We start from the raw sequence: 57671 nt of genomic DNA on the forward strand, positions 1-57671 counted from the left end.
AGATGGCCAACAGCAACGCCGTCAGAAGGGCGGCATAACAACAACCAGGTATAGCTTATCAAGCCCGCAAAACTGTCCGAACGGACGGGTCCACCTCTTTCTCAATCGTTCCGCCATTCACAAGGTCATCAAGTCGATGATCGACCTGCCGGGCGATAACAGTTTTTCGATCTTCATGATCGATATCGACCGCTTCCGCGATATCAATGACACGCTGGGTCATATGAATGGTGATGCCTTCCTCAGGGCCATTGCCGACCGGCTGAAATCCCTGTCGCAGAGCAACTATATCCTCAGCCGTTCCGGCGGGGATGAGTTCGTGATTGTCATGCCCGACAGCAACGAAGCCAGCGCCGTATCATTTGCCCGCAGCCTGATAAAAGGCATGCAAGAACCGGTCGAGATTGCGGGCAACCTGCTTGTCGTGTCGCTGGGCATAGGGATCAGCATTTTTCCCGAAAACGGTCCCGACGGACAGTCCCTGCTCAGTCATGCCGAAAGCGCCATGCGCCGGTGCAAGAAGGAAGCGCGCGGCAGTTTCTGCGTATCCAGCACGGCGGATAACCGTGCGGCACAGGACCGGCTGCTGCTGGGGTCAGCCCTGCGGGACTCACTGGCGCGGGGCTTGCTGAACCTGCATTACCAGCCGCAGGTGGATATCAGGACCGGCAGGCTGTACGGGGCGGAAGCCCTGTCGCGGTGGAACCATCCCACGCTCGGCAACATCTATCCTTCCCGCTTCATCGCGGTGGCGGAGGATACCGGACAGATCGAGACGATCGGCACGTGGTCTCTGGAAGAAGCCGTCGGCCAGCTTGTCAAATGGGACGGGGCGGGGCTTCATGTCCCGGCGGTGTCGGTCAACCTGTCGGCGGCGCATTTCCGTAACCGTGACCTGCCCGCCCTGATCGAACGCATCCTCAGGGAGCATGACATCCAGCCGCAGCGTCTGACCGTTGAAATTACGGAAAGCGTCATGATGGGGGAAAACGAGGATACGATGACGGGACTGGCCGCGATCCATAATCTGGGTGTCGGCCTGTCCATGGATGATTTTGGCACCGGTTACTCCTCCCTTTCGCGTCTGACGCGGCTGCCGCTGACCGAAATCAAGATTGACCGCAGTTTCATCATGAATCTGGAACATGACGCCAACGCGCAGGCTGTCACGACGGCGGTGATCGGTATCGGAAACCGGCTGAAGATGACGGTTGTGACCGAAGGCGTGGAGACGGAATCCCAGCTTGAACTGCTGGAGGGACTGAACTGCGATGTGGCGCAGGGTTACCTGTTCGCCCGGCCCATGACGCCAGATGACATGCTGGCCTGGGCCCGCCAGAAGATGAAGATAACGCAGTAGCCGTCGCATATCTGCCGGGTATTGCGGCAGCAGGTCAGGAGTGGTTCCGAATACCGTGCGACGTGGCCCGGTCCGGTCATGACCGGTTTGCATGGCGCGGGGGGCATGTCATACATCGGGAAAGACGTGCGGGGTGCGCCCATACCGGGCCTGCACGACATTTCCTGCCCCTGCATCCATCATCCGGTGCGCTGGGGCATATGGCCACAGGATAATCCCATGACCCAATCCGTTTTTGATCTTTGTCTGAAAAATGGCAGCGTTGTCCTGCCGGATGCCACGGTTATTACCGATGTGTATGTGCGTGACGGGCGTATTGCCCGGATCGGCGGACAGGGCGACGCAGGGCGGGTCATTGACTGCACCGGCCTGACCATCCTGCCCGGCGTGATCGACACACAGGTCCATTTTCGTGAACCCGGCCTGACCGGGGCGGAGGATCTGGCAACCGGCAGTATGGCCGCCGTGATGGGTGGTGTGACGGCAGTGTTCGAGATGCCCAACACCAAACCCGCAACCGACTGCCCCGAAGCCGTGGTGGACAAGCTGGACCGCGCCCGGGGCCGTATGTGGTGCGATCACGCTTTTTATGTGGGCGCCACAACGGATAACGCCGATCGGTGCGGCGAGCTGGAAATGCTGCCGGGCACGGCGGGTATCAAGATCTTCATGGGGTCATCCACAGGCAACCTGCTGGTATCCGATGACGCGGTGCTGGAGCGGGTCTTGCGTTCGGGGCGCCGCCGCGTCGCCATCCATGCCGAGGATGAGGGACGCCTGCATGAACGTCTGTCGGAACGTAAGGCGGGTGATCCGTCATCCCATCCCGTGTGGCGGGATGATGAAACGGCGCTGCGTGCGACGCAGCGCATCGTGCATCTGGCGCGACGCACCGGTCGCCGTATCCATGTCCTGCATGTCACCACGCCTGCTGAACTGGAGTTCCTGTCCGGCCACAAGGACATCGCCAGTTGCGAGGTCACGCCCCAGCATCTGACACTGGCGGGCGAGGAAGCCTATGCCGAACTGGGCACGCTGGCGCAGATGAATCCGCCCATCCGGGGGCGTGAATGGCGTGACGGGCTATGGTACTGGATGGGGCAGCGTGTGCCCGACATTATCGGCTCCGACCATGCGCCGCACACGCTGGAAGCCAAGCAGCGCGCTTACCCCGATTCACCGTCCGGCATGCCGGGGGTGCAGACCCTGCTGCCGCTCATGCTGGATCATGTCGCCCATGGGCGGCTGTCGCTGCGCCGGGTGGTGGACATGACCTCCGCCGGGCCGCAGCGCCTGTTCGGGCTGGTGAACAAGGGGCGTATCGCGGTGGGGTATGATGCCGATTTCTCGGTCGTTGACCTTGCCGCGCGCTGGACGGTCCAGCAGGAGTGGCTGGCCTCCAGATGTGGATGGTCGCCTTTTGTGGGGCGTGAACTGACGGGGCGTCCCGTTGGCACCGTTATCCGCGGGAACGTTGTCATGTGGGAAAACCAGCTTGCCCCCACCGCGCAGGGTGAGCCGCTGCGTTTTGAAGCAACGGATCGTCCCCGCGAAGCCTGATGCTGTTCCGGTGCTGTGTATCGTTCCTGCAAGACGGCAGGATGCAGCACCGGTATCCGCTGCGTATGGTTCTGACGCTGGGGACGTGGGCGAGAGTGGCTGCATGTCCCCTTTGGAGCACCTCGTGGGCTGCATCTCATCGAACCCGGATGTTTCGGGTTCAAAAACGCAGCCACCTCATCAGTGCATAACCGCCTGATCTGCTGGAATCTGACTGGCATGATGCGTTTACCAGACTGAGTCTGGTTCAGCCGGTCCCGGTTGGATACGGGGAAGCATCGGCTGACGGTGCGATGTATGCCGATACGGCGGAAATAACAGGCATCGCTGTCAGGTGTGCTGCTGGTGTCCTGTCATCATGCGCCGTGATCTGTGTGCATTCTGCTGCATGCAGGGCGAAGGACATGACGACAGGTCCGCACGGTCCCTGTTACAGGACAGCATGACGCATGCGTAAATGCGTTACCATTTTATTATTACTGATTTTCTGGAAGTAGAATGGTGCCCAAGGGCGGGATCGAACCACCGACACTGCGATTTTCAGTCGCATGCTCTACCAACTGAGCTACTTGGGCACCGGGCCGTTTGTCCGGCTTGTCACGACACTCAGGAGCACCGTGACGGTGGACAAGCGTTTAACCTACCTCATCATCGGGATCAACCCGTCTTGTGTATTTTTCATCCTCTTCAGATGGAATCTCTGTCGAGGGAACGCGGTACTGCCCTGAAAACCAGCGGCCAAGGTCCACATCCGCACACCGGCGCGAGCAGAACGGCCGGAAACGCGCCTGCGCGGGCTGGCCACAGATGGGGCAGGGGGGAAGGGTGGGCTGTTCGGTCATGGTTCAAATCTCCAGCCATTGGCGGGCAGGGTCTGATCCGCAACAGGCTGGAGTGTGCGGCCGGTCAGGCGCGTGAAGTCCTCCATCCAGCCCGGATGGTCTTGCAGCAGCGTCATGATACCATACCCGCATGCCAGTCGGACAGGCTGTCCAGTGGGCGGCATGCCCCGATGGGCCTGCATCTGCCCGCGCAGGGCATGGATCAGCCGTCCCTCACGGGACTGAAGCAGCTCATGCAGGGGCGGATGGACGCGCGGGCGTACGATTTCGGCCAGACCAAGTGCTGTAAACCCGAGAAAGCGCGGACGCAGCGGATCGTCCTTCAGCAGGGTCTCGATCACCTCACCCAGCGCACGCCGCTTGCGTACGGCCAGCCCCGCTACGTCAACAATGATCGCCCCAGACAGGTTGCGTAGCCGTAGCTGGCGCAGAAGGTCGGGCAAGGCGTCACGGTTGGCGGCGAACTGGGCCGTCTGCTTGGGGCGGCGGTCCATGCTGGTCGCCCCCCCATCCATGTCGATCGCCACCAGTGCGGGTGTGGGGGTAATGCTGGCCGACATGCCACCGGGCAGCGATATCACAGGGTCTTCCAGCCCGTCCGCCTGCGCGCGCAGGTCGCTGTCGAAAGCGGAATTGACGCGTGTCAGGCGCGGATGCAGCGGTGCGGGCAGCAGGGTGGCAACGGCGGCATCGTCGATAACGATAGGGGCGTCTGGATACTGGCGCGCAAGCCGGTCCAGCGGGGTTGGTCCGCGCCGCAACAGTTGTGGCGCCGCCCCGCCGGGCAGGTCGGGTGGCAGGTTGCGCGCGCCCAGCCGTACCCCTTTGCCGCCCTGCGCGCTGCGCGTGACGGAAACAAGGATGGTCTGTCCCTGTGTCAGGGGGCCAAGCCCTTCCGAATCAGGCAGGAAGCCTGCCTGTTCCTGTCCGGGCAGGGTGACGAAGGTGCCCCCAAGGGCCGGTACATGGGCGCTGACGGCGGCGCGGTAGATGTCGCCCACACCATCGGGCATGTCAGGCCGCCACAGTGCGAAATCCTGCATGACGCCATTGCTGGTTACGGCAAGGCGGATCTCGCCGGGGCTACTGCTGGCGCAAATGCGCATATTCAACGGAGCCAGTTTCCCTTCTGCCCGCGCAGCATCTGCGCGGTTTCAAACAGCGGAAGGCCAACAATACCCGTGTAACTGCCAGACAGGAACCGCACGAACGCCGCCGCGTGTCCCTGTATCGCATAGCCGCCCGCCTTGCCATTCCAGTCGCCCGCTTCAAGCAGGGCGTCGATCTGCATGGGTGTGAGGCGGGAAAACGTGATGGTGCTGGCAACCAGACGATTGCTTGCCCGTCCGTCCTTCCATGTGGCGCTGGGCCGTATGGACACGGCCGTATAAACGGTATGACGCCGCCCGGACAGCAGGGTCAGGCATTTGCGTGCCGTCTGCACATCCTCCGCCTTGGGAAGGATGCGTCGCCCCAGGGCTACAACCGTGTCAGCCGCGATAACCAGTGCCGGTTCATCGTGCATGGCCGCCACATGTTCGGCCTTCCGGGCTGCCAGACGCTGGGCGTAGGGCCGGGGCAGTTCCTCCCGGCGGGGCGTTTCATCAATATCCGCAGGGCAGACCTGATCCGGGACGATCCCGATCTGGCGCAGAAGTTCAACCCGTCTGGGAGAAGCAGACGCAAGGACGAACCGCGCGCCCGCATCCGCCCCGGATGGGGCGGTGGTTCCGGTCATGACCGACAATGCGGGCTTACTTGAAGCGGAAGGTGATGCGACCCTTTGTCAGGTCATAGGGCGTCATTTCCACGTTCACGCGGTCACCGGCCAGAACGCGGATGCGGTTCTTGCGCATCTTGCCGCTGGTATGGGCCAGGATGGTGTGCTCATTATCCAGCGTGACGCGGAACATGGCGTTGGGCAGCAGTTCGGTTACCGTGCCGCTGAATTCAATCATGTCTTCTTTAGACATCGTGTCCTTCAATCATTAGAATTGCCGTCCGTCTGCGGGGCCGCAGCGCAATACGGTTGGTTTATGTGGGGATACAAACGCCCCGGGTCAAGTTTCGTTGTGCGCGCCGTCCAGCGCGGCGAGCCTGACGGACACGCTCAGCGCATGTGCGTCAAGCCCTTCGGCCCGTGCAAGGCTGACGGCGGCAGGACCGATTTCGCGCAGCGACTCGGCCTGCGCCTCGATGAACGTCGTGCGCTTGATGAAATCGAACACCGACAGACCCGATGAAAAACGCGCCGTGCGGCTGGTCGGCAGCACATGGTTGGGACCACCCACGTAATCACCGATCGCCTCGGGGCAGTAACGCCCGACAAAGATGGCGCCCGCGTGCCGCACGCGTTCAAATACCGGTGCGGGATTGTCGATCATGAGTTCCAGATGTTCCGGCGCGATCGTGTTTACAAGATCGGCGGCTTCATCCAGATCGCGTACGATGACAATCGCGCCGTGCGCGTCCCAACTGGTGCGGGCAATTTCGGCACGTGGTAGGGTTTCAAGTTCTGTCTCTACCGCGCGCGCCACTTTTTCCGCCATGGCGGTATCGGGCGTGATCAGGATGGACTGGGCCATGGGGTCATGTTCGGCCTGCGCCAGCAGATCAAGTGCTATGGCGCGCGGGTCGTTATTGCCATCGGCTATGACAACCACTTCCGACGGACCGGCGATGCTGTCGATTCCCACCGTGCCGAATACCTGCCGCTTCGCTTCGGCCACATAGGCATTGCCCGGTCCCACCACGCGGTCCACGGGGGCGATGGTCGCCGTGCCATAGGCCATGGCGGCCACGGCCTGCGCGCCGCCCACGCGATAGATCTCGCTCACGCCGGAACGGCGGGCAGCGGCCAGCACCAGCGGGTTAAGCGCCCCATCGGGCGTGGGAACGCACATGGCAATGCGCTTGACCCCCGCCACACGGGCCGGAATTGCGTTCATCAGCACGGAGGAAGGATAGGCTGCCTTGCCACCGGGCACGTAAAGCCCCACCGAATCCAGCGCCGTCCACCGCATGCCCAGTGTCACACCGGCCTGATCGACGTAACGCAGCCCCTCGGGCATCTGGGCCTTGTGGAACGACTCGATACGGCTGGCCGCGACTTCCAGCGAGTCCAGCAGTTCGGGTGCCACTTCAGCGCAGGCGGCCTCGATTTCATCGGGGGTGATCCGCAGGCGGTCAGGGGTGACGTCGGTGCGGTCGAAACGGTTTGTGAATTCACACAACGCTTCATCGCCACGGGCGCGGACGGCTGCCAGAATTTCGGTTACCGGCCCGTCGACGCGGGCGGTGTCGCTGTCACGCTCGGCCAGCAGTTTACGGAATTCGGTGTCGAAATCGGTCCGGGTCGTATCAAGGCGTTTCATGACTGCTGGTCCCTGGTCTGCGCCGGTGCCAGCGCCGTGCGGAAACGGTTGATAAGTGCGGTAATGCGTTCGGGCTGGGTTTTCAGCGCCGTACGGTTCACGATCAGGCGGCTGGTGATGTGCGCGATGGTGTGGGTTTCCTCCAGCCCGTTGGCCCGCAGGGTGGAGCCTGTATCGACCAGATCGACAATCAGGTGCGACAGGTCCAGAACCGGGGCCAGTTCCATCGCGCCGTGCAGATGCACGATGCTGGCGTTTATGCCGCGTGCGGCGAAATGCCGCCGCGTGATGGAGGGGTATTTGGTCGCCACCCGTACCTGCGACAGGCGGTTGGGATTGTCTTCCTGCCCGCTGCGGTCACGCGGCTGGGCGATGGAAATACGGCAGCCACCGATCCCCAGATCAAGCGGGGCATAGATTTCAGGGTAGTCGAATTCCATCAGCACGTCGGCGCCGCATATGCCGATCTGTGCACCGCCGAAGGCGACGAAAGTTGCGACATCGAACGAGCGCACCCGCACCACGTCCACGCCGGGATCGTTGGTTTCAAAGCGCAGGAGACGGCTTTTTTCGTCATTGAAATCCGGGCCGGGCACAATGCCCGCCGTATGCAGAAGCGGCGCCGCGGCTTTGAGGATACGGCCCTTGGGCAGGGCCAGTACCAGCGGGCTATCCGTTTCCGGAACGGGGTTCTGGGCCGGTGACAGGACGGTCAATGCATTCTCCGACATGAAGGCGGGCACCCGCTGTCAGTGCAGGGTGCTTTTCGTGACATGCGCGCATACCACATTCAGCCGTCATGCAGGAAGGGCGCTTTTCTCCGGTCTGGTGTGCTAGCCCGACACGCGCTCGATATGCGCGCCGCACTGTGCGAGTTTGCGTTCCACGGCCTCGTAACCGCGGTCCAGATGATAGACACGGCTCAGGATCGTTTCGCCGTGGGCTGCAAGCCCCGCCAGAATCAGTGAAAACGACGCCCGCAGGTCGGTCGCCATGACCGGCGCGCCGGATAGTGCATGCACGCCGCGAATGATGGCGGAAGATCCATGGACATTGATGCGCGCGCCCATGCGGTTGAGTTCGGGTACATGCATGAAGCGGTTTTCGAAAATGGTCTCCGTCACCATTGACGCCCCTTCGGCGACCGACAGCAGCGCCATGAACTGGGCCTGCATGTCGGTGGGGAAGCCGGGATAGGGTTCGGTCATGATATCGACGCCACGCAGCGCGCCGGTGCGCTGGACACGGATCGCACCGTCTTCCTGCGTCATTTCAACGCCCGCTTCCTCCAGCGCGCGCACGACCGCGCCCAGATGTTCGATCTGGCCGCCCACCAGCCGCAGTTCCCCGCCGGTAATCGCGGCAGCACAGGCATAGGTGCCGCATTCGATCCGGTCGGGCATGACCCGGTAGCGCGCGCCATGCAGCGCCTCCACCCCGTCAATGACCAGCTTGCCGCCACCGGCATCGGTGATGCGCGCCCCCATGGCGTTGAGGCAGCCCACCAGATCACCGATTTCGGGTTCACGCGCCGCGTTGACGATCTCGGTCCGGCCTTTGGCCAGACAGGCGGCCATAAGCAGGTTTTCTGTCGCTCCGACCGAGGCGAAAGGCAGGATGACCCGCTCCCCCTTCAGCCCGTGGGGCGCTTCGGCATGGATATAGCCGTTTTCAAGCGTGATCTTCGCCCCCAGCGTTTCCAGCGCCTTGAGGTGCAGGTCAACCGGGCGCGTGCCGATGGCGCAGCCGCCGGGCAGCGATACGCGCGCCACCCCGCAGCGTGCCAGAAGTGGCCCCAGCACCAGAATCGATGCCCGCATCTTGGATACGATGTCATAGGGCGCTTCGGTGTTGGTGATGGTCCCGCCAACGGACAGCGTGCCGCCGTCGCCGCTTACGTCTTCCACCGTCAGGCCGTGCTGTTCCAGCAGGCGACGCATGGTACGGATGTCGGCAATGCGGGGGACATTGTCCAGCACGAGCCGTTCGGACGTGAGCAGGCCGGCGACAAGCAGCTTCAGGGCCGAATTCTTGGCCCCGCCGATAATGATGTCGCCACGCAGCGGATGCCCGCCGTGAATGATGAAACGGTCCATGCGGTGTGGTTCCTGCCCTTACATGCGTGGCGGGGCGACGCCAACCTGCCCCATGTACTTGCCCTTGCGGTCGGCGTAGCTGACCTCGCAGGGGGAAGCGCCCTGGAAGAACAGGAACTGGCAGATCCCCTCATTGGCATAGATGCGCGCGGGAAGTGGCGTTGTGTTGCTGATTTCAATCGTGACCTGGCCTTCCCATTCGGGTTCCAGCGGGGTCACGTTTACGATGATGCCGCACCGCGCATAGGTGGATTTGCCAAGGCAGACCACCAGCGTGTCGCGCGGTATGCGGAAATATTCGACCGTGTGCGCCAGCACGAAGCTGTGGGGCGGAATGGTGCAGCAGTCCCCATGGCGGGTGACAAAGCTGGTGTCGCTGAAATTCTTGGGATCGACGACCGCGTTGTCCACGTCCGTAAATATCTTGAATTCATTGGCGACACGCGCGTCATACCCGTAGGAGGACAGACCGAACGAGATGACCCCGCTACGGTTCTGCTTCTCCACGAAGGGTTCGATCATGCCATGGTCCGTGGCCATGCGGCGAATCCACGTATCAGGCATTATTGGCATGGTGTCCCTTCCTTCGGCATCTGGTGCGTGCGGACGGAACTGCCGCCAGCCGCTGCGCGACCACTAGCGAAGTGACCGCCCAACCGCAACTGGCAATCACCTTTCATTGCAGGATATGTCGCGCCCGTCGCTTTTGTCCGTATCCGGGGCCGGGGTGCTGCGCGCACGGCTCTGCTGCTTGCGGCGGCGCAGGTTGGCGCGCAGGGCTTCGGCCTCGCGTTCAAGGCGTTCGCGGCGCGCGGCGGCGGCCCTGTCGGTCAGGGTGGGGGAATCGGTCCGTTCGGTCATGGTCGCGTTTCGTCGGCACAAGGTGTTGCCCGCCCCGGTAGCCGGGGCGGGATGGGGGTCAGGCCGTGGTTTCGGCTTCAGGCTGCGTGGCTGCGGTCTGCTGCTTCACGTCCTGCGGGCAGCCACAGCGGATCAGCAGTTCACGCAGCGCGCGCACGACGGGAAAGATTTCGACATTGCGGTCGTGGCCGACTTCGTCCCATGCCGCCTGTTCCATTTCCACAATTTCCTTGTCCTCAAGGAAGATGCGGTTGGTGAACCAGCCAAGGGCGGGCCAGATCACATCGATCAGCAGCGGCGTCTGCGGGCGCAGGACCGAAAGCAGGCCGAAGGAAAGGGTCTCGCGCTGGTCCTTGTCCTGCGGGACGTAGGCAACCCACAGGTCCATGATCAGGTCACCGTCCTTATCGACGATGCGCAGGGTCTGGTACGGATATTCCGTACGGATGGTCACGACTTCCTCAATGGGCTGTTCCTTGCCCTGAAGGTCCTTGTGCTTGCCAAAGATCAGCCGTTCGGCCAGGGGCTGCTGCCCCGCGCTGCGCATGAAGCTGTAGCGGGCTTCGATAAAGTCCTCGCCACGGTCCTGACCGAGGAAGCGGGCCTTGATCTGCCCCATCTGGCGGCGGTGCAGGAACTGATGGTTCATGTCCATCAGGTTTTCGTGCATGAAGGTGTAGTGGCAGTTCACGCGCGGGCTGAAATGCTTGGTCTTGTAGGCGGGGTTGTCCGTCTGGGCCAGTTTGGGGAAGGGGACGGTATCAGCCTTTTCCGGGTCACCGGGGAAAATGAAGATCAGGCCGCCCGCCTCGCGCACGGGGAAAGTACGCACGCCGTTGGGCAGCTTGCCCTTGCCCAGATAAGGTACGTCGATGCAGCGGCCCGAACGGCCGAATGCCCAGCCATGGTAGCAGCAGCGCACGGTCTGCCCCTTCACCAGCCCCTTGCTCAGCGGCACCTGCCGGTGGGGGCAGCGGTCATACAGCGCGAAGACGCCACCTTCCTCGGGCCGGACCAGGGCGATCGGCGTACCGGCATAGGATACGCCTACCGTCTTGCCCTTGGGTACATCGGATGACCACGCGACCGGATACCAGAAATCCGGATTGGCATTGACCCGGCGCAGGTCGGGCTGCGGGGTCGCGGATGCGGTGTCAGCCATGGCGGGGGAAATCTGGTTCATGTGGTGCAGTCCCGAAAGTGTTCACGTTGGAATGGTGGCGGCGGGTCACGCCCGTATGCCACGGATATAGCTGCGCAATGGGTGAAGAATTTCGGCGATGTTGTCGACTGTAAACCATGCCTTGCATAAGGCCCATGCTTAATGCTGGACGCTCCGCGCTGCTTTCCGGGCCACCATGAGCCAGATCAAGGAAACCCTTTTCCAGCCATGGCATAATTGTCATGCGTCACAGGCTGGCCTGTGCGGGGTGCGGGCCCTGCCCATCTTCCTCCCCGGTGGTCAGGCCATGGTAGAAACTGTCCGCCAGATGCGTGTGCAGCAATTCATCATAGACCGTCAGCGTCGCGTACTGCATCGCCTGTGTCGAATAATGCGTGACCACATTTTCGCGCGCATGCCATGCCAGATTTGCCCGCTCCTCCGTTGAGAGGGTCATGACGCGGTGGATGCATCCGGCCAGCGCCTCCACGTCACCGGGGGGGAAGATGAAGCCGGTTACCCCATCCTCCACCGTTTCCAGTGCCGCGCCGTGTCCCGCAACGATGACGGGGCAGCCCATGGCCTGTGCTTCCACCACCACGCGGCCGAACGGCTCGGGCCGCAGGGAAGGGACGATAACCATGTCCGCCAGCATCATGGCGGCGGGCATGTCGGAACAGTGACCGGCAAAGCGCAGATGCCCGTCAATGCCGCGCTGCCGGGCGAGGTTTACAAGCTCCGTTCCCTGCTTCTCGTTCGCTTCACCCACGAAAACGCATACCCATTCCCCGATGGATGGTTCCGTGCGTTGCAGCCGCGCCAGCGCTTCGAGCAGCAGGGTATGGCCTTTCCATGCCGTAACCCGCGCAGGCAGCATGATCACGGTGGCTCCATCGGGGATGTTCCATTGTTCGATCAGGGGCTGCACGCGGTTGCCCCGCACGCCGTGGGGGTCGAAGCGCACCATGTCCGCGCCGCGTGGGATCAGGCGCAGGCGGTCGCTGCCAACCCCGTATTCATCATGCAGGCGGTTCGCGATGTAACGGCTTATGGCAATGACACGCGTGCCGGAGGCCAGTACGCTGTTATACCGCTTCTTGCCCGGCAGATTGGCGGCATGCACGCCATGCCATGTGGTAACGAAAGGGACATCAAGCCGCCGACATGCCAGATAGGACGCCCATGCAGGCGCGCGCGAACGGGCATGGACCAGTCTTACGCCGTAATGCTGTATGACATGGCGCAGCCTGCGGGCGTTGCGCATGATGGCAAGCGGGTTTTTGGCGCCAAGTTCCATTTCAATGGGGATGGCGCCGATATATTTCAGGCGCGGTACAAGACGCCCACCGGCACTGGCGACGAGGGCCGTGCCCCCGGCCTGCACGATGGCCTGCGCCATTTCCAGCGTGCCCTGTTCAATGCCGCCGGATTCGAGTGCTGGCAGGGCCTGCAGGATAACGGGGCGGTCGGTAACGGTTTGCATCACACTCCACCCTATCATGAACGTAACGGAACTGCACGGTCTGCTGGCGAATGGGGGTTTTGTCCTTGACCTTCATGCCCTGCGGTCCGACGAATGGGGGTAATGAGACTTTCTGCCTGCCTGCCTGTTCCCCGTTTCGCCATGCAGGGATTGCGCCCTGTCGGGCGCGCTGTTTTCCATGCCCGGCTTCCCCTGCGGCCCGACCGTCGCCCTGGGGTAGTGTGGGTGGCGGCCATGGCCGTGGCGGGGATATGTATGCTGCTGGCTGTCGTGATCTGCGGGCGCGCATGGGCGCAGGCGGCTCCAGCCGCCCCCGCACCGTCCGAACCCGTGGCTGCATCAACGGGTGGGGAGTGGAGCTTCCGGCGCTGTACCGCCACCCTGTCCGATGACCCCGATGGCGCACGCGATTATGCGGAGGACTGGCAGAGCCATGGTGGCGGGCTGGAGGCTGAACAGTGTGATGCCATGGCGCAGATGGAACTGGGCGACGTGGCGACCGCCGCGACAATGCTGGACCATCTGGCCCATGTAACCGACTGGTCATCCCCCCGGCAGGCCGGAACGCAGGCTTCGGCGGATACAGCTCTCGCCCTGTCGCGCCGCGCGGGTCTGGCTGAACAGGCGGCGCGGGCATGGCAGGCGGATGACAGTCCCCGTCAGGCACTGGACAGCGCCGCCTATGGCCTGACGCTCAGGCCCGATGATGCGGCGCTGAAACTGGTTTATGCGCGCGTTGCGGTGGAACTGGGCCAGCCCGCGCGGGCGGTCGAGACGCTTACGCCGCTGCCGGGCAGTCAGATGGAACGTGATGAGGCATTGGTGGCGCGCGCCGCCGCATGGCGCCAGATGGGGCGCATCGATAAGGGTATGGCCGATATCAATGCAGCGCTGAAGGATATGCCCGATAATGGCGCGGCCCTGCTTGAACGCGGTATCCTGTATCAGCGGCAGGGACTGATGGAAGCCGCCCGCGCCGACTGGCAGGACGTGGTTGCGGTGGCCCCGGATTCGGATGAGGCCGATCTGGCGCGTCAGGACCTGTCCCTGCTGGAAACAGACCCCGAGGCCCCCTGATCCCATGGCCCGCATTCTGGTGATCCGGCTGGGTGCGCTGGGCGATTTTGTCCAGTCCTTCGCACCTTTCGCCGCCATTCGCGCCCATCATGCGCATGACCGGGTTGATCTGCTGACCCAGCCCGCCTTTGCCGGACTGGGGCAGCACGCGCCATGGTTCGACCATGTGCTGACGGACAGCCGTCCGCCTTGGCATGACCTGCGCGCGGTCATGGCCCTGCGGCGGATGCTGCGTTCCTATGATTTCATCTACGATCTGCAGACATCGGGACGCAGCACGCGCTATTTCCGCCTGTCGGGCATGAAGGCGTGGTCGGGAATCGGGCGGGGCGCAGTGGCGGTGCATGACAGCCCGCAACGTCGCTTCATGCATACCCGTACCCGTCAGCGTGACCAGTTGCGTCATGCGGGACTCGACAGCCTGCCGGTGCCCGACCTGTCATGGCTGGCGCGGGGTGGTCCTGTTCTGCCGGGGCCGTACGCCGTGCTGGTGCCGGGGGCCGCCGCCCATCGTCCCGCCAAGCGCTGGCCGGTGGAGCGGTATGCGGCCCTTGCCACACATTTGCACGCGAAAGGGCTGCTGCCCGTTGTTGTCGGCAGTAAGGCGGAAACGCCGCTTGCCACCATTATCCGCCGCGCATGCCCCACGGTGCTGGACCTGACGGGCCGGACCAGCCTGCTGGAACTGGGTGGAGTGCTTGCGCGCGCGGCCTGTGCCGTGGGCAATGATACCGGGCCGATGCACATGGCCGCAGCGCTGGGCGTGCCCGCCACCGTGCTGTTTTCGGCAGACAGCAACCCGGCGCTGACCGCCCCGGTGGGGCAGTATCCGGGGCAGGTAAAGGTGATTTATGTGCGCGATCTGGCCACTGTGCGCGTGGACAGGGTTGCGGCGACGCTCGCCTGACGCCATTACAGCGGAATATCTTCATACCGGAGCAATGAAACCATGCCTGCCATAACCCTGCCTGACGGATCCGTTCGCCGCTTTGACGGGGCAGTGACGGGCACTACCGTGGCGCAGTCCATTGGTGCGGGCCTTGCGCGCGCCGCCCTTGCCATGGAAGTGGACGGTAAGCTCATGGATATCGGCCGCGCGGTCGATCATGACGCCCATGTCCGTTTCATCACCCGCAAGGACCCCGAAGCGCTGGAAATGATCCGCCACGACGCCGCCCATGTGCTGGCCGAGGCGGTGCAGTCGCTGTTTCCCGGCACGCAGGTCACGATCGGCCCGTCCATCGAAAACGGCTTCTATTACGATTTCTACCGCAACGAACCCTTCACGCCGGAAGATTTCGCCGCGATTGAAAAGCGCATGGGCGAAATCGTGGCCGCGAACGAACCCTTCGTGCGCGAAGCATGGCCGCGTGATCAGGCCATCGAATTTTTTGAGGCCAAAGGCGAGCGCTTCAAGGCCGAGCTGATCCGCGACCTGCCCGAAGACGAGGAAATTTCCATCTACCGTCAGGGCGAATGGCTGGACCTGTGCCGTGGGCCGCATCTGCGTGGCACGGCTGACGTGGGGAATGCTTTCAAGCTGATGAAGGTGGCGGGCGCCTACTGGCGCGGCGATCATCGCAATCCCATGCTGACGCGCATTTACGGCACGGCATGGCGTGACCGTAAGGAACTCGAAGCTCACCTGCATCAGCTTGAGGAAGCCGAACGGCGCGATCATCGCCGCATTGGCCGGGAAATGGACCTGTTCCACATTCAGGAAGAAGCCGTGGGCCAGATCTTCTGGCATCCCAAGGGCTGGCGGCTGTATTCGGTGCTGCAGGACTATATGCGCCGCGCCCAGAACGGCAACGGCTATCAGGAAGTGCGCACCCCGCAACTGGTTGACCGTGGGCTGTGGGAAGCATCCGGCCACTGGGACAAATACCGCGAGCACATGTTCATCGCCACGGTCGAGGACGAGGACAAGACCCTCGCACTGAAGCCGATGAACTGCCCATGCCATGTGCAGATCTTCCGCCATGGGCTGCGTTCGTATCGCGAACTGCCGCTGCGTATGGCGGAGTTTGGCGCCTGCCACCGTTACGAACCGTCGGGCGCGCTGCATGGCATCATGCGTGTACGTGGCTTTACGCAGGATGACGCGCACATCTTCTGCACGGAAGACCAGATTGCGGATGAGACCGCCCGTTTCGTGCGGATGCTGTCCGATGTGTATCAGGATCTGGGCTTCGAGCATTTCCGCGTGAAGTTTGCCGACCGTCCCGAACAGCGCGCCGGTGATGACGCGACATGGGACCGCGCCGAAAACGCGCTGAAGGTTGCCTGTGACATGGCGGGCGTTGCCTATGAACATAATCCGGGCGAGGGTGCCTTCTATGGCCCGAAACTGGAATTCGTGCTGCGCGACGCCATCGGCCGTGACTGGCAGTGTGGCACATTGCAGGTGGATTACGTTCTGCCCGAACGGCTCGATGCCTCCTATGTCGGTGAGGACAGCGCCCGCCACCGGCCCGTCATGCTGCATCGGGCCATCCTTGGTTCCTTCGAACGGTTCCTTGGCATCCTGATCGAACAGCATGCCGGTCGCTTCCCGCTGTGGCTGGCTCCGGTGCAGGTGGTCGTGGCCTCGATCGTGACCGATGCGGCGGAATACGCGCAGCATGTAACCGATACCCTGCGCGCGGCGGGGCTGGTTGTTGAAGCCGACCTGCGGAACGAGAAGATCAACGCCAAGGTCCGCGAGCACAGCCTTGCCCGCGTGCCGGTCATCCTGGTGGTCGGGCGCAAGGAAGCGGAAGAAAACACCGTCGCCATGCGCCGCCTTGGCGGCAAGGCGCAGGACGTGCTGCCGCTGGATGAAGCGGTGTCCGCCCTTGCATATGAGGCCCTGCCACCCGATATCCGGCGTGCGCGCGGCTGAAAGCGCATTCCCGTGCCGTGACTGCATGGCTGTTTTCACGGCTGCCGGGCAAGACAGTACTTGATCTGGGGCGCATCTTTGCGTCACATATCTTCCATAATGCAAGGTCATTCCCTGCCCGCGCGTTTTCGGTGGCTCCGGCCCCCGGCGCGTAGGCATGCGGGATGGCCCTGCCTGCCGTTTGAATGAAACAGTTACAGGAGCTGACCATAGCCAGACCCCCCATGCCCACTCCGCCGAACCGAGAGGGCCCCCGTGTCAATGAAGAGATCCGCGTACCGCAGGTGCGTCTGATCGACGAAGAGGGCGAGATGCTTGGCATCATGTCCACGCGTGATGCACTGGCACGCGCTTATTCTGTCGGGCTCGACCTGCTCGAAATCAGCCCGAACGCCGAACCGCCCGTGGCCAAGGTCCTTGACTACGGCAAGTTCAAGTACGAGCAGCAGAAGAAGCGTAACGAAGCGCGCAAGAAGCAAAAAGTCATTGAAATCAAGGAAGTCAAGGTTCGTCCGAACATTGATGAAAATGATTATCAGGTCAAAATGCGCGCGATGAAGACCTTTATCGGCGAAGGGGACAAGGTGAAGGTGACCCTTCGTTTCCGTGGCCGTGAAATGGCGCATCAGGATCTGGGTGTGAAGGTTCTCGAACGCATTCGGGCCGAGATGGACGAACTGGCCAAGGTTGAGCATATGCCCAAGCTTGAAAACCGCCAGATGATCATGGTGCTGGCCCCGCGCTGAAGCGCCCGGTTTTCGGTCCATGAAATGAATAAAGGCCCGTGAGAGATACTCTCCGGGCCTTTTTCATATCCATCCCCGGCATGGGGATCTGGGTATTGCCCTATGGCGTCAGCAGCACGGTCGCGCGGGCGGTGGCTGTAACATCCTGCATCCCCGTGGGGGCGGATGGGGCCATCATGTCGGCGCTGGCGGCACGCGCCATCATCATGGGCATCGGGCGTGGCATGTCCTGATCGTCCAGCGAGACGGAGGCGAGGGATGAAATCTTCAGCTTCAGGGTATCGGCGGCGGCATGGGCGCGCTGCTGCATATCCTGTAGTGCGAGGGTTTCCGCCTGTCGGGTCAGTTCAGCCCGTTTTTTGCGCGATACCGACCAGTCAAGCCGCGTCAGCGCAAGGTTTTCCGCCTGCAACTGCCCGACCAGTGGCAGCAGCGTCTTGCCATCAGCCGCCGTCAGCCGGATGGTCTGGCGGGCGACCCATTGCGCCCTGCGGTTCTGACGGGTGTCGGCATCTTCATGCTGGACGAAATACGACTCGGCATTGACCGTCAGGTCCGGGGTCTGCGCGGCGGCGGATATGGCCTTGCCGATCAGTGAATTGACCTGTGCCTGCGCCGCCGCAGCAGTGTCCGCCCGGGATTCGGCAAAGAAGGTGGCGGTCAGTTGATCGGGCTGGGCCTGCACCGTACCCGATGCGGTCAGTTCAAGCCGGGTTTCGTCGGATGGGGCGGAGTCGGTGTTCGCACCGGTGCCCTGCGCCAGCGTTACGGCCGGATACAGGCTGGCGGCGGCCAGCAGGGCAGGAAGGGCATGGCGACGGGTAAGGGAACGAAAGCGTGTGAAAATCATGAATGCGTGGTCTCCTTCAGTTCGACCAACGCACGACGGAGTCGTACGATCCCTGAGCGGATGCGCCCGATGCGGCACATGTCTTCTCCCTGCATGCGCAGGCTGTCCACATCCTGCGGCAGGGCAGGGCCGTAGGCATCGATGATGTTCAGCAGCCTGTTGCAGTAGGCCTTGGTGTCGCTGGTGATGATGACGGGTTTGTCCGCCCCGTCCCGTGCGGTAATCACGCGCGCCATGTTGCCCGGCTCTGCCGGGGCGGGTGATGCACCGCACAGGCAGAAGCTCATCACGACGATGGCGGGCGTCATGGCGGGGTGCATGTTCATGGCGTTACTTTACGCTACTGTTCATGTCATGCTGATGGGGGAAAGGTGACGTTTGCGTCATGCCTGATATGTGCGCATCGGATGGAAAATCTTCTTCGCGCGATGTCAGCGCACAGGCGGCGATGGGCAGGGCGAGCGAAACCGTAAGCCCGGGATTATGGGCCGAAAGATGCATCCGCCCCCCATGCAGTTGCACGATGGCGCGGACCATGGACAGACCCAGTCCCGCGCCGGGGGTATTGCGGGCCTTTTCCGCCCGGAAGAAGCGTTCCGTCGCCCGGGCCATGTCGGCTTCGGTCATGCCGATTCCCTCGTCACTGACCGACAGGTCCAGCATCCCTTCACCCGTTGGCCCGGTTATCCGCCCCGGCGAGATTTCGCGGATCTGGGCGCGCAGGAAGACGGTGCCGCCGGGCGGGGAAAACTTGATGGCATTGTCCAGCATGTTCGCCACGGCCTGCTGCACCAGCGACCGGTCACCGTAGAAGGACAGGTGTGCCGGCAGGTCGAGCGCCAGGGCGATCTCATGCTCCTCCGCCACCGCTTCATACAGGTCCGCCACATCCAGCAGGACGGGAACCAGATCGAATGTCATGAAAGCCGAGCGGCGGGCCCCGGCCTCAATCTGGGCAATACGTAACAGGGCCTCGAACACGGCGGTCACGTTATCCAGGTTGCCGACCGCGCGTTCGATCGCGCCACGCAGTTCATCGGGCGTGGTGGCGTGAAGGGCCGCGTCCTCAAGCTGCGTGCGCGCCCGCGCGATGGGGGTGCGCAGGTCATGGGCAATGGAATTGGAAACCTGCCGCACGCCATCCATCAGGCGCACGATGCGGTCCAGCATTTCGTTGATGGCTTCGGCGACCTGATCCATCTCGTCGCCATTGCCAACCAGCGGCATGCGCCGGCTCAGGTCGCCATGCGCGATGGCGGAGGTCGTGCGCGCCACGGTCTTGACCATGCGGCGGAAAATTCCGTGCACCAGCACCGCGCCACTGACCGCAAGCAGGGAGACCATGACCCAGGCCCATAGCAGGGAATCGGTCAGCAGGTGCCGCAGCACCCCGCGTGAGCGCACATCGCGCCCGACCAGCAGGCGGTAGCCACTGTCCAGTTGTCCTGCCGTATGGGTCTGCGCCGTGCCGGGCAGGCGGTAGGCATGCAGTTCCGCCATGCCGCGCAGTCCCGCGCGCGTATCGGGCAGGGTGTACCAGCGGTCGGTATACTGCACGCGTCCCGGCCATGCGGAGACATTGCCCGTCAGGTAATTGCCCTGCGGGTCGATGACCATATAGATCGCGTCGTCATCAAGGTTCTGTTCAAGCCGGTCCTCGATGGTCAGCGCCAGCGTCGGCAGCCCGCCCATGACCCAGCGTTCGGCCAGTGCGCGGGCATCGGCGTTGATGGCGGTTTCGACCTGACGTTCCAGAAACCCGATCGTGCCCCACCACATGAAGGACATGAACAGGACGGAAGACAGGGCGAACAGCATGCCATAGGCCAGCGAGAACCGCAGGCTGGCCGACCGCCACGCCCGCCACGGCGACCGGCGTGGCCGGACCTGTGTGAAGCCTTCCGCCATTACGGCCGGGACCGCAGGCGGCTGTGCCGCCTATTCCGCACGCAGCATGTACCCGGCATTGCGGATGGTATGGATCAGCGGGGTATCGAACGGCTTGTCCACCTTCTGTCGCAGGCGCGAGACATGCACGTCGATCACATTGGTCTGCGGGTCGAAATGGTAGTCCCACACGCCTTCCAGCAGCATGGTCCGGGTCACGACCTGCCCCGCGTGGCGGGTCAGGTATTCCAGCAGGCGGAATTCCCGTGGCTGGAGATCGATCTTGCGCCCCGCGCGGCGCACCGTGCGCGACAGCAGGTCGATTTCAAGGTCCGCCAGTTCCAGCTTGGTCTGCGGCGCGGTTTCGGTCCGGCCACGGCGGCCCAGCGCTTCCACCCGCGCCAGCAGTTCGCTGAAGGCGAAGGGCTTGGTCACATAGTCGTCCCCCCCCGCCTTGAGGCCCTGCACGCGGTCATCCACATCCGCCAGCGCCGAAAGCAGCAGGACGGGGGTGGCATTGTTCTGCGCGCGGATGGTCTCGAGCAGGCGCACCCCGTCAATGCCACCGGGCAGCATGCGGTCGAGTATGATCAGGTCGAACTTCTCGCTCACGGCCATGAACAGGCCATCCTTGCCGTTATCGGTCAGTTCGACCAGATGTCCGGCTTCCTTCAGGCCCTTGGCCACGAAATTGCGGACGGTGGGATCGTCCTCGACTACAAGTATATGCACGTTGCCTCACGTCGTTTGGGGCGGGGATCGTTCAGTCTTCCGGGTCCTCGTCGGGGCGGTGGCCGACACAGGCGTTCAGTCCCAGTATCTCATGATGGCGACGGATATGCAGTACCACCGTGGATTCAGGCTGCTTTGCCGCGATGGAGCGGATCAGCATGCGTGATGTGTCAATCGGTTCGTCATTCACCGCGATGATGACATCCCCAATATGCAGGTGCGCCTTCATCGCCGGGCCGTCACGGTCGATGCCGACAATCTGCACACCACCATGCCCCGGCCCGTCAGCCAGCGTAACCCCCAGCCACCCCCGGTCAATGCGGCCCTTGCGGCGCAGTTCCTCTACAATAGGGGCCACGATTTCCGATGGCAGCCCGAACCCGATCCCGACCGATCCCCCGGTGGGGGAGACGATGGCCGTATTCACCGCCACCACCTGCCCGCCCAGATTGAATGACGGTCCCCCTGAATTGCCGGGATTGATGGGCGCATCGATCTGGAAGAAATCGTCAAACGGGCCGGTGCCGATGTCGCGCCCGCGCGCGGATACGATACCCGCCGTAACCGATGAACCCAGCCCGAACGGGTTGCCTGCGGCCATGATCCAGTCGCCGATATTGACCAGCCTGCTGTCGCCCCATGGCACGAATGGCAGGGGACGGGGGGCACGGATCTGGATGACCGCGATATCCGTCAGGTCGTCGCTGCCAACGAGTTGGGCGGGATATTCAGCGCCATCGGCCAGCGATACGGTAATCTGGTCCGCGCCGCCGACTACATGCGCATTGGTCACGATCACGCCGGTGGGGTCGATCAGGAAGCCCGAACCCGCCCCCAGCATTTCTTCCCCATGGGCGCGCATCCGCTCGCGGAAGCGGTGTTCGAATGGCGTGCCCTTCACGCTGGGGGGCAGGGGCTGGTGACCGGGGGCCTGTCGGCTGTCCTGTGCCGACTGGGAAACGGCGATGTTCACCACCGCCGGACCAACCTGGCGTACCAGCGGCGCGAAGGTCAGCGGCCCGGACGAGACGACCGGCGCCACCGGCGCGGCAAACAGTGACGGGGTCGGCTGTGGGGCGGGTGATGCCACACCCTGCGCGCAGGCCGCCACAGTCTGCATGGTCAGGCCGGGAATGCCCAGCAGCAGTACCGGTAGCAGGCGGGAAGCCGGGCGGTGCATGGCGGTCGGTATCCATGTGGGGCGGCAGGAACAAGCATTCATGATGGGCCATGTTATCTTAAAAAAGCGGCAATGCCATGTCTGCATACCCTCATGTCGGGAAATGCATGCCGATTTATGGGTTCCGCCCGTGCCGTGGCGGGGGTGGAGACGCTGTTGCCGGGTTTTCCGGCCAGTCGTGCCGGGGATAGCGACCGCGCATGTCACGGCGCATATCCGCCCATGACCCCGCCCAGAAACCGGCCAGATCGGCGGTAATGGCCTGTGGTCGGCCCGCCGGTGACAGCAGGGCGATGCGCAGGTCCAGCCGTCCGTCCGCTATGCGTGGTGTCTGGGTCACGCCGTAGAAGGTCTGTGCCCGTGCGCTGGCGACCGGCACGGGTTGCAGGTAGTCCACCGCCGCCCGTCCGCCGGGCAGTTCCAGATGGGCGGGCAGCATCCGGTCCAGCCATTTCAGTGTCGCATGGTCCATCGTGGCGCGCAGCATGGCCAACAGGTCCATTTCCCCCAGTACCGACAGGCGGCTGACCCCCGCAAGCCATGGGGCCAGCCATGTTCCGGTCGTTCCGGCCAGGGCTGCGTCCGACAGGTCAGGCAGATCGGGACGGTCCAGCCGGGTCCGGGCCAGTTCCACACGCGCCTGAAGCTGGCGGCAGGCATCGGTCCAGTTCAGTGTGGCGGCAAGGTTCTGCGCCGCCTGTGCGCATAGCAGGCTGGATACTTCCTCCGCGCTGGCTGTGACGGTACGGTCGCGCAGCACGAGATTGCCCAGCCGGAGCCTGCGGCGCGCCAGCACGCTGCCGGTGGTGGTGTCCAGCGTGGTCTCGACCTGTTCCTTCGCACGCGCCAGCACGCTATCGGGCAGCGCGTCGCGGTCCAGCGGGGCGGCCAGACAGATTTCCGCCGCCTTGCGCACATGCATGCCCGCGACCGCCAGCAGGCCGTGCCGGGCCAGTTCATCGGTTTTGGACAGGCGCGCGCTCCCCCCGCCTGCAAGGCGGAAGGAGCCGACATCCCCGCGCGACTGCGCCACGCGGTCGGGAAAGGCGGCTGCGATCAGGGCCGCGCAGTCACCCTGTGCCACAATATCGCGGCCCAGCCCCAGCCGCCTGCGATACTGTCGGGCGGCGTGGCGGATACGTGACAGGGCGGCGCGGTCGGCATCGGGGTGATCGCCTCCTGCCAGCAGGTCAAGGCGCAGGCGGATATCGGCGGGAGCCGGGGGAGGCGCGCCGCGCGCGGGCCCCGCCGGGCGGCGCGGGCGCAACGGGTCGCGTTCTTCCAGCAGGGCGGCAATATCGGCGGCCAGCGCGCATTCGCCGGGACCGCGGGCAGCCAGCATCATGGCGGCAAGGCGCGGATGGGCGCCTAGGCTGGCCATGCGTGTGCCCTCCGGGGTGATGCGGGCGTCATCATCCAGCGCCCCCAGCGCCTGAAGCAGGCTGCGCCCGGCCTCGAACGCGCCATTGGGGGGCGTATCGGGGAAGGGCAGGTCAGCGGGGTCCGTTCCCATCGCCTCCTGCCACGCGGCGGTATCGAGCCGCAGGCCGGTCAGTTCGGCTTCCATCATTTCCGGCTGGTCATGCGGCGGCATGGCGCGGGTTGTCATTTCCGTCCACAGACGGATGGCGATGCCCGGCGCGACACGTCCCGCACGTCCGGCGCGCTGGGCCGCCGCCGCGCGGGAAATGCGTACCGTATCAAGCCGCGTCAGTCCCGTGCCGGGGTCCAGCCGCGGCACACGGCGAAAACCGCCATCCACCACGATGCGTACACCGGGCACGGTCAGCGATGTCTCGGCAATGGAGGTGGACAGGATCACCCGCCTGCGCCCCTGCGGGTGCGGGGTCAGGGCCAGATCCTGCTCGGCGGGGGGGAGTTCACCATACAGCGGAAGGACATCCGCATCCACGCCCGCAAGCGCGCTACGCGCACGCAGGATTTCACCCACGCCCGGCAGGAAGGCAAGGATATCGCCCGCTTCCTCGGCCAGGGCGGTGCGGATGGCGGCAGCCATGGCATCGGGCAGATCCCGGCGATGGACCAGATCGCGCCGCGCGTGGCGGATATCGACCGGAAACATCCGGCCTTCGCTTTCCACCAGTTCGGCACCCATGCGCTGCGACAGGGCGGCACCGTCCATCGTGGCGGACATGGCCACCAGCCGCAGGTCGGGCCGCAGGCTGCGCTGAAGGTCCAGACAGAAGGCAAGGGCGGCATCCGCATCGACGGAGCGTTCATGGATTTCATCAAAGATGACGCAGGCCACCCCATCCAGCGTGGGGTCCGACAGCAGGCGGCGGACCAGCAGCCCTTCGGTAATGACTTCAATACGCGTGCGCTCCGACGTCGCGCCATCCAGTCGCGTGCGGTAGCCCACCAAGCCACCCGGCTGTTCGCCCACCAGTTCGGCCATGCGCTGGGCGGCGGCGCGCGTGGCCAGTCGGCGGGGTTCCAGCATGACGATCCGCCCGTCCTGCCGCCATGGGGCGTCCAGCAGGGCCAGCGGGACCAGCGTGGTCTTGCCCGCACCGGGCGGCGCCACCAGAACGGCGTTGGATGTGCGCGCAAGGGCCGCCTTCAGCGCGGGAATGGCGCTGGATACCGGCAGGTTTTCCCCTGCGGCGGACAGAAGGGGCGCAAGTCGGTTTTGCAAGGTGGGATCGAAAGCCATATCCTGATCTTATGGCGTCCGGCATGGTAACGGGGCAATCCTTGGCATGATGCCGGGACGCGTTTTTCTTTCCTTTCTTTCCGGTGGAGTCTGCTGTGCCCCTTCTGTGGCTTGTGTCGATCCTGTGCACGCTGCTTGCCGTAGCGCCCGTGGCCCATGCCGCGCAGAGCGCGCCGGTAACAACCACGCGCTCCACCGCAACCCTTGTCACCGATGATGACAGCTACATGCCCGGCCGTGCGCTGCATGTGGGGCTGATGCTGCACCTTGCACCCGGCTGGCATACCTACTGGATCAATCCCGGCGATGCAGGGGATGCGCCTACCGTGTCCGTCACTGCGCGGGGCGGCGCGAGCGGGCAGGCCAGCACCATCGAATGGCCTACCCCCCGCGTGCTGCATGACGGGCCGCTGACCTCCTACGCCTATACCGGGGATGTGCTGCTGCCGGTCACGCTGTCCCCTGCGCCGGTGGAAGGCAATGATGGTGCGCTTACCCTTGATGCCGAGGCCGACTGGCTGGTCTGTGCCGCCGTCTGTGTGCCCGAACATGGCACCTTCAGCCTGACCCTGCCGCGCGGTGAGCCTCATCCCTCGGCGCAGGCGGCCGATTTCGCGCGGGCTGCCGCCAGCAGACCGGTGCCCTCGCCTTTCGCGGTGACGCTCTCCTCCACAGGAACCCTGCAGGTCGCGGGCAGCGGGCTTTCCGCCGATGCGGTAAGGGCGGCGTGGTTCATGCCCGAAACGGCGGGGGCGATCGATCAGGATGCGCCGCAGGCCGTGGCGGTGCGCGATGGAATTGTGCAACTGGCCCTGCATCCGGGGCCGGAATTCCATAACGGCACGGGTCTGTCCGGCATTGTGGTGCTGCGCGATGGCATGGGCCGCGAGAGCAGCCTGCGGGTACAGCCCGCACCCGGAGATGTCCGCCCCATTGCGCAGCAGGGTAACGACGTGACACGCATCGCGGTCCTGCTGGCCATGGCCTTCGCGGGGGGGCTGATCCTGAATCTAATGCCCTGCGTATTTCCGGTGCTGGCGATGAAGGTGCTGGCGCTGGAACGCATGGCGCGCGGGGAACGCAGGGCGGCCCTTGCCGGGGCCGGGGCGTATGCGGCGGGCGTTGTGGGGTCTTTTGTGGTGCTGGGCGGCTGTATCGCGGCCCTGCGGGTTGCGGGGCAGCAGGCAGGATGGGGGTTCCAGTTCCAGTCCACCGGCTTTGTCATCACGATCTGCCTGCTGCTGTTTGCGGTCGCCCTTAACCTGCTGGGTGTCTTTAACATCGGCATGCGGCTGGGCTCGCTGGGTAATGCCCTGCCTGCCCATATGGGTGATTTCCTGACCGGGGTGCTGGCGGTTGTGCTGGCCTCGCCCTGTACCGCGCCGTTCATGGGGGCGGCGGTAGCGGGCGCGCTGGCTGCGTCACCGGCAACGGGGCTGCTTATTTTTGCATCCCTCGGGCTGGGACTGGCGGCACCCTACCTGTTACTTGCCGCCATGCCGGGTCTGCTGGGCTGGCTGCCGCGTCCGGGCGCATGGATGGAAACCGTGCGGCACCTGCTGGCGCTGCCGGTGCTGGCGACCTGTGTATGGCTGGGATGGGTCGCATGGCTGGAAGGTGGCAGCGACGGACTTGTCCTGCTTGGGGTGGGGCTGGTGCTGGTTGCGGCTGGCTGCTGGTGCCTGCGCATGGCTGGTCATGCGGATATGCGTGAAGACGGGGTGCATCGCGCCGGATTTTACCGGGCTGTGGCGGTTCTTGCCCTGCTGGTGGCGTTCGTGGGTGGGGGTGTGCTGCCTCTGGCCGCCATGCATGAGCACGGTGCGAACAGGGTAGCCGATGGCAGTTCGGCCTTTTCTCCTGCACGGCTGGCACAGTTGCGCGCGCAGGGCCGTCCCGTCTTTGTGGACATGACGGCCGCGTGGTGCATTTCATGTCTGGTCAATGAACGCGTCGCCCTGTCCAGCCATGCCGTGCAGGCGGCGTTTGCGCAGCGCGGAATTGTTTACATGAAAGGCGACTGGACCCGGCGGGACGCCGATATCACGGCTTTCCTGCACGATCATGGTCGTGATGGCGTGCCGTTCTATGTCTATTATCCTGCGCATGGGGCGGAGGTGATCCTGCCGGAAATCCTGTCGCCTGGCATTGTCCTGCGCATGACCGGATCGGATGGCGGATAAGGAAACGGGGACGGATGATCCGCCCCCGCCCGTCTGTATGATGTCAGTTGGCTGTGCCGGATGTGGTACTGCCCGGCAGGGTCAGCGTGCCCGGCGGGGGCGAACGGAGCTGGCTGCCTTTGGTCGTCTGTGTGGTTGAACCCGTATCGTCGGACGGATAGCCCGCGGGGAAGATGGCATCCGGCCCGTCATCTCCCCTAGGGACGGGTTTTGCTGTCGTCTGGGTTGTTGTGGTGGTAGCGGAAGACGGAGTGCTGTCCGTCGGTCCGCCGCCCAGTGTTACGGAATTACTGTAGGGTGCGACCGCGCCAGAAACCGGTGCGGCGGGGGTGGCTGTTTCCGCACCATCCAGCGGCTGGGCCGCGACGCTGCCGGGCACCGGTGGCGTGACCAGCCAGTTGCCCAGATTGTTGCGGATCTGGTTTTCCAGTTCCACGCTCATGTCCTGCAACATCATGTCGGTCAGGGCATTCAGGTTTTCCGGCGTGTCGGTATTGCCGCTTTTCGTTTTCGGGTCATAGGTCCGCGTGACCTGCGCCACGGCATAGCCCGTGCTGCGCCCATCGGCGGAGGTTACATCCAGATGCACGTTCAGTTGCCCGTCCAGCAGGCCGCCGGGCTGGTGCAGGATGGAGGCCCGGTCGATCGTCAGCACGCCCTGTCCCCCGCTGCCCGAGGCAATCAGCCTGTCATGCGCCATCTGCCGCAGCGACTGGTCCGGCGGAAAGGGCGCGCGCGCCGACAGGTCGCCCGGCACTATGCCCGGCTGTCCCCGGTCCACGATGGAGATGGAGGCGACATTCAGATGCAGCGGCGGCTGACTGCTGAACTGTGGCGGGGCAAAGGTGGTGGTGGGGCGGCTGTCCGCATGGTCGCAGGCGGACAGGGCCATAAGGGGCAGGCTGGCCGCCAGCGCGATACGCAGGCTGCGGCGTAACGGAAGGAGCGAAAGCGGCGAACGGTTCGGTCGCATGAAATATATCCCGATGACGGCTGGCGCGTGCGGCGCGGTCGGTAGATCAGGGGTATGACCGTGCCACGATCCGCGCCGGGCGCAAAGGGGCAGGTGGCTTTTCAGGCCACCTTGCCGCTGATCTCGTCGCGCTGGAAATGGAAACTGTGATTGCAGAAAGAACAGTTCATGCTGATCGTTCCTTCCTTCGCCATATGGTCCAGATCATCCAGCGAGAATGTTTCCAGAAGACCCGACAGCCGCGCGCGGGAGCAGCGGCAGCCAAACGCAAGGGCTCGGGGCTGCCCCACGATCAGCCCTTCCGCATGGAACAGGCGATACAGCAGGTCGGCGGATGAAAGCCGGTCATCCAGCACTTCACGCGCGCTCAGCGTCGTGGCCAGCGTTGTGGCGGTTTCCCACGCATCATCGCCCTGTTCGGCGCTGAGGGTGGTTTCGATGCCACCGGCCGTGGCGATCTTTTCCATCACCAGCGCACCCGCGCGCCAGCCCTGTTCGGTCTTTCCACAGAACAGCCGGACCCAGCAGGCATGCTGTTCGCTGGTAGCGAAGTAATGCGTCGCCATGTCGGACAGGCTTTCGCCCGTCATTTCGACGATACCCTGATGGATGTCGGTGTCCGGTCCCTGATCGACACTGAAGGCGATATAGCCCTTGCCCAGCAATTCACCCGCCGTGGGGTTCGGGTTGGTCCTGAGCAGTGCAGCCACCTGTTCATCATCGGAACGGGCGTGAAAACGCAGCGCGCCCGAATCCGTGCAGTCAGCCACCAGCAGGCTGACCGGGCCATCGCCCTTGGCCTGAAGGGAGAAGGAACCCTGGAATTTCAGCGAGGAGGCAAGCGCCGCCACCAGCGCAAGGGCTTCCCCCGCCAGTTGCAGCACGGCATCGGGATTGTCGTGGCGCGTCAGCAGGGTATCGGTCAGCACGCCGGGCCGGACAAGGCGGCCGCGAACGGGGCGCTGGTCCAGATAGAATGGCACGACGCCCTGCGGCACGACCAGATCGGGCGTGTCAGGACGGCTGGAATCCAGAAAGGCGGGAGAGGAGATATTGGAAGTCATGGCAGAAACCCGCGGCAGCGCGCCCGCGTGACGGGCGCGGAATAATCACAGATTGGCGGTAATGTCCGCCTCCAGCGCCGCAAGGCGCTGGTCGAGGTCCTTGACCTGCGCTGCGGGCAGCAGACCGTTCTCACCTATCGCGGCGATCGCGCGCAGGCGGCAGCGGTCATGTTCCATGTCCAGATCCTGCGTGCGTCCCGCGCCCGCAAGGCAGTCGAGATAGCCATCGCGTATCGCATCAAGGCGGGTATCGGTAACGGGCAGGGCGGCAAAGATGTCGCGCACGCTCTTTTCCGCCCAGCCGGGAACTTCCGGCGTATCTTCGGTCGCGGTCGGCAGGGCGGGCTGTTCAGCCGGTCCGGTCATGCCGTGGGCTCCTTTCCATATTGCTGCCAGTCCTCGCCACACAGCGCCCAGACAAGAATGCCCTTTTGCGCGTGCAGACGGTTCTCGGCCTCGTCAAACACAACGGAATGCGGGCCTTCAAACACGCTTTCCGTCACCTCTTCCCCGATATGGGCAGGCAGGCAGTGCAGGAAAAGGGCGTCGGGGGAGGCATGCGCCATAAGCGCTGCATCAACACGGTAGGGTTCGAACGCATTCAGCCGCTGGTCGGACGCCTTGTCGGACATGCTGACCCATGTATCGGTAATGATCGCATCCGCACCCGCCACGGCGGCCACGGGGTCGGTCGTGACCGTGATATCCGCCCCCTTGCTGCGTGCCCATGCCACGGCCGCGGGGCTGGGTGCGTGGGTCGGGGGCGTGGCCAGACGCAGGCGGTAGCCGAACAGGGCCGCCGCCTCGATAAAGGATGTGGCGACATTGTTGCCATCGCCGACCCAGGCCAGCGTGCGGCCGGTGATCGGGCCGCGATGCTCCTCGAACGTCATGATGTCGGCCATGATCTGTACCGGATGCGAATCCGGCGTCAGGCCGTTGATGACCGGCACGCTGCTCCACCGCGCAAGCTGGCGCAGGTTTTCCGTCTTGCCGGTGCGCAGCACGATGGCGTCGACAAAACGCGACAGCACGCGGGCGGTATCGGCAATGCTTTCCCCCCGGCCCAACTGCATGTCCGATGGCGCAAGCAGGATCACGTTGCCGCCAAGCTGCTGCATGCCGACTTCAAACGACACGCGCGTCCGGGTGGATGGCTTGGACAGCATGAGCCCGAGTGCCCGCCCACGCAGGGGCAGGGCGGGGTGCAGCGGGCGCGCGCGCTTATGCTGCATGCGCTTGATGCCCACGGCCACATCCAGAATGGTGCGCAGGGTGGAGGCGTCCAGATCCTTGAGGTCAAGGAAATGGCGGGGGATCAGGGTATCGGGTGACTGAAGCGCGTTCATGCCACATTCTCCGGCTTGGCCGTCGCGGCCAGATGGGCACGCACGCGCTGCGCGGCCCGGTCCAGCATGGACAGCGCGTCCGTGCAGTCGGCTTCGGTTACGGTCAGGGGGGGCAGCATGCGCAGCACGTTGTCGCCAGCCGTGACGCTCAGCATGCCTTCCGCAAGGGCGGCATTCTGCACGGTGGCCACATCGGCCTTGCATTTCAGGCCGATCAGCAGGCCAAGCCCGCGCCGCCCGGTAAAGATGTCAGGATGGGTGGCCACCAGCCGGTCAAAGCCCGCGTCAAGCTGCGCCGCCCGGTCACGCACGTCCGCAAGGAAGCCGGGCGCAAGCAGGATGTCCAGCACCGCATTGGCGGCGGCGCATGCCAGCGGGCTGCCGCCAAACGTGGTGCCATGGCTGCCCGGCGTCATGTGCCTTGCAATGGTTTCGGTCGTAAGCACCGCCCCCATGGGGAAGCCCCCGGCGATGCCCTTGGCGGTGGACAGGATATCGGGCGTGATGTCCGACCATTCATAGGCGAACAGACGCCCGCTGCGGCCCATGCCGGACTGGACTTCATCCACGCCCAGAAACAGGCCGTATTCATCACATGCCGCCCGCAGTTCCTGCATGAAGCGCGGGGTGGCGGCATTGATGCCGCTTTCGCCCTGCACCGGCTCGACCATGATGCCTGCGGTTTCCGCCGTAATGACGTCACGCACGGCGTTCATGTTGTTCAGCGGCACATGATCGAAGCCCTCGACCCGCGGGCCGAAGCCGTCAAGGTATTTGGGATTGCCCGTGGCCGACAGTGTCGCAAGCGTGCGCCCGTGGAATGCGCCATTGAAGCAGATGATGCGCGTGCGCTCGGGGTGGCCGGACTTGGCCTGCGCGCGGCGGATCATCTTGATCATGCCTTCATTGGCTTCCGCGCCGGAATTGCAGAAGAAGGCGGTGTCCGCAAAGCTGTTGGCGACAAGCCGCGCGGCCAGCCGTTCGGCCTGCGGCACGCGGTACAGGTTGGACACGTGCATGACGCGCTGCGCCTGCTGCGTGATCGCGTCCACCAGATGCGGGTTGTTATGACCGACCGAGGATGTGGCTATGCCCGATCCGAAGTCCAGGAATCGTCGTCCGTCCACCGTGTACAGCCAGGCACCTTCGCCGCGCTCGAAAGCGAGGTCGGCGCGATTGTAGTTTGGCATCAGGGCGGGAATCATGGATTGGCCTTGCAACTTCGGTTCAAAGAAAAAGGATGGCGGGTTCAGAAACGAAAACGGCCCACCGCCGAGGGGGTGGGCATATTTCTTTCCCGATTTTCCAGATCATGCGCGGATGCGATTCGCACGGCATCCGGCTGCGCATTTTGACCCGGAAGCGCAAGAGAATATGGGCCACGGGGGCGAAATGCAACCTTAACCCCGTTTTCCCCTGTGTTTGCGCCATGGCTGCCATCCGCCAGCCTGCCGGGTATGGGCGGGGACGGCCGGATTGTGGCACAGTGCCGGTTATGGTGGCCCGTTCTTCCCGTTCCGCTCCCCGCCCGCTTCCGCCCGCCCCGGATGGCGCCGTGCTGCGCGCGGTCGCGCTGGCATATCTGGCGCGCTTTTCCGCCACGCGGGCCGCTGTGGAACAGACACTCGTGCGGCATGTGGACCGCTGGGTCCGTCGCGCCATCGCCAGTGGCATGGAAGTGGATGCGGCCAGCCAGGCCGTCATGCCCGCCCGTGAGCTGATCCCGGGCATCGTTGCCGACATGGAAGGGCTGGGCGCGGTGGATGATGCCCGTTTTTCCGAATTCCGTGCCCGTTCCCTTGCCCGTGCCGGACGATCGCGCCGCATGGTCGCGGCCCATCTGGGCGCGCGCGGCGTGGATGAGGCCACGGCAGGGCAGGCGATGGAGGAAGCGCTGGGCGCGCGCGACGGGGAAGGACGCGAGACGGAACTGGCGGCGGCGCTGGTATTCGTGCGCAAGCGTCGCGCCGGGCCATTCCTGCGCCCCGATGCGGATGAAGATGAAGCCGCGCAGCGCTACCGGCGTGCGATGGACGCCATGGCGCGGGCGGGGTTTGCCCGCGATACCGCGCGGCAGGCCCTTGATATGGATGTGAGTGAGGCGGAGGACAGGATCATGCGCATGAGGTCGGCATGAAGGCCGTGCTGGCGCGGGCGGTGGCGGGTGGCCTGCTGCTGTCGCTTGCGGCCTGCGCGGGCGGGGGATGGCACGGGGCGGTGCAGTGCGCGCCCTATGCGCGTGAGATCACGCATGTCCAGCTTAGCGGGGATGCGGCGTCATGGTGGGGACAGGCGCGGGGCCGTTATCCACGCGGCAGTGCGCCCGCGCCCGGCGCCGTGCTGGTGTTCCGTTCGACGGGCCGGCTGCCTGCGGGGCATGTGTCGGTCGTGCGCGCGGTTCGCGGCCCGCGGGAAGTGCTGGTGGATCAGGCCAACTGGGTGCCGGGCCGAATCGGCCACGGTGAACCGGTGGTCGATGTATCGGGGCGCAATGACTGGTCGCGGGTGAAGGTTTGGTGGTCCCCCATTCACGATATGGGTAAAACCGTCTATCCTGCATATGGATTTATCCTGCCGACGGGTTGAACGGGCCGACATGGGTGCTTGCATATCATGGGGCGTCCCCTCACATAGGCGGAGTAAGGGCAGGTCGCCTGCCGTATCGGATGGCGGGCGGAAAACGGCATTTTGCGTCATGGACGCGGATTGGGGAATGCAATGGGTAGCTTGAGCTGGGGACATTGGCTGATCGTGCTGGCCGTGGTGCTGGTACTGTTCGGCGGCGGCGGCAAGATCAGTTCGCTCATGGGCGACATGGCGCGCGGGATCAAGTCGTTCAAGAAAAACATGGCTGATGACGCGCCGGATGCCCCGGTTCCGACGGGCCACATCCAGGGACCGGGCAAGGAAACGGACGCCTCCTTTACCGAAAGCCCGCAGCGTTCCGCCAATAACGCGAAATGACAGGGGCCGCGTCCGTGCATGACACGGCGCGTGGATGAAGGGTCTAATGGATAAAGCAGTGTTTCCCGCAGGCGCTTACTGTCGGGCGGTAGAGGGGATTATTGCCGCGGGCCAGCGCATGGACCGCCATGGCTGGGTTCCGGCCACCGCGGGCAATATCAGCATCCGCCTGCCCGATGGCAATCTGGCCATCACCCGTTCCGGCGGCCACAAGGGGCTGCTGGGGGCCGATGGGGTGATCGCGGTGGACATGGCGGGGGTACCTCTCAACGCAGGTGACCGTCCCAGTGCCGAAACCCTGCTGCATTGCCAGATTTATGCCCATGACCCGCAAGCCGGTGCCGTGCTGCATGGGCATTCCGTCGCCTCTACCGTGCTGTCGATGCTGGGCGGTGACGCGCTGGTGCTTGAAGGTTACGAAGTCCAGAAGGTCTTTGCCGGGCAGACGACGCATGATGCCCGCGTGCATGTCCCCATATTCGACAACGATCAGGATATTGCCCGCCTCTCCCGCGTCGTGGCCCCGCATCTTGATGGCATGCGCGCGGGCTATATCATTCGCGGGCATGGGGTCTATGTGTGGGGGGCGGACATGGACACCGCCCTTGCGCGCCTTGAGGGGCTGGAGTTCCTGCTGGCCTGTGAACTGGAAAAGAGGAAATTCGGATGAGCGTCCTCGATGTCTATGCCGATAACAATCCCGGTACCGCCATCATCCACCTGACCGATCCCGCGCGGATTGCAGGCGAGCTTGCAGCCATCGGCGTGCGCTTCGAACGGTGGGACAGCCCCGTCGTTCCGCCGCGCGATGCGCCGGAAGCCGAGGTGCTTGCCGCCTATCGGCCCTATCTTGACCAGTTGATGGGGGAAACGGGGGCCGGTTCGGCCGATGTGCTGCGCGTTGGTCCCGATACCGAAGGCTGGGCGCAGGCGCGCAGGAAGTTCCTGTCGGAACATGTCCATAGCGAGGACGAAGTCCGTTTCTTCGTGCATGGTCAGGGGAATTTCATTCTGCACGTGAATGACCGTGTCTATAATGTGTGCTGCACGGCGCGTGACCTGATTTCGGTCCCGGCGGGCACGCCGCACTGGTTTGACGGCGGGACCACGCCCGATTTCGTGACCCTGCGGATTTTTACCAATACCGATGGCTGGATTGCCCAGTATACCGGAAGTGACATCGCGGCCAGCTTCAGCCCCGAAGCCTGAACCGTATTGAGGGAGATGAGAACGTGACCCAGGCCACGCAGCCGCCCGTCCGTGCGGTGCTGCTGGATATTGAGGGAACGACCATACCGGTTTCCTTCGTCCATGACATCCTGTTTCCCTATGCGCGCAAGGCGCTGCCTGAACTGCTGCGCAGTCATGGCGATGACCCCACCGTTCAGGCGCAGATAGCAGAAATCGCCCGTCTGGCCCCCGGCGTGGCCCCCCTGCGCCAGCTTGAGGCATGGATGGATGCGGATGCGAAGGTCGCGCCGCTCAAGGCATTGCAGGGCATGGTCTGGGCGCAGGGTTATGCCGATGGCGCGCTCAAGGCCACGCTGTATCCCGATGTGGTGCCAGCCCTGCGCTGCTGGGCGGCGGCAGGGCTGGCGCTGGCGGTCTATTCCTCCGGTTCCGTCGCGGCGCAGAAGCTGATCTATGGTCATACCACCGAAGGCGACCTGAGCAGCGTGTTCGTGGGTTTTTACGACCTGCAGATGGGCGGCAAGCGCGATGCGGAAAGCTATCGCCGCATTGTGGATGATGCGCGGTGGAATGCGGGTGATGTCCTGTTCCTGTCCGATGTGGTGGCCGAACTGGATGCCGCCGCCAGCGCTGGCTTGCGCACCTGCCAGATCGCCCGGCCCGAGGACGGAACCCGGCCCGGAACCACCCATCCGGTCGCCGTGACGCTGGCGGAGGTGGCCGCCCGCTTCGGACTGCCGCATCCGGAGGCGGTATGAAGGCGCATCTGCATACGGACTGGCGCAATATTCCCGATGCCGCGCGGGGCGCCGTCGCGGCACTGGGCAATTTTGACGGGGTCCATCTGGGGCACGCCCACCTGCTTCATACGCTGCATGCGGCCCGTCCCGATCGGGAACTGGCGGTTGTGACGTTCGAGCCGCATCCGCGCGAACTGTTCCGCCCGCAGGACCCGCCCTTCCGGCTGACCCTGCCGCAGGAACGTTTCGCCGCCCTGTCCGCGCTTGGCGTAAAACACGTATTCCAGATCCCGTTCGACCAGACCTTCAGCGCGATGAGCGCGGAAAGCTTCGTGACCCGTGTGCTGCACGAAAGCCTTGGCCTGACCCATATCGCATGCGGCACCGACTTTGCGTTTGGTCACCGCAGGCGGGGCAATGTCGATTTCCTGACCGAACAGACCGAGGAACTGGGCATCGGCCTGACCGTGGCCCCGCCGCTGGCCGATGCGCTGGGGCCTTATTCCTCCAGCCGTATCCGCAGGCTGCTGCAGGATGGTTACCCCGAACGCGCGGCGGAGGAGCTGGGCCGCCCGTGGTCGATTCGCGGCGTGGTCCAGCATGGGGACAAGCGCGGTCGGCTGCTGGGCTTTCCCACGGCCAACATAGCCCTGGGCCGTCATCTGGAACCCGCGCGCGGGGTCTATGCCGTCAGCGTGCGCATGGCCGATGGCACGGTATGCCCCGGTGTCGCCAATATCGGTCGCCGCCCCACCATCAATGACGGGCAGGAAAGCAGGCTGGAAGTCCATCTGCTGGGCTTCTCGGGCGATCTGTATGGGCAGACGCTGTCGGTTGCGCTGCATACGCTGCTGCGCGCCGAACGCCGCTTTGACGGGCTGGACGCCCTGAAAGAACAGATCGCGCGGGATTCGGAACAGGCGACAGCCTACCTGTCGGCCCACCAGTTCGGCACCATTGTGTCCAGAACTTGACCACCCGCCTTTGCGGTCCCCATAAGGTTGCCCTGCGCGCGGGCCGGTAGCGGTCCCGTATGCTTCCCCTTGCCAGAAGAACAGAACAGGCCATGTCCGAGTCAAAACCACAGGATATCTACCGGGAGACGGTCTTCCTGCCGACCACTTCCTTCCCCATGCGGGGCAACCTGCCCAAGCGGGAGCCGGAGATTCTGAACGGATGGGAAAGCGGGAAGCTGGATGAAACGCTCTTCGCCCAGGCGCAGGGGCGTGACGTGTTCATGCTGCATGACGGGCCACCCTACGCCAACGGCCACCTGCACATCGGCCACGCGCTGAACAAGATCCTCAAGGACGTGATCAACCGTGCCCACCGCATGGCGGGATACGGCATACACTACGTGCCGGGCTGGGACTGTCACGGCCTGCCGATTGAATGGAAGATCGAGGAAGAATACCGCAAGCGCGGGCAGGACAAGGATTCTGTGCCGGTCCTGCAGTTCCGTGCCGAATGTCGTGCCTATGCCCAGAAATGGCTGGATACGCAGGCCAGCGAATTCCGCAGGCTGGGCGTGCAGGCGGAATGGGCGAACCGCTACGCCACCATGGATTTTTCATCCGAGGCGGCGATTGCGGGTGAAATCGGCAAATTCCTGCTCAACGGCCTGCTGTACCGTGGTCTGCGCCCGGTCATGTGGAGCCCGGTTGAAAAAACCGCGCTGGCCGAAGCCGAGATCGAATACCGCGATCATGAATCCACAGCCATCCATGTGGCTTTCCCCTTCGTAACCGATCCCACGCCCGCCCACGCGCTTCAGGACGTGGCGGCGGTGATCTGGACCACCACGCCGTGGACCATCCCCGCCAACCGCGCCATCGCCTATGGGCCGGACATCACCTATGCCGTGGTCCGCGTCGATGGCGTGGGCGAGGGCGCGATGCTGGAACCCGAAGCCCGCGTGCTGGTGGCTGAAGACCTGATCGGTCCCTTCTGTGAGGCTGCGGGCGTTACCGCCCATCATGTGCTGTACACCCTGCCGGGCAGCGCGCTGGAAGGGGCTGTCTGCGCCCATCCGCTGCGGGGTCAGGGTTATGATTTCGATGTGCCGCTGCTGCCTGGCGAGCATGTCACAACCGAAGCGGGCACGGGCCTTGTCCACACCGCCCCCGCGCATGGCGAGGACGACTTCAACCTTGGCCGTGCCCATGGGCTGGAAATCACCGAACTGGTGATGGATGATGGCCGCTATGCTGACTGGGTGCCGCTGTTTGCGGGTGGTCATGTGTTCAAGGCGGCTGAGCCTGTATGTCAGGCGCTGGCGGAAGCCATGCAGCGCGCCGTAACGGATGGCACCGCGCCGTGCGGTCTGGTGGCACGGGCCACACTGGTCCATTCCTACCCGCATTCATGGCGTTCGCGTGCGCCGATCATCTATCGCGCCACCCCGCAGTGGTTTATCCGCATGGATGGCGAAGGCCACCTGCGCGACCGTGCGCTTGCAGCGCTGGACAAGGTGACGTTCGTGCCCGCGCAGGCGCGCAACCGCCTGACATCCATGGTGGCGGGCCGCCCGGACTGGTGCATCAGCCGCCAGCGCGCCTGGGGCGTGCCGATTGCCGTGTTCGTGGAAAAACGGACGGGTGAGGTCCTGCGCGATGCAGATGTCATGGCGCGTATCGTCGCGGCCTTCCGCGCCGAAGGGGCGGATGCGTGGTACAGTTCCCCCGCTTCACGCTTCCTTGGCGATGGCCGCAACCCCGACGATTACGAACAGGTGTTCGATATCGTTGACGTGTGGTTCGAAAGCGGTTCGACCCATGCCTTCGTGCTGGGCCATGGCGACATGAAGTTCCCTGCCGACCTGTATCTGGAAGGTTCGGACCAGCATCGCGGGTGGTTCCAGTCCTCCCTGCTCGAAAGTGTCGGCACGCGCGGCGTCGCCCCCTACCGGGCGCTGGTGACGAACGGCTTCGTGCTTGATGAGCAGGGCCGCAAGATGTCCAAGTCTCTGGGCAATGTCATCGCCCCGCAGGACGTGAATGACAGCATGGGGGCGGATATCCTGCGCCTGTGGGTCATGAACTCGGACACGAATGAAGACCTGCGTATCGGCAAGGAAATCCTAAAGCAGCAGGGTGAGCTGTACCGCCGCCTGCGCAACACGCTGCGCTGGCTGCTGGGTGCGCTGGACGGCTTTACCGAAGCCGAGCGCGTGCCCTATGCCGAACTGCCGGAACTGGAACGCTGGGTCCTGCACCGCATGTCCGAACTGGGCGGTCTTGTGGCCCGAGCGGTGGAAACGCATGAATGGGTGGGCGTCTATCCCGCGCTGCACGGTTTCTGTGCAGCCGACCTGTCCGCCTTCTATTTCGACGTGCGCAAGGATACCATCTACTGCGATGGCCGCTCCAGCCTGAAGCGCCGTGCGGCGCGTACGGTGCTGGACCACCTGCATCGCTGCCTGTGCACATGGCTTGCCCCCGTTCTGGTCTTCACGGCGGAAGAAGCCTGGCTGGCCCGTCCGGGTAATACCGAAAGCGTGCATCTGCAGTCCTTCGTGGACATGCCGACCGAGTGGAACGATCCCGCGCTGGGCGACCGCTGGGCGATGCTGCGTGGGGTGCGCCGCATCATCACCACCGAAATCGAGAGCGCGCGGCGCGGCGGGATGGTCAAGTCCTCCCTTCAGGCAGCCCTTGAGCTGCCGCTGTCCGAGGCGGAAGCCGCGCAGTTCGAAGGCGTGGACTGGGCCGAACTGACCATCGTGTCGCAGGCGGAAGTCAGCATCATTGCCGGTGCGGGTTCGATCTATCTGGGTCAGGACGAAGCACAGGAAGGCACGCCGCACGGTATTCCCACCATCAGCGTGGCGGAAGGCCATAAATGTGCGCGCTGCTGGAAGGTGCTGGAAGAAGTCGGTCAGGACGAGAGCCATCCCGAACTGTGCCTGCGCTGTGTCGATGTGGTGCAGGGCAAGGCGTAGGCGCGATGAACAACCGCGTTGTGGGTGCCGCCTGCCTGCTGGGCGCACTGGCCGCCGATCAGGCCAGCAAGTTCTGGATACTGGATATCTATGACCTGCCCGCGCGGGAAAGCGTGCCCCTGCTGCCGGTGCTGAACCTGACCATGGTGTGGAATCACGCCATCACGTTCGGCATGCTGGGCGGCGCCGGGGCGGCGGGGCGCGTGATCTTTTCGGTCGCGGCCCTGCTGATCGTGGCGGGGCTTGGCGTCTGGCTGGCCCGCACGCCGCGGCGGTGGGTGGCCGTCGCGCTGGGCATGATCATGGGGGGCGCCATTGGCAACGTGATCGACCGGCTGCGCTTCGGTGCGGTGGTCGATTTCATCCATGCCCATGCTTTTGGCTGGTCATGGCCGGTGTTCAATATCGCCGATGCCATGATTGATTGCGGGGTGGCCATCCTGATCATCGACAACCTGCGCGACCGCAGTGCAAACTAGGGGCTGGAGCGGCCTGCATGTGCTTGCCGAACCGTTCCACTAACGGTAATAGGCGAGATATGGCGATTCCTGCTCTCAGACCCCTTTCCTGTGCATTGCTCGTATCGAGTGGCTTCATGCTTTCGGGCTGCACGGGCGCTGATGTCTCGCGCGCCTTCGGGCTGGAGCGGACCCTGCCCGATGAATATACGGTCACGACGCGCGCGCCGCTGTCGATGCCGCCTTCCGATGAACTGGGCGCGCCCAACAGCAATGCCGTCCAGCGTGCGGAAGATACCAATCCACGCATGCAGGCGCTGGAAACCCTGTCCCCCAACGTGGCCCTTCAGGGTGCGGATGGCACGGACAGCGCAGGCCAGACCGCCCTTGTGGGTGCCGCGCAGCATGCCGCGAACGAGGCCGATCAGGGGGAAATGGGTCGTGCCGATACCAGCTTTGTCGACAAGCTCATGTTCTGGCATGGCGGCGGGGCAGGCAACCTTGTGAATGGCAAGGCCGAAAATGCCCGCCTGCGTGAAGATTCGGCCCTTGGCCGCAACCTGACGCAGGGCGCGACCCCAACGGTAAGCGGTCCCACCAAATAAGATGCTGTCCCGACCAGCAGGGGTCGGGCGTGACCTGATGGCTGCTGAAACCCGGTTCCCGATATGAATACGTCACATGCGAACACGCCGCCGGTGATCCGTCGCCTGTCGGAACAGGTGGTCAATCGCATCGCGGCGGGCGAAGTGATCGAACGCCCGGCGGCGGCGCTGAAGGAACTGGTTGAAAACGCCATCGACTCCGGTGCGCGGCGCATCCATATCCGGCTTGATAGTGGTGGAATCGACCGGATCGAAGTTACGGATGACGGATGCGGCATGGCGCCGGACGACCTGCGTCTGGCGGTTGAGCGGCACTGCACGTCCAAGCTGCGTGATGAAACGCTGGTGCGTATCTCCACCCTCGGTTTCCGGGGGGAGGCACTGCCATCCATCGGGGCGGCGGCCCGGCTTACGGTCACGTCCAGACCGGCTGGCAGCGATTCGGCATGGTCGATCCGGGTGGAAGGCGGCGTTGTGGGGGAACCGCAACCCTGTGCGGGGCCACCCGGTACGCGTGTGCTGGTGGAAGACATGTTCTTTGCCACGCCTGCGCGGCGAAAATTCCTTAAAAGCCCCCGCGTCGAATCCGGGCATGCGGAAAACGTGGTGCGGCGTCTGGCCCTGTCGGCACCCCATATCGCGTTCCGGCTGGAATTCGATCAGCGCGTGATACTGGACCTGCCCGCGCAGGACATGCCCGCCCGCGTGGCCGCCATTCTTGAAGCCGGTCAGGCCGACGGACTGCTGCCGGTGGAAGGCGAGCGCGGCGAACTGAAGCTGCGCGGCTATATCTGCGCACCATCGGTCCATCGCGCCACGGCAAACGGGCAGATGCTGCTGGTCAACGGGCGACCCGTCGTTGATCCGGTGCTGCGCACGGCGGTGCGGGTGGCCTATCGCAACGTGATGGAACACGGGCGGCACGCGGTTGTGGCCCTGTCGCTTGAAATCCCGCCAGAGCAGGTGGATGTGAACGTACATCCCGCCAAGACGGAACTCCGCTACGCCGACTCGGCTGCTGTGCGGGCGCTGGTGATCGGCTCACTGGGGCGCGCGCTGGGCACTGGTGCGGGTGTTGCGGGGGTACGGCCCGACCTGATCCAGTCACGCGGGCCTTCTTCATCGCGGATCTGGTATCCGCCCGAACGCAGTGCGGATGCGGCGGCGGTTTCGACCCGGCTGGCCATGCCACCCGATCAGTCTGGGGATGTCGCTGTCCCGTCTCCGGTCCCATCCCCTGCGGGATTTGCCGAATCGTCGCTGCCGCTTGCCGCCCTGCCATCCGCGCGCAAGGTAATTGCGGAAGATGCGCAAACCCGTGCGGACAGCGTGGCGGCGATGGATTATCCGCTGGGCGCTGCCATGGCGCAGGTTCTGGGCACCTATATCCTGTCCCAGACAGCCGATGGCGCGCTTGTGCTGGTGGACCAGCATGCCGCCCATGAACGCCTGACCCATGAAATCCTGCGCCAGCAGTATATGGGGGGCGAAATCCGTGCCCAGCGCCTGCTTCTGCCCGAAGTGGTGGATCTGCCTGCCCGTCAGGTCGATGTGCTGCTGGGGTTCGTACCTGCCCTTGCGCGGCTGGGAATCGAAATCGAACCTTTTGGGGGCACCGCCGTTCTGGTCCGTACCATGCCCGCATTGCTGGAGAAGGAAAATCCGGCGGCCATGCTGCGCGATCTGGCGGAGGAGCTGGAGGCGGACGACCTGTCCACCCCCGCACAGGCCGATGCGCTGGATGCGCGGATGGATGCGATCATCGCCCGCATGGCCTGCCATGGCAGCGTCAGGGCCGGTCGCAAGCTGACACACGAGGAAATGAACGCCCTGCTGCGGGACATGGAACGCACGCCGCGTTCAGGCACCTGTTCCCATGGGCGGCCAACCTGGCTGAAGCTGGAAAAGGCCGATCTGGAGCGGATGTTCGGCCGTCGCTAGCCAGCAGCGGAACGTTGAGAACGGACGGGCCGCGGGGCCGGTGACAGGGACGGTGCGGGGCCGCCTCGGCATAATGTGAGCGGGGGGCTACTGGATTCCTGATCGGGAACGCTTCTAGGGTCGGCCATTATCCATGGATGATGTGAGACCGAATGTGCATCCGATCCTGCTGTCCCTAGTTACCTACCTGCCTCTTGCCGGGGTGGTGGCCATATTGCTCACACGCGGCTCAACCCAGACGGTCGAGACCGCCGCCCGATGGGTGGCGCTATGGACCAGTGGCATCGTGTTCGCGCTGGCTGTCATCATGTGGGCGGAATTTGATCCCACGCGGCCCGGCATGCAGTTCGAACAGCAGATCGGCTGGGCCAGTGGCGCGGGTATATCCTACCATGCCGGGCTTGATGGCATCAGCCTCATGTTCGTGCTGCTTTCCGCGTTCCTGACGCCGCTTTCCATCATCGGTGGGTGGCGGCAGGTGACGGGGCGCGTGCGTGATTACATGATCGCCATGCTGCTGCTGGAAACCACGCTGATCGGCCTGTTCTCGGCCCTCGATCTGGTGCTGTTCTACGTTTTCTATGAAGCGACGCTGTTGCCTGCCAGCCTCATGATCGGGATATGGGGCGGCCCGCGCCGGGTCTGGGCTTCGTTGCAGTTCTTCCTGTTCACGTTTGGCGGTTCGCTGTTCATGCTGCTGGCGTTGCTGGCCATGTGGAACGCGACGGGGACGACCGATATCGTCGCCCTTCAGCATCATGGTTTCGGCCATGCCATGCAGTGCTGGCTGCTTGCGGGCTTCATCATCGCTTTCGGCGTCAAGCTGCCGCTGTTCCCGCTGCATGCGTGGCTGCCCGATGCGTATACCGAAGCGCCTACGCCTGCTTCCGTCATGCTGTCCGGCGTGCTGTCAAAGGCAGGGGCATACGGACTGCTGCGTTTCGGTGTGCTGATGTTCCCCGATGCGGCACGTCTGTTCGCGCCGCTGGTGCTGACGCTGGGGGTGATTGCGGTGATCTATGCCGCCATGATCGCACTGGCCCAGACGGACATGAAGCGCGTGATCGCCTATTCGTCCTTTTCCCATATGGGGGTGATCGCCATCGGCCTGTTTACCCTTACGCCAGAGGGGATCGACGGGGCGATTTTCCAGATGCTGTCACATGGCATCGTGATCGCGGCCCTGTTCTTCTGTGTATCTGCCGTGTCGTGGCGTACGGAAACGCGTGAAATCAGCGCCTTTTCCGGTGTCGCGCACAAGATGCCGGTGCTGGCGACGCTGGCCATGCTGTTCGTCATGGCCAATATCGGCCTGCCGGGGACCGGGGCCTTCGTTGGCGAATTCCTGGTCATGGTCGGTGCGTTGCATGTCTCCTTCTGGCTGGCCTTCCTTGGCGGCACCAGCATGATCCTCGGCGCGGTCTATATGCTGGTCCTGTATCGGCGCGTGCTGTTCGGGGCGGACCGGGGCGGGGTGGTTGCCCTGCTGCGTGACCTGACGGGGCAGGAACTGGCCGTGCTTGTGCCGCTGGCGGTGGTGACGCTGTGGATGGGCGTGCATCCGGGTTCGTTCCTGCGGGTGTTCGATCCCGCCGTGACCGGCCTGCTGCATCCCATGGCGACCGTGGCCACGGTGGAGCCTCATGTTGTCGCCCCGCTGACCGGCGCGGGCTGACAGGGCGACAGGAATGAAAAAAGGCCCGGTTCCTTCAGGGGAGCCGGGCCTTTTTTGTTTAGACGTCGAGGTTGTCGACCTGACGGGCATGGTCCTGAATGAAACGGAAGCGCAGTTCCGCCTTGCGGCCCATCAGGTGCTCGACCCGTTCAAGGGTAAAGGCCCTGTCCTCGGGCGGGGTAATGACCTTGAGCAGCGTGCGGTGCTTCGGGTCCATCGTCGTCTGTTTCAGGTCGCCGGGCGGCATTTCGCCCAGCCCCTTGAAGCGGGAGACCTCAACCTTCGCATTGGGTTTGAAATCCTTCTTCATTTTCCGCTCACGGTCGGCGTCGTCCATGGCGTAGACGCTCTTGCCGCCCTGTGTCAGCCGGTACAGCGGCGGCTGCGCCAGATACAGATGCCCGTTGCGGATCAGCCCCGGCAGTTCGCGGTAGAAGAAGGTCATGAGCAGGGAGGCGATATGCGCGCCGTCCACATCGGCATCGGTCATGATGATGATGCGGCCATAGCGCAGCCTGCTGGCATCGAAGCTTTCGCCCATGCCACAGCCCAGTGCTTCCACAAGGTCACGCAGTTCCTGATTGCCGCGCAGCTTCTCGGTCGATGCGCTGGCCACGTTCAGAATCTTGCCACGCAGCGGCAGGACCGCCTGTGTTTCGCGGTTGCGTGCCTGCTTGGCGGACCCGCCCGCGGAATCCCCCTCGACAAGGAAGATTTCCGTCTCCGCCGCGTTTTCGCGCGTGCAGTCGGTCAGCTTGCCGGGCAGGCGCAGGCGGCGGGTCGCACTTTTGCGCGGGGTTTCCTTCTGTTCCTTGCGGCGCAGGCGTTCTTCCGCCCGTTCCACCACGAAGGCCAGCAGGTTATCGGCCTGCGGCGGGTTGCCCGCCAGCCAGTGGTCGAACCGGTCGCGCAGGGCCGTCTCAACCAGCTTGCTGGCCTCGCTGCTGGTCAGCTTTTCCTTGGTCTGGCCCTGAAACTGCGGGTCACGGATGAAGACCGACAGCTTGGCCGCGATGCAGCCCATGATATCATCGGCGTTGATGCTGGCCGCACGCTTGTTGGCCCGCTGTTCGCCCCAGTTGCGCAGGCCCTTGAGCAGCGCGTTACGGAAGCCGGTTTCATGCGTGCCGCCATTGGGCGTGGGAATGGTATTGCAGTAGGAGGCAAGGGTTGCCGGTCCCTGTTCCACAAAGGCCACAGCCCATTCCAGCCGGCCGGTGGCGGTGCCGTCGGCGGCGGTGGGCAGATCGGCATCGCCCGACCACAGATCGGTCAGCAGGGCCGCCTTTTCCCCCAGTTCGTCGCGCAGGCTGTCGGCCAGTCCGCCGGGAAAATGCAGCACGGCTTCCGCCGGAACGTCATCCCCCTTGATCAGCGCCGGATCGCACGACCAGCGGATCGTGACCCCACGGAACAGGAAGGCCTTGGAACGGCAGAGTCGGTACAGCCGCCCCGGTGAGAAATGCAGCCGACCAAATATCTGCGGATCAGGGGTAAAGCGTATCTGCGTGCCACGGCGGTTGTTGACGGGGCCGATCTTTTCCACGCCGCTTAACGGGTGCCCGCGTTCATAGACCTGCCGCCACAGGGCGCGATCACGCGCGATTTCCACTTCCATGCGGGATGCCAGCGCATTGACGACCGATGAGCCGACTCCGTGCAGGCCGCCAGATGTGGCATAGGCCTTGCCCGAAAACTTGCCGCCCGCATGCAGCGTGGTCAGGATCACTTCCAGCGCCGAACGGTCGGGAAAACGCGGGTGCGGGTCAACCGGTATGCCGCGTCCGTTATCACGGATGGTCAGGCAGTCATTTTCTTCCAGCGAGACATCGATGGTGGTGGCATGGCCTGCCACGGCTTCATCCATCGCGTTATCGAGGATTTCGGAGGCGAGGTGATGGTACGCGGTTTCATCCGTGCCACCGATATACATGCCCGGACGGCGACGCACTGGTTCCAGCCCCTCCAGCACTTCGATGGCGCTGGCGTCGTAGGTATCGGGGCCGTTTTTTGCGTTTTCGGGCATGGCGGCGGGCGCGCTCTTGCGTCGGGCGGGCTTGCGGGGGCTGTCAGGCGTGGAAAAAAGATCGTCGTTCATGAAGCGTTCTTTGTTCTGTCGGGTCACGTCCTGTCAAGCGGGAACGCCTGACGCCCGGGCACTATGCCCGCACTTGCGGGCATGAAAAAGGCCGGACGCTGGCCCGGCCTTATTTTCTTTTATCCTGTCCGTAACCCGTGGATCAGCTACGCACGGTGTGGCGCGCCGGGGCACGGCTGCGGCTGCTGCTGGCGGCGGCGGCCGGACGGGCCGGGCGGTCGGGCGCGGTGCAGGTCAGGTAGGACGCGGGCTGGAGAATGTCCTTCGCCTGCGCGTAGTTGGACAGGTCGGCGGCACTGTCGAGCACCAGCACCTCATCGAACATGGACAGGCGCTGCTGGCAGAACGCCGTGCCGGACTTCAGGCCGCGCTCGGACTGCACATTCGCAAGCTGCGTGATGTAGTCATCATGCTGGCGCTGGGCATTGCGGCCATAGGTGGTGTGGAAATAGCCGTTGAGGACATGTTCCTCATTCGTCAGCTTGCCACGGAACTTGACCACGAAGCTATTGTATTTGTCCTGCGCGCCGCATGACAGGGCCGTGACCATTAGTTCGCTTTTCAGCCCCTGCACGTCAAACGCCTCATGCGCGGGGGAGGGGGAGCAGGGGCCGGCAGCCAGTGCCTGCCCGCCATTAACCAGCCCTGTCAGGGCAAGGGCAGCAGCGCCAGCGCGCCAGATCGACATGGACATCAGGATGGGTTCTCCAGATATTGGGGCAGTTGCCAACGGGGATGCACGTGCCCCGCAAATTCCGGCAGGAATGAAATCCGATCAGGTCTATAGCGCAAACATTCAGTCGCCAAAAGGGAGAGTCAGGGCCGCCCCTTCAAAAAGCTGCGTCATGCCTGTTCCATGGGATGACAGCGGCTTCGGGGACGGGTATGCCACACGGGCAGGGCTTGTCCGCCTGCGCAAAGGACCAACGGGTCTTTCCCGCGGGGATGCGTTGTTCTACAGCGTATGCCAAAGCGGTTTGCCGTTGTGCCGATCCATGAAGCGGGGCGGCGCGGGCAAACTGTCCTGATAACGGGTGAAAAATCAAATACAGCGGAGCTGACGAGTGCGACTGCGACTGTCTGCAATCATGATGACGACGGGCATTCTGCTCGCCGGATGTGACAACAAACCGGCCGTTAACCTCGGCGGGCCTCCCAATCCCTACAATTACATGAAGCTGTCGGGGCAGTGTGATGTCGGCGCCCCCGTGGCGGCCGGTTCCAACACCCGTACGGCCACCATGCAGGTGCGCAGCGATGATGGCTACTGCGCCATCGAGACGCGGGCATCAGCCGGTCATGCCTATGCCTCCTTCGGGGTGTCACCCGCGCCGGAGCATGGCAAGGCCTTCATCTACAATTACAACGATCACACTTATGTGACGTATACGGCCAACACGTCCTACACCGGTCAGGACAAATTCCGCGTCGTCCTGATCCGTAGCGAAAAGGAACCGCGTGAATATATGGACGTGACCGCAACGGTCACGGCCCCGGTTGTCGCCGGCGCCAAATGATCCACCCCGGCCCCGATAAGGGGCCGGGTTTTCCCCTGACGGGAGAGCTGGCCAGTCAGGCCGGTTTCAGATCGAGAAGGTGATCGGTTCGGGCAGCGAGCGGCGCATGCCGGCGTGTTCCGCCCGGCGCACCAGATCATCCAGACTGATCTTGCGACATTTCTCATCAATCATGGCGTCGAATTCCTGCCAGCACGGCTCGACAACCTTCTGGAACAGGCCACCGATCGGGCCGTCATCCGTGTTGTCGTCCGCCGTGATGACCGACAGGATATCCGCCATCAGGATATCGCGGCGGGGGCGGCCCAGCCTGTAGCCCCCGCGCGGGCCACGCACGCTTTCCAGCAGCCCGGAACGGGATAATGCCTGAAGCAGGGGTTCGATGCCACGCCGGGCCAGACCCGCGCGTTCGGCAATGTCGGCTGCACTGATGGTGCCATTGCGCCCGGCGTGAAAGGCAACATCCAGCATGATGAGAATTGCGATCATGGTCCTGTCGCGCCGGAGCAGCATATCGTTCAGCCTTGCTTTGAATAGGTTGGGAAACCAGTTCGCATCATTTACCAGTAATTGCCTGATTGATCCACGCTTCTGTTTGGGAGGATGGTAGATTATGTCAGAGTTTATGCGTGAATAGGCCATTTCCGTAACAAGGAGTGATACCGGATGAAAAAAACCACCCCAGCAGATCGCACGTATGGTTTTGCGGCGCCACGCGGCAAGGTTTACGATTCCATTGTGGATACGGTGGGGGGGACGCCACTGGTGGCGCTGCCGCATCTGACCCGTGAAGACGGGCTGGAAAGCCGCGTGCTGATGAAGCTGGAGTTCTTCAATCCGCTTGGTTCCGTCAAGGACCGCATCGGCGCCGCCATGATCGAGGATGCGGAAAGCCGGGGCGAAATCCAGCCGGGCAAGACCACGCTGGTGGAACCGACTTCCGGCAATACCGGCATTTCCCTGGCGTTTGTCGCGGCGGCGCGGGGGTACAGGCTGATCGTGACCATGCCGGAAGGGGCCTCGATCGAGCGGCGCAAGATGCTGCGCCTGCTTGATGCACAGCTTGAACTGACCCCTTCGCGCCTTGGCATGGCGGGGGCCATCGCGCGTGCTGAGGAAATCCTTAAAAAAACGCCCAATGCGTGGATGCCCCGGCAGTTCGACAATCCGGCCAATCCGGACGTGCATGCCGCGACAACGGCCGAGGAAATCTGGGTCGATACGGCAGGCGAAGTCGATATCGTGGTGGCCGGGCTGGGCACGGGTGGCACCGCCAGCGGCATTGCCCACAGCCTGAAGGCCCGCAAGCCGGGTATTGAGGTCTATGGTGTCGAACCGATGGAAAGCGCCATTCTCAATGGTGATGAACCCGGCCCCCATGGCATTCAGGGCATCGGGCCGGGGTTCTGCCCCCGCACACTGGATCTGGCGGCGCTGTCGGGTGTGCTGCCGGTCTCGGAACGCGAAGCCATCGCGGCGGCACGGCGCTGTGCGCGGCTTGACGGCGTGCCGGTGGGCATTTCATCGGGTGCGGCGCTGCATGCGGCTGTGCAGCTTGCAAACCGCCCGGAAAACAGGGGCAAGACGATCGTGACGATCGCGCCTTCCTTTGCCGAACGCTACCTGTCCACTTCCCTGTTCACGGGGCTGGTCTGATCCAGCCTCCGACATCATTTTTATGGTGCGCACAAAGAAAAAGCGGCAGCCTTACGGCGCCGCTTTTTTCTTGCCCGGTTGCCGGTCAGCCAGAAGGGATCAGTGCAGGATGATCTCGACCCGGCGGTTCTGGGCTTCACGGGTATTGGCGGCGGTCTGGACCAGCGGGTTGGAATCGCCATAACCATGGATGTCGATTGAGGGGCCGGGCACGCCATCGCGCACCAGTTCGGCCTTGATTGTCTGCGCACGGCGCAGCGACAGCGCCTGATTATACTCTTCGCCCCGTCGGCCCGGATGGGCGGCGGAGTTGTCGGTATAGCCGTTAACCTCGATCCGTGTGGTCTGGGTATTGGTCGATGCCTGTGCCGCGACCGCCACGATGGAACGGGCGCGTTCGGTCAGGTCGCTGCGATCCCAGTCGAAAAACACCAGATAGGTCCGGTTTTCCGCCGGTGCGGGGGCCGCGATGGTGGGCGGCGGCGGCGGCGGCGGCGGAGCCGGATTGAATTCGTAACGCAGGCCGAGCATCAGCGAATGGTTGAAGTCGGTGCGCGTATCACGGTTGCCGTTACGGAAGCCGTAATCGCTGTTCATGGCGGACAGGGCGGTTGCACTGCCCGTCACGATGGAACTGTGCGACTGCGGGCCAAGCATGGTCCAGAACCGGTATTCAGCCGTGGCGGACAGGCCGACAACCCAGGGCATGGGAAAGGCGAGGCCGAAAATGCCCTGATAGGCGAAATTGCCGTATGTGCCGCCGACATGCTGGCTGTAATTCTGGCCGTTCACATTACCCGTCATGGTGGCATTCATGTTCTGCCAGCCATAGCCGATACCCGCGCCGAAATACGGGAAAAGCCAGCTTTTGCCGATATCGAGGTCAAATAGCGCGTTGGCCATGATCCCCGATTCCTGCTGCCGTCCATCGGCATGGGCATGATATGCGGCATTACCGCCGACGGTTTTCAGGTCATTATTGCGATAGTGACCTTCCACCTCGACGCGGAAGCCGTTGCCCAGCCCCCAGCCAATGCTGCCGATTCCTGTTGCGCCCGGGTGGAATTCATCGCGTGCTGAAGAATGCCGTACGACCTGCCCCTGATTGAAGCTGGCACCGCCTTCACCGCTCATGTAGAGGCCCTGTACAGGCTGCGCGAATACCGGGGCGGAGACCAGGACGGAGCCGAGGGTAACCGAGGCAGTCAATAAAGACCCTGCAAGCAATCCGTACCGCAGATTCATACTCTTCATCTCCCTTCGACGGGCCTCTTCCGGCATATAGGCCCGGTCGGGTGCACGTGCCATCTTCCCTGGAAATATCAGCTTCAGCACTCTTTTGCTGAAAGAAACCACCCCTGACAATCCATTGTGACCCCGTTACGCGCCGCTTTGATCGGCTGGAGCCAACTGTCACGCCTGACTGTGTGCGAGATGCCACACCCATACGCCGGACTGGTTTCCCTGACTTTAACCCTGTGGAATCAGGTCTTTCATATCAGCCTTGCTTCAAACGGCGGCACCAGATCAGGGGCATCGAATTCCACAACCCAGATATCGGGGTCCCGGTCCACCTGCCTTGCGACGTAGGCATCGACGCTGGCCTGATCCACGGCCGCCTCCCCTGTAGCGCGGAACCATGCCCGGCGTCCATCGGGGGTGCGGGTGGGCGCCAGCACGCACAGGCGGCCTTCGCGGCCCAGAAGCACGATCAGCACGCTGCCCGCATCGTCATCGCCACGGTGCAGGACCATGCCCGGATTTCCGGTTTGTCCAGCCTGACGCAGCATTGCCTTGATCCAGATGCCGGTTTTCAGTCGGGTTTCTTCCATGGGGGCAGGCATCTCCGGTAATGCAGAAAGACAGAGGGAGACATGCAGGAATAGCACAGTTTCCCATGGGCCCGGTCAGCCGCCGCTGGCCGGAACGCCCCCTTCATCGGGTATGGTGGACAGGGCGGCACGGTATTCGACAGGATTGTCCAGCAGGGAATGGGCGGCATCCAGATCGCTGTCCGTGCCGATGGCGGCGGGGCAGGCCTTGCGGATTCCCAGAATATGCGAAGGGTCGACAGGATAACGGGTCTGGCGCGCGGCCATGACCCAGTCCCGGCTGTCTGCCGTGCCTTCCGCCAGATTCTGGAGCTGGCGTTCCATCTCGCTTTCGCCCAGACTCGTGCAGACCTGCGGCATCACGCCCAGCCCCTGCAGCGGCCAGCCCAGCGGGGCCAGCACGCGACTCCATGTCACGAACAGTTCGCCCCCATTGGGCAACTGGCCGATGGTCTGGACCAGTCCCTTGCCCAGCGTGGCGCTGCCGATCACCACGCCACGCTTCTGGTCGGACAGGGCGGCGGCCAGAATCTCGGCCGCACTGGCGGTCCGGCCATCCACCATCACGATAATGGGCAGACCGTTGGTCATGTCGCCGCCCTGCACGGCCCAGACATGATTGGCCTGCGGATCACGGCCCTGCGTTATCGCCGCCACGCCGTGATCGAGCATCAGGGCCGATGTGGTCACAGCCTGCTGCAGCACGCCACCGCGATTGCCGCGCAGGTCTATGATCAGGCCGGAAATGCCCGGCACGTTCATGGCCTCGTCCAGATACTGGCTCATTTCTTCCGCCGTGTTGGCGGAAAAGGCCGTGATGTGAAGGATGACGTGCTTGCCGCTGGTATAGGCGAAGACGGTTTCGGGCGGGGTGGACGCACGGTGGAGGGTAACCGTGGTCTGCCGTCCTTTTGATTCCACCGTTATGCGAACAAGGCTGCCGTTGGCGCCATTAAGCCATGAACTGACGGTATCAAGACTGCGTGATGCGGTAGGTCGCCCGTTGATCGCGCGCACGATCTGCCCCGCCGCCAGACTTGTCGGCCATGCGGGACCATTGGCGTTGACCGCCGTGATGATGATGGCGTCATGATCGAGTCCCAGCGTCAACCCCGCCGAGGCTTCGCCCCCGGTGCGGGTGCTGCGGTCCGATACGGCGGCGCCGGGCGCGATATAGCGGGAGTAGGGGTCCAGATGATTGAACAGTTCATCGAAGAATCCCTGCAGCACGCCATCCTGCCCCGTGTCGCGCATGGCGGGGGAATGATGCCACGCCATATCCAGCACATGGGTGATGGCGGCACTCCATCCCGGCAGGTCATCCGGCGCGGGCAGGGGCAGGGCCATGACCGTCCGCTGCGTTGCGACCAGTTGCAGGAAGCCGTGCTGTTCATCAATGCTGAGGGAAGGGTCGAGCGCGCTCAGCCCGTTCAGTCCCCACAGGGCGAAGTCATGGATCGTATGACTGTCCAGCGTGCGGGGCTGCAGGAAGGCGAGACTCGCCTGAATGACAGACGACAGGACCGCAAGATCCATGCCGGGCCCATCGGGCTGTTCCATGCTGTCTTCATGCAGCGGGGGGGCTGGCGTGGGCGTGCGGGGGGTAGCGGGCGCATCATCGGCATAGGCGGCGGTGGTCAGGCGCGCGATGACAAGCAGCAGGATGAAGGTGTCACGCGGGATATGGCCCAGCGTGGACATGCGCCGTCGCCATATGACGGCGGCCTCGCCGCCCATGCTTACGGGGCGTAGGATGATGGCCGGAAACCGGCGGCGTTTCATGGCCGCCGCCTTCGCCGGGGCGGCAGGGTGTCGGGAAGTGCCAGCAGGACTGTTCCCCGGATGGCGCATGCTTCTTCAATCCGTACGCGCAGGGCCTGACCGGGGCGGAATACCATGGTCGCGTCGCGTGCCGATAATGTCTGCGTTTTTTCGTCGTGATGCCACTGATCTTCCGGCAGGGCAGACATGGGCAGCAGGGCGGATGTACCCGTTGCATCCAGAACGGTAAAAATGCCGAATCGTGACAGGCCGGATATATGCGCGTCCATCACCGTGCCCACGCGCGCCTGCAGCCATGTGGCGGCGTAGCGTTCCAGTGTCTCGCGTTCGGCCTGTGCGGCGCGGCGTTCGGTCTGCGTGATGGCCTGACCTGTTGTCTCCAGTTCCGTATGGTCCGGTGCGCTGCCCGATTCCAGCTTCGCTGCGACCAGCAGGGCGCGATGGGTCAGCAGGTCGGCATAGCGGCGGATGGGGCTGGTGAAATGGGCATAGGCGGGCAGCGAAAGGCCAAAATGGCCGATCGGGTCCGGGCTGTATTCGGCCTGATTCTGCGCACGCAGCACGAGTTCGTTGACCAGGGGAGCCTGATCGCTGCTGCTGACTTCGCGCAGGACGCGGTCAAGGTCGGCTGCGCGCAGGCCACCCACGGGTGGTAGGGATATGCCCATCACGTCCAGCGTGCGGCGCAGGCTTTCCAGCCGTTCCGGCGTAGGGGGCGCATGGATTCGATACAGGCAGGGGACATGCCGCCCCTCAAGGAAGCGTGCGGCGGCGACATTGGCCGCGATCATGAATTCCTCGACCAGCCTGTGACTGTCCAGACGGATGCGCGGGTGAATGGACTCTATCAGACCCGCGTCATCAAGGTGAACCTGCCGTTCCGGCATGTCCAGATCCAGCGTGCCCCGCCGTGCCCGCGCGCGCGACAGGCACTCCCATGCACCGAACAGGCTGTCGAGCAGTCCGTCAGGCAGGGACAGCATCGTGGTATCGGGTGCGCCATCGCGCGCGGCCTGCACCTGTTCATAGGTCAGGCGTGCGGCGCTGCGCATGATGCCACGGCCAAAGCGCGCGCCCGACACTGCGCCATCGGCTGCGATGTGCATATCGACGAAGATGCAGCCCCTGTCCTCACCAGGGCGGAGCGAGCACCACCCGTTGGACAGTTCTTCGGGCAGCATGGGAATGACCCGGTCGGGGAAATAGACCGAATTGCCGCGCAGACGCGCTTCCCGGTCCAGTGCGCTACCGGGGCGGACGTACCAGGCGACATCCGCGATGGCTACGGTAATGCGGAAGCCATCCCCATCGGGTTCGGCATAAATGGCATCATCAAAATCGCGCGCATCCGCGCCATCGATGGTGACAAGCGGCACGTCACGCAGGTCCGTGCGACCATCGGGTGAGACACCCCGCGCGGCTCTGGCCTGTGCCAGTGCTTCCTGCCCGAAGACGTGAGGGATGCCGTGCATCGCCACAGCCACCATGCTGATGGTCCGGGCATCGCCCTGCGGACCAAGGCGCTGGATGATTCGCGCGGGGTGCAGGCCCGGCCCGGACTGGGGCAGGGGAATGGCGATGACGATTTCGTTATCCGGCGCGTCGTCATCCTCGCCCATGGGAATGACCCATTCCGCCCTTGCGCGTCGATCCGCCGGGGTCAGCCTGCCTGCGGGGCGAAAGCGCGCGGGGGCCGCTGCTGCCGGGTCCGTGTCCGCAAGGGCGCGGAACAGGCCCACGATCTGCACCGGCGCATCCGTCAGGCGACGCAGGGTGCGGCCTTCATACCGGCCGGGACCAACGCGGCGCAGGCGCGCGACCACGCGTTCACCGGGGGCGAGGGCCGCGCGTCCGCGCAGTTCAGGGTGCATGAACACGGTGGGGGAAGGCCCGTCGCCATCCCATTGCACGGGCCGCGCGATGGGGTCGCCATCGGCATCGGTGCCGGTGACCTGCACCACGGCGGATTCGGGCAGGCGGTCCGATACACGGAACCGCCGCGCACCGGCCGGGGCAAGCGTGCCGTCCAGCGCCATTTCCCGCAGCATGGCGCGCAGGGCCTGCCGGTGTTCGGGACCAAGGCCGAATTCCCGGCTGATCTCGCGCTTGCCGATCCGGCCCGGCGCGTTTTCGATAAACGCGCGAAGCTGCTCACGTTCCGGCAGGCCGCCCGTACGGGCCGGGGATGTGCCCGTGGGCAGGCTGTCCGGCATCTGGAAAGTTGCTGGACGCTGCCGCTTCATGGTCAGCCAGCCTCGCCTTCGGTACTGGCCTTCTTGCGGGTCGTCGTCTTGCGCGCAGCCGGTTTGGCCGCTGTCTTGCGGGGGGCAGCTTTCTTCTTGGGTGCGGCCTTGCCTTCAGCGGTGTCTTCGGCGCTGGCCTTTGTCTTGCGCGCGGCGGGCTTGCGGGTGGTGGTTTTCTTGCCCTTCGCCTTGAGCGGCTTGCCCTTTTCCTTCAGCAGGGTCAGGGCTTCCTCCATGGTGACATCATCCATTTCCTGCCCACGCGGCACGGTCGCCACGATCGATCCATGCTGGATGTAGGGGCCGAAGCGTCCCTTGCGCACCAGCACCGGCTCGCCATCCTTGGGGTGGGGACCAATGGTGCGGATGGAAGCCAGTTTCTTGGCCAGCGCATCGACCGCGCGGTTCAGCCCCACCGTCAGGACATCATCATCCTTGTCCAGTGAACCATAGACCGCGCCCATTTTCACATACGGCCCGAAGCGGCCCAGACCGGCTTCGATGGATTCGCCGGTTTCGGGGTGGATGCCGACAATGCGCGGCAGTGACAGCAGGCCCGCCGCCTGTTCCAGCGTGATCGTATCCCCATCCAGTCCGCGCGGGATGGTGGCACGCTTGGGTTTGGCCTTCTTGTCCTCCGGGTCGGGTTCGCCCTGCTGCACATACAGCCCCCACGGCCCGCGACGGACGGTAATTTCCTCGTCCGTGCCGGGGGCCGTGCCCAGAACGCGCATGCCGTCCTTCAGCGTTGCCGCGTCTTCCCCTTCCTTGGGGTCGGCGACCAGTTTGCGCGTGTACTGGCAGGTCGGATAGTTGGAGCAGCCAATGAACGCGCCATAACGGCCCAGCTTCAGCCCCAGACGGCCGGTATTGCATGCCGTACACACGCGCGGGTCCTGCCCGTCTTCGCGCTGGGGGAAGAAATAGGGCGAGAGATCCGCGTCGAGCGCCGTAATGACATCGGATATCTTCAGGTCCTTGGTCTGATCCACCGCATGGGAGAAATCGGACCAGAACGCCGACATGACATCGCGCCAGTTGGCGCGGCCGCCGGAAATGTCATCAAGCTGTTCTTCAAGCCCCGCAGTGAACTGCGTATCGACATAGCGTTCGAAAAAGGACGTCAGGAAGGCCGTGACAAGCCGCCCCCGGTCTTCGGGGATGAAGCGCCGGTTTTCCAGTTGCACGTAGTTACGGTCGCGCAGCACGGTCAGGATCGAGGCGTAGGTGGAGGGACGGCCAATGCCGATTTCCTCCATCTTCTTGACCAGAGACGCTTCCGAATAACGCGGCGGCGGCTGGGTGAAGTGCTGTTCGGCCGTCACTTCGCCGCGCCCGATCGCATCGCGTTCGCTCATGGCGGGCAGCATGCGGTCCTGATCGTCGTCCGTCTTGGCGGGGGAATCGTCGCGCCCCTCGCTATACAGGCGCAGGAAACCGTCGAACGCGATGATGGAGCCCGTGGCGCGCAGGGTTGCGTGCTGCTGGCGGTCCGTGATGTCCACCGCGACCTGATCGAGTTCGGCGGACTGCATCTGGCTGGCGACCGAACGCTTCCAGACCAGTTCATACAGCTTCCGCTGCTCGGGCGAGAGGTAGCGCGCCATGTCGGCAGGCGTGCGGCGCACGTCGGTCGGGCGGATGGCTTCGTGGGCTTCCTGCGCGTTCTTGGCCTTGGTGGAATAGATACGCGCCTTTTCCGGTACGTACTGATCGCCGAAGCTGTGGCCGATATGGCCACGTATGGCTGCAATGGCCTCGCCTGCCATCTGCACGCCATCGGTTCGCATATAGGTAATCAGGCCGACCGTCTCGCCGCCGATGTCGATACCTTCATACAGTTGCTGCGCGGTGCGCATGGCCACCTGCGCGCCCATGCCCAGCTTGCGGGACGCTTCCTGCTGCATGGTGGACGTGGTGAAGGGCGGGGGCGGATTGCGGCGGACCTTGCGGCGTTCGACCCTGGCGACACTGAAATCGCCAGCCTCGACGGCGGCCTTGGCGCGCATGGCGCCGGCTTCGTCATTCAGGTCGAACTGGTCAAGCTTGTGGCCGTCCAGATGCGTCAGCCGCGCGGTAAAGGGCAGACCGGCGGGCGTGGTCATGCGCGCGATGACGGACCAGTACTCGCGTGGTTTGAAAACCTCGATCTCGGCTTCGCGTTCGCAGATCAGGCGCAGGGCGACGGACTGCACGCGTCCGGCACTGCGCGACCCGGGCAGCTTGCGCCACAGCACGGGCGAAAGCGTGAAGCCGACCAGATAGTCCAGCGCCCGGCGGGCGAGGTAGGCTTCGATCAGCGGGAAATCAAGTTCGCGCGGATGGGCCATCGCCGTCTTGATGGCGCTTTTGGTGATTTCATTGAAGGTGACGCGCTGCACCTCGATGCCCTTGAGGAGGTTTTTCTCCTCCAGCATGGCGCGGACATGCCACGAAATGGCCTCTCCCTCACGGTCGGGGTCAGTGGCCAGATACAGATGGCGCGCACCACGCAGGGCCTTGGCAATGGCCGCGATCTGGCGGCTGCCGCGCTCATCGGCTTCCCATACCATGGCGAAGCCCTCATCGGGGCGCACGCTTCCATCCTTGGGCGGCAGGTCACGCACATGCCCGAACGAGGCAAGAACCGTAAATTGATCGCCCAGATACTTATTGATCGTTTTCGCCTTGGCTGGCGATTCGACCACCACGA

At 64.1% G+C, this 57671-nt stretch carries 50 protein-coding genes, 1 tRNA gene and 1 pseudogene (1 of these 52 running past the window's edge); 21 read left to right on the forward strand and 31 right to left on the reverse strand.

The window, feature by feature from the left end:
• Positions 1–97 precede the first annotated feature (97 nt).
• A pseudogene (locus CFR79_RS09630) lies at positions 98–1360 on the forward strand (putative bifunctional diguanylate cyclase/phosphodiesterase); the annotation flags it as partial.
• Between the two features lie 219 nt (positions 1361–1579).
• Positions 1580–2920, forward strand: a complete 1341-nt coding sequence (locus CFR79_RS09635; RefSeq protein ID WP_110547805.1) for a dihydroorotase — start codon at positions 1580–1582, stop codon at positions 2918–2920.
• 499 nt (positions 2921–3419) lie between these two features.
• Here CFR79_RS09635 and CFR79_RS09640 read toward each other — a convergent pair.
• The 12 genes from CFR79_RS09640 to CFR79_RS09695 form a co-directional block, all read right to left on the reverse strand.
• A tRNA-Phe gene (locus CFR79_RS09640) sits at positions 3420–3495 on the reverse strand.
• 60 nt (positions 3496–3555) lie between these two features.
• Positions 3556–3762, reverse strand: a complete 207-nt coding sequence (locus CFR79_RS09645; protein WP_102325592.1) for a DNA gyrase inhibitor YacG — start codon at positions 3760–3762, stop codon at positions 3556–3558.
• Complete coding sequence (locus CFR79_RS09650) at positions 3759–4868, reverse strand: ribonuclease E/G (RefSeq protein WP_110547776.1); 1110 nt, start codon at positions 4866–4868, stop codon at positions 3759–3761. The genes CFR79_RS09645 and CFR79_RS09650 overlap by 4 nt, the downstream gene beginning before the upstream one ends.
• 2 nt (positions 4869–4870) lie before the next feature.
• Positions 4871–5500: a Maf family protein gene (locus tag CFR79_RS09655; RefSeq protein WP_110547806.1), complete on the reverse strand. Its 630-nt coding sequence runs from the start codon at positions 5498–5500 to the stop codon at positions 4871–4873.
• A 16-nt stretch (positions 5501–5516) separates the two neighbouring features.
• The gene (gene infA, locus CFR79_RS09660) at positions 5517–5735 is read right to left on the reverse strand and encodes a translation initiation factor IF-1 (RefSeq protein WP_010508114.1); all 219 of its coding nucleotides are present in this window, start codon (positions 5733–5735) and stop codon (positions 5517–5519) included.
• Positions 5736–5822: 87 nt separating this feature from the next.
• A complete protein-coding gene (gene hisD, locus CFR79_RS09665) occupies positions 5823–7136 on the reverse strand; it encodes a histidinol dehydrogenase (RefSeq protein ID WP_110547777.1) in 1314 nt (437 codons plus the stop codon).
• The gene (gene hisG, locus CFR79_RS09670; protein WP_102325595.1) at positions 7133–7867 is read right to left on the reverse strand and encodes an ATP phosphoribosyltransferase; all 735 of its coding nucleotides are present in this window, start codon (positions 7865–7867) and stop codon (positions 7133–7135) included. The genes hisD and hisG overlap by 4 nt, the downstream gene beginning before the upstream one ends.
• A gap of 102 nt (positions 7868–7969) precedes the next feature.
• Entirely contained in the window at positions 7970–9232 is a 1263-nt protein-coding gene (gene murA, locus CFR79_RS09675) for a UDP-N-acetylglucosamine 1-carboxyvinyltransferase (protein ID WP_102325596.1), read from the reverse strand.
• A gap of 18 nt (positions 9233–9250) precedes the next feature.
• Positions 9251–9805, reverse strand: coding sequence for a dCTP deaminase (gene dcd / locus CFR79_RS09680; protein ID WP_102325597.1), 555 nt, complete (start codon positions 9803–9805; stop codon positions 9251–9253).
• A 96-nt stretch (positions 9806–9901) separates the two neighbouring features.
• Complete coding sequence (locus tag CFR79_RS09685; protein ID WP_110547778.1) at positions 9902–10093, reverse strand: hypothetical protein; 192 nt, start codon at positions 10091–10093, stop codon at positions 9902–9904.
• Positions 10094–10151: 58 nt separating this feature from the next.
• Positions 10152–11276 carry an aromatic ring-hydroxylating oxygenase subunit alpha gene (locus CFR79_RS09690; protein WP_102325599.1) on the reverse strand — a complete coding sequence of 375 codons (1125 nt, stop codon included), beginning with the start codon at positions 11274–11276 and terminating at the stop codon, positions 10152–10154.
• Positions 11277–11502: 226 nt separating this feature from the next.
• Complete coding sequence (locus CFR79_RS09695) at positions 11503–12738, reverse strand: glycosyltransferase family 4 protein (RefSeq protein ID WP_110547779.1); 1236 nt, start codon at positions 12736–12738, stop codon at positions 11503–11505.
• A gap of 102 nt (positions 12739–12840) precedes the next feature.
• Between CFR79_RS09695 and CFR79_RS09700 the strand changes: the two genes are divergently transcribed.
• From CFR79_RS09700 to infC, 4 genes are all read left to right on the forward strand, one after another.
• Positions 12841–13815 carry a tetratricopeptide repeat protein gene (locus CFR79_RS09700; protein ID WP_110547780.1) on the forward strand — a complete coding sequence of 325 codons (975 nt, stop codon included), beginning with the start codon at positions 12841–12843 and terminating at the stop codon, positions 13813–13815.
• 4 nt (positions 13816–13819) lie between these two features.
• Entirely contained in the window at positions 13820–14722 is a 903-nt protein-coding gene (locus tag CFR79_RS09705) for a glycosyltransferase family 9 protein (protein ID WP_110547781.1), read from the forward strand.
• Between the two features lie 42 nt (positions 14723–14764).
• Positions 14765–16699 carry a threonine--tRNA ligase gene (gene thrS, locus CFR79_RS09710; protein WP_110547782.1) on the forward strand — a complete coding sequence of 645 codons (1935 nt, stop codon included), beginning with the start codon at positions 14765–14767 and terminating at the stop codon, positions 16697–16699.
• A gap of 224 nt (positions 16700–16923) precedes the next feature.
• The gene (gene infC / locus CFR79_RS09715; protein WP_014105241.1) at positions 16924–17445 is read left to right on the forward strand and encodes a translation initiation factor IF-3; all 522 of its coding nucleotides are present in this window, start codon (positions 16924–16926) and stop codon (positions 17443–17445) included.
• Positions 17446–17545: 100 nt separating this feature from the next.
• Here infC and CFR79_RS09720 read toward each other — a convergent pair whose 3' ends face one another.
• From CFR79_RS09720 to hrpB, 6 genes are all read right to left on the reverse strand, one after another.
• Positions 17546–18295 (reverse strand): SIMPL domain-containing protein, encoded by a 750-nt coding sequence (locus CFR79_RS09720; RefSeq protein ID WP_110547783.1) that lies wholly within the window; start codon positions 18293–18295, stop codon positions 17546–17548.
• Positions 18292–18621 (reverse strand): hypothetical protein, encoded by a 330-nt coding sequence (locus CFR79_RS09725; RefSeq protein WP_102325604.1) that lies wholly within the window; start codon positions 18619–18621, stop codon positions 18292–18294. Before CFR79_RS09725 ends, CFR79_RS09720 begins: the two co-directional genes overlap by 4 nt.
• Before the next feature lie 4 nt (positions 18622–18625).
• Positions 18626–20203, reverse strand: coding sequence for a sensor histidine kinase (locus CFR79_RS09730; protein ID WP_102325605.1), 1578 nt, complete (start codon positions 20201–20203; stop codon positions 18626–18628).
• Positions 20204–20233: 30 nt separating this feature from the next.
• On the reverse strand, positions 20234–20914 hold the full coding sequence (locus CFR79_RS09735) for a winged helix-turn-helix domain-containing protein (RefSeq protein WP_102325606.1): 681 nt from the start codon (positions 20912–20914) through the stop codon (positions 20234–20236).
• A gap of 31 nt (positions 20915–20945) precedes the next feature.
• Positions 20946–22094: a S1C family serine protease gene (locus tag CFR79_RS09740; protein ID WP_181417412.1), complete on the reverse strand. Its 1149-nt coding sequence runs from the start codon at positions 22092–22094 to the stop codon at positions 20946–20948.
• A 115-nt stretch (positions 22095–22209) separates the two neighbouring features.
• Positions 22210–24768 carry an ATP-dependent helicase HrpB gene (gene hrpB / locus CFR79_RS09745; protein ID WP_181417413.1) on the reverse strand — a complete coding sequence of 853 codons (2559 nt, stop codon included), beginning with the start codon at positions 24766–24768 and terminating at the stop codon, positions 22210–22212.
• Positions 24769–24863: 95 nt separating this feature from the next.
• On the opposite strand from hrpB, the gene CFR79_RS09750 reads away from it, so the two are divergent.
• Entirely contained in the window at positions 24864–26951 is a 2088-nt protein-coding gene (locus CFR79_RS09750; protein WP_110547809.1) for a protein-disulfide reductase DsbD family protein, read from the forward strand.
• A gap of 43 nt (positions 26952–26994) precedes the next feature.
• Here the strand turns inward: CFR79_RS09750 and CFR79_RS09755 are convergent, their stop codons facing one another.
• From CFR79_RS09755 to CFR79_RS09775, 5 genes are all read right to left on the reverse strand, one after another.
• Positions 26995–27924, reverse strand: a complete 930-nt coding sequence (locus CFR79_RS09755) for a hypothetical protein (RefSeq protein ID WP_110547784.1) — start codon at positions 27922–27924, stop codon at positions 26995–26997.
• A 101-nt stretch (positions 27925–28025) separates the two neighbouring features.
• The gene (gene hslO / locus CFR79_RS09760) at positions 28026–28988 is read right to left on the reverse strand and encodes an Hsp33 family molecular chaperone HslO (RefSeq protein ID WP_181417414.1); all 963 of its coding nucleotides are present in this window, start codon (positions 28986–28988) and stop codon (positions 28026–28028) included.
• 45 nt (positions 28989–29033) lie between these two features.
• Complete coding sequence (locus CFR79_RS09765; RefSeq protein WP_110547786.1) at positions 29034–29354, reverse strand: hypothetical protein; 321 nt, start codon at positions 29352–29354, stop codon at positions 29034–29036.
• Positions 29351–30337 (reverse strand): ornithine carbamoyltransferase, encoded by a 987-nt coding sequence (gene argF, locus CFR79_RS09770; RefSeq protein WP_110547787.1) that lies wholly within the window; start codon positions 30335–30337, stop codon positions 29351–29353. The genes CFR79_RS09765 and argF overlap by 4 nt, the downstream gene beginning before the upstream one ends.
• On the reverse strand, positions 30334–31542 hold the full coding sequence (locus CFR79_RS09775) for an aspartate aminotransferase family protein (protein WP_110547788.1): 1209 nt from the start codon (positions 31540–31542) through the stop codon (positions 30334–30336). The genes argF and CFR79_RS09775 overlap by 4 nt, the downstream gene beginning before the upstream one ends.
• Before the next feature lie 290 nt (positions 31543–31832).
• Between CFR79_RS09775 and CFR79_RS09780 the strand changes: the two genes are divergently transcribed.
• From CFR79_RS09780 to CFR79_RS09835, 12 genes are all read left to right on the forward strand, one after another.
• Positions 31833–32474, forward strand: coding sequence for a regulatory protein RecX (locus tag CFR79_RS09780; protein WP_110547789.1), 642 nt, complete (start codon positions 31833–31835; stop codon positions 32472–32474).
• Positions 32471–32923 (forward strand): CHAP domain-containing protein, encoded by a 453-nt coding sequence (locus CFR79_RS09785; protein WP_102325613.1) that lies wholly within the window; start codon positions 32471–32473, stop codon positions 32921–32923. Before CFR79_RS09780 ends, CFR79_RS09785 begins: the two co-directional genes overlap by 4 nt.
• A gap of 132 nt (positions 32924–33055) precedes the next feature.
• Positions 33056–33301: a twin-arginine translocase TatA/TatE family subunit gene (locus tag CFR79_RS09790; protein ID WP_162900433.1), complete on the forward strand. Its 246-nt coding sequence runs from the start codon at positions 33056–33058 to the stop codon at positions 33299–33301.
• A 46-nt stretch (positions 33302–33347) separates the two neighbouring features.
• On the forward strand, positions 33348–33971 hold the full coding sequence (locus CFR79_RS09795) for a methylthioribulose 1-phosphate dehydratase (RefSeq protein ID WP_174234100.1): 624 nt from the start codon (positions 33348–33350) through the stop codon (positions 33969–33971).
• A complete protein-coding gene (locus tag CFR79_RS09800; protein WP_102325616.1) occupies positions 33968–34510 on the forward strand; it encodes a 1,2-dihydroxy-3-keto-5-methylthiopentene dioxygenase in 543 nt (180 codons plus the stop codon). The genes CFR79_RS09795 and CFR79_RS09800 overlap by 4 nt, the downstream gene beginning before the upstream one ends.
• 23 nt (positions 34511–34533) lie before the next feature.
• Complete coding sequence (gene mtnC, locus CFR79_RS09805) at positions 34534–35250, forward strand: acireductone synthase (protein ID WP_102325617.1); 717 nt, start codon at positions 34534–34536, stop codon at positions 35248–35250.
• Positions 35247–36206 (forward strand): bifunctional riboflavin kinase/FAD synthetase, encoded by a 960-nt coding sequence (locus CFR79_RS09810; protein ID WP_110547791.1) that lies wholly within the window; start codon positions 35247–35249, stop codon positions 36204–36206. Before mtnC ends, CFR79_RS09810 begins: the two co-directional genes overlap by 4 nt.
• Positions 36207–36298: 92 nt before the next feature.
• Complete coding sequence (ileS, locus tag CFR79_RS09815; RefSeq protein ID WP_102325619.1) at positions 36299–39172, forward strand: isoleucine--tRNA ligase; 2874 nt, start codon at positions 36299–36301, stop codon at positions 39170–39172.
• 5 nt (positions 39173–39177) lie between these two features.
• Entirely contained in the window at positions 39178–39651 is a 474-nt protein-coding gene (lspA, locus tag CFR79_RS09820; protein ID WP_110547792.1) for a signal peptidase II, read from the forward strand.
• Between the two features lie 95 nt (positions 39652–39746).
• Complete coding sequence (locus CFR79_RS09825; protein ID WP_102325621.1) at positions 39747–40235, forward strand: DUF3035 domain-containing protein; 489 nt, start codon at positions 39747–39749, stop codon at positions 40233–40235.
• 63 nt (positions 40236–40298) lie between these two features.
• Positions 40299–42176, forward strand: coding sequence for a DNA mismatch repair endonuclease MutL (mutL, locus tag CFR79_RS09830; RefSeq protein WP_110547793.1), 1878 nt, complete (start codon positions 40299–40301; stop codon positions 42174–42176).
• A gap of 133 nt (positions 42177–42309) precedes the next feature.
• Entirely contained in the window at positions 42310–43851 is a 1542-nt protein-coding gene (locus CFR79_RS09835; RefSeq protein WP_102325623.1) for an NADH-quinone oxidoreductase subunit M, read from the forward strand.
• A gap of 58 nt (positions 43852–43909) precedes the next feature.
• On the opposite strand, the gene parE is transcribed toward CFR79_RS09835, so the two are convergent.
• Complete coding sequence (parE, locus tag CFR79_RS09840) at positions 43910–45949, reverse strand: DNA topoisomerase IV subunit B (RefSeq protein ID WP_102325624.1); 2040 nt, start codon at positions 45947–45949, stop codon at positions 43910–43912.
• 142 nt (positions 45950–46091) lie between these two features.
• Positions 46092–46643, reverse strand: coding sequence for a hypothetical protein (locus CFR79_RS09845; protein ID WP_110547794.1), 552 nt, complete (start codon positions 46641–46643; stop codon positions 46092–46094).
• 394 nt (positions 46644–47037) lie between these two features.
• Here CFR79_RS09845 and CFR79_RS09850 point away from each other — a divergent pair, with 394 nt between their 5' ends.
• A complete protein-coding gene (locus CFR79_RS09850; protein WP_102325625.1) occupies positions 47038–47466 on the forward strand; it encodes a hypothetical protein in 429 nt (142 codons plus the stop codon).
• A gap of 66 nt (positions 47467–47532) precedes the next feature.
• Here CFR79_RS09850 and CFR79_RS09855 read toward each other — a convergent pair whose 3' ends face one another.
• Entirely contained in the window at positions 47533–47979 is a 447-nt protein-coding gene (locus CFR79_RS09855) for an RrF2 family transcriptional regulator (protein WP_102325697.1), read from the reverse strand.
• Positions 47980–48132: 153 nt separating this feature from the next.
• Here CFR79_RS09855 and cysK point away from each other — a divergent pair, with 153 nt between their 5' ends.
• Positions 48133–49122, forward strand: coding sequence for a cysteine synthase A (gene cysK, locus CFR79_RS09860; protein WP_102325626.1), 990 nt, complete (start codon positions 48133–48135; stop codon positions 49120–49122).
• Positions 49123–49221: 99 nt separating this feature from the next.
• On the opposite strand, the gene CFR79_RS09865 is transcribed toward cysK, so the two are convergent.
• The 5 genes from CFR79_RS09865 to topA all read right to left on the reverse strand — a co-directional run.
• Positions 49222–50367, reverse strand: a complete 1146-nt coding sequence (locus CFR79_RS09865) for an OmpA family protein (RefSeq protein ID WP_162900434.1) — start codon at positions 50365–50367, stop codon at positions 49222–49224.
• Between the two features lie 248 nt (positions 50368–50615).
• Positions 50616–50954, reverse strand: coding sequence for a DUF1491 family protein (locus CFR79_RS09870; protein ID WP_102325628.1), 339 nt, complete (start codon positions 50952–50954; stop codon positions 50616–50618).
• Positions 50955–51029: 75 nt separating this feature from the next.
• Complete coding sequence (locus tag CFR79_RS09875; protein ID WP_102325629.1) at positions 51030–52736, reverse strand: S41 family peptidase; 1707 nt, start codon at positions 52734–52736, stop codon at positions 51030–51032.
• Positions 52733–54949 carry a ribonuclease R family protein gene (locus CFR79_RS09880; RefSeq protein ID WP_110547810.1) on the reverse strand — a complete coding sequence of 739 codons (2217 nt, stop codon included), beginning with the start codon at positions 54947–54949 and terminating at the stop codon, positions 52733–52735. Before CFR79_RS09880 ends, CFR79_RS09875 begins: the two co-directional genes overlap by 4 nt.
• Before the next feature lie 32 nt (positions 54950–54981).
• Positions 54982–57671 carry the 3' portion of a type I DNA topoisomerase gene (gene topA, locus CFR79_RS09885; protein WP_102325630.1) on the reverse strand. 10 nt of this gene lie beyond the right edge of the window, so 2690 of the gene's 2700 nt are visible here — the last part of the coding sequence; the start codon falls outside the window, past its right edge; the stop codon is at positions 54982–54984.

Origin of the sequence: Komagataeibacter saccharivorans (assembly GCF_003207825.1) — a bacterium.
Taxonomy (GTDB): domain Bacteria; phylum Pseudomonadota; class Alphaproteobacteria; order Acetobacterales; family Acetobacteraceae; genus Komagataeibacter; species Komagataeibacter saccharivorans.

What these genes read in the sequence shown, in the direction of transcription:
- CFR79_RS09635 (WP_110547805.1), top strand. Translation starts at nt 1,580, where the DNA reads ATGACCCAATCCGTTTTTGATCTTTGTCTGAAAAATGGCAGCGTTGTC.
- CFR79_RS09645 (WP_102325592.1), bottom strand. Translation starts at nt 3,762, where the DNA reads ATGACCGAACAGCCCACCCTTCCCCCCTGCCCCATCTGTGGCCAGCCC.
- CFR79_RS09650 (WP_110547776.1), bottom strand. Translation starts at nt 4,868, where the DNA reads ATGCGCATTTGCGCCAGCAGTAGCCCCGGCGAGATCCGCCTTGCCGTA.
- CFR79_RS09655 (WP_110547806.1), bottom strand. Translation starts at nt 5,500, where the DNA reads ATGACCGGAACCACCGCCCCATCCGGGGCGGATGCGGGCGCGCGGTTC.
- infA (WP_010508114.1), bottom strand. Translation starts at nt 5,735, where the DNA reads ATGTCTAAAGAAGACATGATTGAATTCAGCGGCACGGTAACCGAACTG.
- hisD (WP_110547777.1), bottom strand. Translation starts at nt 7,136, where the DNA reads ATGAAACGCCTTGATACGACCCGGACCGATTTCGACACCGAATTCCGT.
- hisG (WP_102325595.1), bottom strand. Translation starts at nt 7,867, where the DNA reads ATGTCGGAGAATGCATTGACCGTCCTGTCACCGGCCCAGAACCCCGTT.
- murA (WP_102325596.1), bottom strand. Translation starts at nt 9,232, where the DNA reads ATGGACCGTTTCATCATTCACGGCGGGCATCCGCTGCGTGGCGACATC.
- dcd (WP_102325597.1), bottom strand. Translation starts at nt 9,805, where the DNA reads ATGCCAATAATGCCTGATACGTGGATTCGCCGCATGGCCACGGACCAT.
- CFR79_RS09685 (WP_110547778.1), bottom strand. Translation starts at nt 10,093, where the DNA reads ATGACCGAACGGACCGATTCCCCCACCCTGACCGACAGGGCCGCCGCC.
- CFR79_RS09690 (WP_102325599.1), bottom strand. Translation starts at nt 11,276, where the DNA reads ATGAACCAGATTTCCCCCGCCATGGCTGACACCGCATCCGCGACCCCG.
- CFR79_RS09695 (WP_110547779.1), bottom strand. Translation starts at nt 12,738, where the DNA reads ATGCAAACCGTTACCGACCGCCCCGTTATCCTGCAGGCCCTGCCAGCA.
- CFR79_RS09700 (WP_110547780.1), top strand. Translation starts at nt 12,841, where the DNA reads ATGAGACTTTCTGCCTGCCTGCCTGTTCCCCGTTTCGCCATGCAGGGA.
- CFR79_RS09705 (WP_110547781.1), top strand. Translation starts at nt 13,820, where the DNA reads ATGGCCCGCATTCTGGTGATCCGGCTGGGTGCGCTGGGCGATTTTGTC.
- thrS (WP_110547782.1), top strand. Translation starts at nt 14,765, where the DNA reads ATGCCTGCCATAACCCTGCCTGACGGATCCGTTCGCCGCTTTGACGGG.
- infC (WP_014105241.1), top strand. Translation starts at nt 16,924, where the DNA reads ATGCCCACTCCGCCGAACCGAGAGGGCCCCCGTGTCAATGAAGAGATC.
- CFR79_RS09720 (WP_110547783.1), bottom strand. Translation starts at nt 18,295, where the DNA reads ATGATTTTCACACGCTTTCGTTCCCTTACCCGTCGCCATGCCCTTCCT.
- CFR79_RS09725 (WP_102325604.1), bottom strand. Translation starts at nt 18,621, where the DNA reads ATGAACATGCACCCCGCCATGACGCCCGCCATCGTCGTGATGAGCTTC.
- CFR79_RS09730 (WP_102325605.1), bottom strand. Translation starts at nt 20,203, where the DNA reads ATGGCGGAAGGCTTCACACAGGTCCGGCCACGCCGGTCGCCGTGGCGG.
- CFR79_RS09740 (WP_181417412.1), bottom strand. Translation starts at nt 22,094, where the DNA reads ATGCACCGCCCGGCTTCCCGCCTGCTACCGGTACTGCTGCTGGGCATT.
- hrpB (WP_181417413.1), bottom strand. Translation starts at nt 24,768, where the DNA reads ATGGCTTTCGATCCCACCTTGCAAAACCGACTTGCGCCCCTTCTGTCC.
- CFR79_RS09755 (WP_110547784.1), bottom strand. Translation starts at nt 27,924, where the DNA reads ATGCGACCGAACCGTTCGCCGCTTTCGCTCCTTCCGTTACGCCGCAGC.
- hslO (WP_181417414.1), bottom strand. Translation starts at nt 28,988, where the DNA reads ATGACTTCCAATATCTCCTCTCCCGCCTTTCTGGATTCCAGCCGTCCT.
- CFR79_RS09765 (WP_110547786.1), bottom strand. Translation starts at nt 29,354, where the DNA reads ATGACCGGACCGGCTGAACAGCCCGCCCTGCCGACCGCGACCGAAGAT.
- argF (WP_110547787.1), bottom strand. Translation starts at nt 30,337, where the DNA reads ATGAACGCGCTTCAGTCACCCGATACCCTGATCCCCCGCCATTTCCTT.
- CFR79_RS09775 (WP_110547788.1), bottom strand. Translation starts at nt 31,542, where the DNA reads ATGATTCCCGCCCTGATGCCAAACTACAATCGCGCCGACCTCGCTTTC.
- CFR79_RS09780 (WP_110547789.1), top strand. Translation starts at nt 31,833, where the DNA reads ATGGTGGCCCGTTCTTCCCGTTCCGCTCCCCGCCCGCTTCCGCCCGCC.
- CFR79_RS09785 (WP_102325613.1), top strand. Translation starts at nt 32,471, where the DNA reads ATGAAGGCCGTGCTGGCGCGGGCGGTGGCGGGTGGCCTGCTGCTGTCG.
- CFR79_RS09790 (WP_162900433.1), top strand. Translation starts at nt 33,056, where the DNA reads ATGGGTAGCTTGAGCTGGGGACATTGGCTGATCGTGCTGGCCGTGGTG.
- CFR79_RS09795 (WP_174234100.1), top strand. Translation starts at nt 33,348, where the DNA reads ATGGATAAAGCAGTGTTTCCCGCAGGCGCTTACTGTCGGGCGGTAGAG.
- CFR79_RS09800 (WP_102325616.1), top strand. Translation starts at nt 33,968, where the DNA reads ATGAGCGTCCTCGATGTCTATGCCGATAACAATCCCGGTACCGCCATC.
- CFR79_RS09810 (WP_110547791.1), top strand. Translation starts at nt 35,247, where the DNA reads ATGAAGGCGCATCTGCATACGGACTGGCGCAATATTCCCGATGCCGCG.
- ileS (WP_102325619.1), top strand. Translation starts at nt 36,299, where the DNA reads ATGTCCGAGTCAAAACCACAGGATATCTACCGGGAGACGGTCTTCCTG.
- lspA (WP_110547792.1), top strand. Translation starts at nt 39,178, where the DNA reads ATGAACAACCGCGTTGTGGGTGCCGCCTGCCTGCTGGGCGCACTGGCC.
- mutL (WP_110547793.1), top strand. Translation starts at nt 40,299, where the DNA reads ATGAATACGTCACATGCGAACACGCCGCCGGTGATCCGTCGCCTGTCG.
- CFR79_RS09835 (WP_102325623.1), top strand. Translation starts at nt 42,310, where the DNA reads ATGGATGATGTGAGACCGAATGTGCATCCGATCCTGCTGTCCCTAGTT.
- parE (WP_102325624.1), bottom strand. Translation starts at nt 45,949, where the DNA reads ATGAACGACGATCTTTTTTCCACGCCTGACAGCCCCCGCAAGCCCGCC.
- CFR79_RS09845 (WP_110547794.1), bottom strand. Translation starts at nt 46,643, where the DNA reads ATGTCCATGTCGATCTGGCGCGCTGGCGCTGCTGCCCTTGCCCTGACA.
- CFR79_RS09850 (WP_102325625.1), top strand. Translation starts at nt 47,038, where the DNA reads ATGATGACGACGGGCATTCTGCTCGCCGGATGTGACAACAAACCGGCC.
- CFR79_RS09855 (WP_102325697.1), bottom strand. Translation starts at nt 47,979, where the DNA reads ATGCTGCTCCGGCGCGACAGGACCATGATCGCAATTCTCATCATGCTG.
- cysK (WP_102325626.1), top strand. Translation starts at nt 48,133, where the DNA reads ATGAAAAAAACCACCCCAGCAGATCGCACGTATGGTTTTGCGGCGCCA.
- CFR79_RS09865 (WP_162900434.1), bottom strand. Translation starts at nt 50,367, where the DNA reads ATGAATCTGCGGTACGGATTGCTTGCAGGGTCTTTATTGACTGCCTCG.
- CFR79_RS09870 (WP_102325628.1), bottom strand. Translation starts at nt 50,954, where the DNA reads ATGGAAGAAACCCGACTGAAAACCGGCATCTGGATCAAGGCAATGCTG.
- CFR79_RS09875 (WP_102325629.1), bottom strand. Translation starts at nt 52,736, where the DNA reads ATGAAACGCCGCCGGTTTCCGGCCATCATCCTACGCCCCGTAAGCATG.
- CFR79_RS09880 (WP_110547810.1), bottom strand. Translation starts at nt 54,949, where the DNA reads ATGCCGGACAGCCTGCCCACGGGCACATCCCCGGCCCGTACGGGCGGC.